Source organism: Cryptosporangium phraense, from assembly GCF_006912135.1.
GTDB lineage: Bacteria > Actinomycetota > Actinomycetes > Mycobacteriales > Cryptosporangiaceae > Cryptosporangium > Cryptosporangium phraense.
On record NZ_VIRS01000017.1, the window covers coordinates 114,437 to 171,097 of the forward strand.

Consider the following 56,661-nt stretch of genomic DNA (forward strand, 5'->3'; position numbering starts at 1 on the left):
AACGTGGCCATCATGACCGACATCAGCGTCTGCATGAGGTAGCTCAGGAACGCGGTCAGCGCCCCGATCTGCATGTGGCCGGCGTCGATGCGCTGGCCGCCGAACCAGAGCACGGCGACGCTGGAGATGTTCACGACCGCCATCACGGTGGGGAACATCAGCGACATCAGCCGGCCGGCCCGCAGCGAGACGTCGAAGAGCTCCTCGTTGGACTTCTCGAAGCGCTTGCGCTCGTAGGGCTCGCGGACGAACGCGCGGATCACCCGGATGCCGGAGATCTGCTCGCGGAGCACCCGGTTGATGTCGTCGAGCCGCACCTGCATGAGCCGGAACTGCGGCCGCATCCGGCTGATGACGATCGCGATGACGACGACCAGCACCGGCAGCGCGACCAGCAGGATCGAGGCCAGCGGGATGTCTTGGTGCAGGGCCAGCAGGATGCTGCCCACGCACATGACCGGCGCCGCGATCACGATCGTCAGCGTCATGACGACGAGCATCTGGACCTGCTGGACGTCGTTCGTGATGCGGGTGATCAGCGACGGCGTGCCGAACGTGCCGACCTCCCGCGCGGAGAACGACTGCACGCGGTCGTACAGCGCGCCCCGGACGTCCCGGCCGAGCGCCATCGCGACCTTCGCGCCGACGTACACCGCGCCGATCGAGCAGACGATCTGCGCGAGGCTCACCGCGAGCATCACCCCGCCGAGCTCCATGATGTAGCCGGTGTCGCCCTTCACCACGCCGTTGTCGATGATGTCGGCGTTGAGGGTGGGCAGGTAGAGCATCGCGAGCGTCTGCAGCAGCTGCAGGACGACGACCACGAGCAGCGGCCGCCGGTACGGCCGCAGATGTGTTCGCAACAGGGAGATCAGCACGCCTGGCTCTCTCGTTCGGACTTCTGGTGGGGAAACGGAGCATCCTCCAGCGCCCGCGCGGCGGGAGCTACCCGCTCGAGCGCGGCGCGCAGGAAGTCAGTGAACGGCAGATCGCCGTCATCGCGAAGCCAATATTCGCCCGCGGCCCGGATCGCCCCCGCGAACGCGCCGCCGACCACCCGGGCGGCGAGCGGATCGCAGCCGGTGCGCCCGGCGATGACCTCGGCCAGCAGGAACTCGACCATCAGGGAGTTACGCAGGTATTCGGCGCGCATCGCCTCGGTCGCGGCCAGCATCCGGGTGATCGCCTTGTCGTGCTCGCCCTGCCCGCGGACCTCGAGGATCGTCTCGCACAGCACGCGGTCGAGCGGTTCGCCGGGCGGCCGGGCCGTCAGAGCGGCCCCGAGGGCGTCGGCCCAGCGCATGCGGACCGTGCAGATCGCCTGCTCGCGGCTGGAGAAGTAGTTGTTGAACGTGCGCGGGGAGACGCCGGCGGCCGCCGCGATGTCGTCGACCCGGACGTTTCCCGGACCCACCTCGAGCGCCAGCTTGAAGGCGGCCTCGCCGATCGCGTCGCGGGTGGCCTGCTTCTTCCGCTCCCGCCAGGTGACGAGACCGGACGAATGATGCTCGATCTCGACCGGAAACTCCGGGTACTGCACGTCGCTCACGGCGATCACCGTACGCCGCTGTTGCGGGCCACGCAAATTTTCTAAATCCGCAATTTTGCGAGATCCGCACTGTGCTTGCGATCACATGGAGAGCCGGAATTGAGTCGGCCACGCTCAAGTTTTCTGACAGCGAGAGATTCTACTGAAGGAGACATCATGAGCATCACTCTCTGGACGCGCCGGGACCCGTTCGCCGAGTTCGACGCGCTGGTTCGCCGGTCCTTCGGCCCGACGGCCACTGCTCGTCCGACCGTCTTCACCCCGGCCGCCGAGGTCACCCGCGACGGTGACGACGCGGTCGTCCGCCTCGAGGTGCCGGGTCTGGACGTCGAGAAGGACGTGACGGTCGAGGTCACCGAGGGTCGGCTGGTCGTCCGGGGCGAGCGCCGGGACGAGCGCAGCGAGGAGCGCGACGGCCGTTCGTTCAGCGAGGTTCAGTACGGCTCGTTCCGCCGGACGTTCCGTCTGCCCAAGCACCTGACCGCCGACGCCGTGTCCGCGTCCTACGATGCGGGAGTACTGACCCTCCGCGTGGCTGGTGCTCACGAGGCTCCGGCGGCCCCCGAGGCGCGGCGGATCGCGATCGCGACGGCTCCGGTCGTCGAGGCTCCGGCCTCGGACGAGCGTGTTACCGACGAGTCCGCAGTTTGATCCTGATTCAAAATCCGGGTCGGATCCGCTGAGGGTCCGGCGCTTTTTCTGTCTCGCTATGCGGGAATTGCAAGTGCTCGCTTCGCTGTGTGACCCCATGAACGCGTTCCGGTGCGATATCACTGTTCGGGGGAGCGACCAGCGTCCCCACGCGACGAAACGGGTCACACAGCAATGACGACGAAGCGACGTGGGAAGAGCCGCGAGATCGCCCGGTCGGCTATTTCCGTCCTCAGTGAGCACGGAGTCCGGAACGCCCGGTTAGCTGACATCGGCGCAGGACTCGGCATGACCGGGGCGCATCTCCTGTACTACTTCGAGAGCAAGACCGACCTGTTCATGGCGGCGCTGCGGATCGTCGAATCCGACCTGCGCGAGAAGGCCGTCGCGGCCTTCGCCGATCTCCCCACGGCCCGTGAACGCTGGCAGTGGCTGCTCAACGCGGCTGCGCCCAGCGGCCTGCGCGACAGCAACCTGATGATGTGGCTCGAGGCCTGGACCGAGGCGGTTCACGACCCGGCCGTGCACCAGCTCATCACCGAGCTCGAGGCCGACTGGCAGGGCCTGGTCCGCGAGGTCCTGCAGTACGGCAAGACGACCGGCGAGCTCGACGCCGACCTCGACGTCGACACGTTCATCGAGGGCTTCTCGGCTCTGCTCGACGGGCTGACGATTCGGGTGGTGATCGGGTACCGGCCGGTCGACAAGGCCCGCATCGTCCAGATCTGCGAGCAGTTCGCCGAGTCCCAACTCCGCTGGAACACCGCCGCGACCGTCTAGGGGCCCTCGAGCGGGTTCGGGCGGTCTTCTCGTTCCTCCAGGTAACGCGTGTGGTCGGCGAGCCGCTGTTCGTCGGCGGCGTACACCGCCTCGGCGACCCGGCGGGCGTCGTCCCGGATCAGGTTCAGCTGCTTCATCAGCTCGGCCGACGGCCGACCGCCCCCGTACCACCGGGGCAGCGCCAGATAGGACTCCAGCGACGTCGGCAGGTCCGAGCGCACCACGCGGGACACCGCGTAGGCCTGATCGGGGCTGCCGGCCAGCGCGGCCGGCCGGTCGAGCACCCCGAGCAGCAGCTCCGCGGTCTCGCGGACCCGCTCCAGCGCACCCGCGGGCAGCCGCCCGCTCACCGCGTCCACGCGCTTGACCAGCGTGGCCAGATCGGCCCGCACCGCGGCCGCGTCCTCCGACGAATCACCCGCGACCACCAGCCGCACGCGCTCCGACGGCGTCGCCAGCGCGCCGGCCGCGTACAAGCCGACGGCCATCACCCACCACCAGGCACCGCCGAAACCGGCGGCGCCCAGCCCTAGCCCGACCAGCCCGCCCAGGCACCCGACGATGTTCTTCCGGGAGCCCAGGTAGACCAGGAACCTATTGGTAGCCACGGATCTCCTTGAACACCGTGGTCAGCGAGTCCGTGTGGGCGTCGAACGTCCGCCCGCCGGTCAGGGTCGCGATCTGGTTCATCTCGCTCTCCCGGCTCTCGCCGAACAGCACCGGGTACACCGGGATCGTCCGCTGCGCGGCCGGATACCCGGCGAACGACGTCCGGAAGTCGTCCAGCTTCGGTCCGCTGGTGTTCTCGCCGTCGGTCATGAGGACGATCGACGTCACCGGGCCGTCCGTCGTCGGGCTCGTCCGGAGCAGGTCGTAGGCCCGGTCGAGCGCGCCGTAGACCGCGGTGCCCCCGTCGGCCTTGAGCGCCGACACCGCGCTCCGGATGCGCGCCAGCGCGGCGTCCGGATCGCCGGCCGGGACGGTCACCGTCACCGGGGCCTTCACGCTCGACGAGAACGCGAGCAGCGTGACCTCCTCCCGCGCGCGGAAGCGCGCGAACCGGCCCGTCAGCGTCGTGTCGGCCCCGGTCAGCCCGGTGAGCGCGGCCCGGAGCCCGTTGATCCGCTCGCCCTTCATCGACCCCGACGTGTCCAGCACGTACACCGTGCGCGACGGACGGCGGATCTCGTTCTGGTACGCCGACAGCAGCGCGTCGACGGCGTCCCGCCGGGCCGGGAACGGCAGCTCGATCAGCTGTGCGGATTTGAGCGGCTCGGGCAGCGGCACGGTCGGCTCGATCGGCCGCCTGCGCGTAGCGTCCAGAATGGCCTTTTGACGCTCGGCCGACCGCAGGTCGGTCACCACCCGGGTGAACGCGTCACGCGCGGACGGCGAGGCCGAGTCGAGCAGGGTCAGCGGGTAGTCGGCGGTGACGACGCCGTCGCTCGGGTAGATGAGCGTGAGCGGCTCCGGAAGCTTCGCGGTCGCGTTGAGTGAGAGCAGCACCGACTCGTAGTTGATCAGCCCGTCGACCGGGGCACCGGGCGACTTGCCGGTCGCGCGCTTCACGTACGCGTCGGCGAGCCAGCCGGAGGACCCGGCGGTCAGCGTCTGACCGGCGAACATCGTCTTCAGCCGGGGACCGACCTTGGTGACGTCGGCGGTCGTCAGTGCGTCGCCGGCCCCGGAGAGCGCGGCCGCGACGCCGACCAGCGCCGAGAAGCCGGTGTTGGACGCGGACGGGTCGGTCATGCCGAAGCTGAACTTCCGGGCCGCGGCCGCCTCGGCGATCTGGGCCCAGCTCGGCGCCTTGCTGCTCCAGCCCAGGCGCTGCGCGACCGACCGCTTGACCCCGAGGACGACCGGCGAGGTCATGATCTTCTCCTGCGTCCGCAGGTGGGTGCGGGCCTCGGGCAGCAGGCCGAGGTACCGGTTGGACGAGAACCAGACCGCGTCGTACTTCTTGCCCGCGCTCCCGTCCGCGACCGCCTGGGCTCCGTCGAGCGTGCCCGCGTAGTCCAGCTGCACGGTGACGCCGGTCTCGGTCCGCAGGTCGTCGAGGATCGGCTTGAGGTCCTCGAGCTCGCTTCCGGCGAGCACCCGGAGGGTGGTCGGGCTCGACTTCCCGGACGCCGCCGGCGCCGGGTCCCCCGAACTGCTCGTGCAGCCGGCCGCGAGCGCTACCGCGGCCATCAGGACGGCGAGCCTGCGCACGCTCAGCCTTCCAGCTCGGTGCGGCGCGACCGTTCCAGGTAGGCGGACGACCGCTGCAGCTCGCTGTTGAGCGTCTCGACGGTGGTGGACATGCTCTCGACCGCGCGCGCCTTGAACGTGTCGATGCTGTCCAGCGTGGTGTAGATCTGGTCGAACGCGGCCTTGAGCGTCGCGACGCCGACGGCCGGGTCGGCGGCGATCTGCTGGATCTGGCCGCTCTGGGCCGCGAGCATCGCCGCGTTCGAGCGGATCAGGTCCTCGGTGGTGCCCTTGAGCGCGGTGACCTGCTCGATCACCATCTTCTGGTTCGCCAGCGCCTGAGCGATCGTCACCGCGACCCGCAGCGCCGAGACCGTGGTGGTCGACGCCCGCTCGACGCCCTTGATCAGCTCGTCGTTGCTCCGCCGGATCGTGTCCATGGCCAGGTACCCCTGGGCGCACACGGCCAGCTGGACCAGCAGGTCCTGGTACTTCTGCCGGACCGGGAACAGCACGTCGGCGCGGAGCGCGTCGGCGTGCTGGGGGTCGCTGATCGTGGCGATCTTCGCCTCGACCGCGGCGTCGAGCGCCTGGGCCAGCACCGCGTACTCCTGGAGCTTGCCCATCGTGTCCCAGAGCCGGGTCCGCTCGCCCTGGATCGCCGCGTTGTCCCGGCGCAGCTCGTCCTGGCCGCTGCGCAGCGCGGTGACGATCTTGGTGATGTTCGTGTTCGCCGACTGGTATCGCGAGACCAGGTCACGCAGCTTGTTGCCGAACGGCAGCTTGGAGAGCAGCTTCCGGCCCTTGGCGTTCGGGTCGCCCGGGTCGAGGTCCTCGACGACCCGGCGCAGCTCGACGAGGTTCTTGCCGACCCGCTGCTGGGCGTCGGCGCCCTCGCCCTTGGCACCGGCCAGCGTGCTCAGCGACCGGTCGAGCATGCGGTTGGTGACCTGGGCCGAGGCCCGGACGTCGGAGTCGCCGAGCGTCGAGACCGAGTTGACCCGGCTGAGGAACTCCGGCGTGCGGGGGTCGAGGTCGGCGATCGAGTCGACGAACGTCGCGGCGCGCTCCTCGAGCTGGGACCGGGTTGCGTCGGCGATCGGGACCAGCGTGGCGGCTCTCTCGACGGGGATCGCGGCGACCGGCTCCGGGGGAGTCAGCACCAGCGGGTCGGGCTCGGGCGGGGTCAGAGTCAACGTGGTCCTCTCAGCGGTCGTACGCGCCGGCGATCGCGGTCAGCAGGCGCTCGAGCGTTTCGTAGGTGGGGGGTTCGACGACGTCGACCAGGTCGCGGGCCACCGGCGCGGCCGGGGCACCGGCCTTGGACAGGACGTCGGTGAACGTCTTCGGGCTCGCGGTCCGGAAGCCGAACGTGGCCGCCAGCTCGGTCAGCTTGGGATCGTTGGTGAGCAGATCACCGATCTGGTTGCCCTCGGGCTTCAGCGGGACCAGCGTGTGCTTGGACAGCACGGTCGGCGAGGGGTAGATCAGCGTCATGTCGGGCCGGATCGAGCCGTCCTTGCGGTTGAGCCGGTCGACGTACTGGGCCTCGTAGATCATCACCAGCGGCGTCTTGCTCATGCCGATCGCCAGGTAGTCCTCGAACGGGCCTTCGGACGAGCTGTCGGTGTAGCCCTGGTTGAGGAAGAGCTTCGCCAGCGCCGGGAGCACCTTCTGCTCCTGCGCGGCGCTCTGCACGACGTCGTCGCCGTTGAGGACGTAGGACGCGATCGCGGTGTACATCGCGGCCGAGTTCGACGACCTGGGGTCGGTGGTGCTCAGCAGCACCGACTTCTTCGCCTGGTACGCGGTGTTGCCCGGCAGGCTGTTCCACCGGGTGCCCTTGGCGACGAGTTCGAGGTACTTCTCCATGTCCAGCACGGTGTACGAGCCGCTCTTGCGTACTACGCCCGCCCTGGTCAGGGTCTCGACGATCGGCGTGAACGTCGCCACCGCCATCGGCGAGGAGAACGGCGTGTAGACCCGGCCGGCCTTGCGCAACCGCTGGATCTTCTCGCCGGCCGGCGCGCTGGACGGGAACGCGAACGCGTACTGGTCGAGGTTCACGGTGGTCGCGATCTCCCGCGACCCGGCCGGGTCGACCTGGACGTCCAGGCAGTGGGCGGCGAAGGCCGCTTTCACTCGGGAGTCCGCGAAGAACGCGGACTTCTCCGAACCGACGACGCCGCGGACCGTGGTGGTCTTCTGGCAACTGGCCGTGGTGGTGGCCTGGTCGCTGCCCCGGTCGCGGCCGAGGATCGCGACGACTGCTACTCCGACGACCAACACCGCCGCGAGCGCGATGCCGAGCCAGCGTCTCAACCGCTTTTCCTTTCGGCCGATCGGGGGAGGGACCGCTGTTCAGCCCCTCGACTCGATCGTGGCGCGGCGGGACAAGGGATGCCGAGTCGATCGGCCAACGGAGGGCGTCCGCGAGGCGAACGTTGGGTTAACGAGAGTTGATTACTTGATCGCACGGTCCGGAATGATTGAGGTCGTGGTGAAGCGGTAGGCCCACACTGTCGGGTTCTTGGCATTGCCGTCGTCGTCGAACCCGAGGGAGCCGGTCAGCCCGTCCTCGTCGTAGTCGTCGACGAAGTCCATCACCTCGGGACGGGAACCGTTGCCGTTGCCGATCGCGGCCAGGAACACGTTCGCCGCGTCGTAGGCCTCGGCCGCGTAGGGGCCGGGGGCGGCGCCGAACTCGGCCCGGAACGCGGTGCCGAAGGCCGGGTCGACGCGTTCGGGCGGGGCGCACGCGCAGAGCGTGACGGTCCCCTCGGCGTACGGGCCGGCGTACTTGAGGAACTCGGTGTCCTTGGCGCCGTCGCCGGTGACCAGGGGTGCGCCGATCTGGGCCTGGGAGAGTCCCTTGCGCAGGCGCCCGGCGTCGTCGTAGTAGCCGCCGAAGAAGATCGCGGCGGCTCCGGACGAGATGATCCGCTGGGCCAGGTCGGTGTAGTCGGTCGTGCCCGGGGTGATCGTCTTGATCCCGGCCGTGCCGTCCTCGCCGAGGGCGGCGGCGACGGCCCTGGCCTGCTGGCTGCCGTAGTCGCTGCCGTCGTTGACGACGAAGACCCGCTTGATGTCGAGCACCTTGTCGAAGTAGGACGCGGCGGCCAGGGCGGTCGCGTCGTCGTCGCCGACGAGGCGGTGGAACGCTCGCCAGCCGTTCTGGGCCAGGCCCGGGGACGGGGCGGTCGGGGTGATGAACGGGAGGCCGGCCGAGTTCAGGACCCCGCCGGTGGCCTGGGTCTCGGTCGACAGCGCCGGGCCGACGACGCCGACGATCGCGCTGTCGGCGACCAGGCCGGCCGCGAGGTTGTTGGCCGTGGGGGCGTCGCCCTGCGTGTCGGCCTTCTTGAGGGTCACCGTGCAGGCCGGGTGCCGGCGGTTGTACTCGGTGACGGCGAGGGTCGCGCCGCGGTAGCTGTTCAGGCCGAAGGCGCCCGAGGGACCGGTGAGGGGGCCTTCCCAGGCGAGGCGGCGGCCGCAGACCGGGTTGGTGGCGACGGGCTCCTTCCGGCCGTTGCCGGCGGCGTCGCTGCCCTGGTCGTCGGGGTTGCCGGTGCCGTTGAGGAGGGTTCGGCCGACGACGACCGCGACGATCACGGCGAGCACCGCGACGAACGCCGCCGCGATCTGCCACGGCTGCCACCGCGCGGCTCGGCCCGGAGTCCGTTCGGCGCCGGCCGGCGGGGGTGGGGCGGTCGGCGTCGGCGGGGGCGGGTCGTCCGGAGGTGTCGGGTCCGGGCTCCCCGGCGGAGCCGGGGCTGCGGACGGCGGGGCGCTCGCGGGTGGGGGCGCGGCCAGGGTGCCGGTGGCGACTACCAGTTCGGGGTTCTCGACGACCGTGGGTGCCACGCCCAGCCGCTGGAACAGGAGCGTGGACACCAGCGGAATCCGGCTCGACCCACCCACCAGGAACAACCCCGCGACCTCGCCCGGCGGCACCCCGGCCTCGCGTAACGCGTTCCGGGTCGTGGTCACGGTCCGGTCGAGCAGCGGCCGGGCCAGCCGCTCCAGTTGCTCCCGCCCGAGCGGCAGATCGTCGTTCAGCAACGGCACGTGCACGGTCGCCGACGACGCCCGCGACAGCACCTCCTTCGCCGTCCGCACGTCGTCCCAGAGCAGCCGGGCCGCCCGCCGGTCGGCGGCGTCCTGCGGCCACTCCAGCCGGTGCCAGTGCTCGGCGCCGCGGGGCCCCAGCGCCGCCCCGAGATACCCGAACACGGCCGCGTCGATGTCGAGCCCGCCGAGGTCGCTGATCCCCTCGGTCGCGGTCGGTTCGAACCCGTCCGCGGTCCGGCGCACGACCGTCGCGTCGAACGTCCCGCCGCCGAGGTCGTACACGACGACGCTCTGCCCGGGCTCGACGCCGACCTCGGGCAGGGCCAGGAACGAGTAGGCGGCGGCGACCGGCTCGGGCATCAGCCGCGGCTCGGCGATCCCCGCCATCCCGGCCGCCCGGGTCAGCACCCCGAGCCGCCGCGACGCCCAGCTCACCGGGTGCGTCAGCGTGACCGTCGCGGGCGGACGCCCGGCCACCCGGGTGGCTTCGGCCAGCACGCGCGCGAGCACGGCCGCGATGAGCTGGGTGACCGGCAGTTCGGCGTCCCCCAGCAGGACGGTGCCGTCGTCGATGCGTCGCTTCGGATTGGGTTCGAAGCGGTCGGGGCGCGAGCGCGCCGCGTGGGCCGCGTCGCGGCCGGTCAGCAGCTGACCGCTCGGGTCGGCGAACACCGCGGACACCAGCAACGGCGAGCCGTCGAACAGGAGCGTCTCCGGCGGACCGTCGCCGCGGCGGAGCACCGCGACCGTGTTCGACGTGCCGAAGTCGATCCCGAGGGAAGGCGCGCCGGTCATGCCGCGCAACCTAGCGTCCGTCGTCGTAGTGCGCCCCGCGAAGGGTCAGGTCGACGACCTCGGTGACGTACTCCTCGGCCTGCTCGATCATCTTCGGACGCAGCTCGGCCGGGGTCGCCACCACGTGCATGAGCACCGCGCCGAACACGCTGTCGATGATCGCGGTCGGGTTGGCGTCGGCCGGGAGGTGGCCGGCCTCGATGGCGTCGCGGACCAGCTGACGGGTCCGCCGCACGGCGGGCGTGATGACCTCGCGGTGGAACAGCTCGAGCAGCTCCGGATCCTGCGGAGCCTCGACGTAGAGCCGGAGCAGCGCGTTGCCGCCCGGCGCGAGGTAGCGCTCGAGGCTGCTCAGCGCGGTCCGCAGCAGCGTGTCGCGGAGGCTCAGACCGTCGACCGGCGTCGGCGGCGGCTCGACCCGCGACATGGCCGCGACGAGCAGCTCCCGGCGGTCCTTCCAGCGGCGGTAGAGCGAGTCGCGGCTGACGTCGGCGGCGCGGGCGACGGCCTCGAAGTTGAAACCGGCCCAGCCCTGGTCGCCGTAGATCGTGAGCGCGGCGGCCGCGATCCGCGCCTCGACGCCGGGGTCACGGGGCCGTCCGCGCACTGATGTTCACCTCACACTCCGAATTGCCGACACAGATCGTCGGTATTATCGTCGGAGTGTAGGTGAGCCCGAGGGAGACCGTGGTGGCAGCGAGCGGAATCGTCGTGCTGGGTACCGAGCAGCAGGCGGCCTGGGGGCGTCGAGAGCTGCCGCCGGTGGAGAAGCTGCCGGCCGGGCTGTGGTCGGTTCCGGTGCCGATCCCCGACAACCCGCTGCGCTACACGCTGACCTATCTCATTCCCGGCGACACCGGCGTGGTCGTCGTCGACCCGGGCTGGAACGACGACGAGACCTGGGCCGCGCTGCTGGCCGGGCTCGGCACCGCCGGTTTCGGGCTCGGCGACGTGATCGGCCTGGTCGCGACGCACGTCCACCCCGACCACCACGGGCTCTCGCTGCGGCTGCGGGCCGAGACCGGCGCCTGGATCGCGATGCACCCGGCCGAGCGCGACTCGATGCCGCAGCGCTTCGGCGTCACGACGCCGGAGAAGCGGCACGCGGGGATGACCCGGATCCTGCGGATCTCGGGTGCCTCCGACGAGGAGATCGACGGCCTCCTCGGCGGTGGTGACGGGCGCGGTGAGCCGGACTTCCGGATGGCCGAGCCGGACGTCCTCCTGGAGGACGGCGACCCGGTGCCGTTGCCGGGCCGGCGGATCCGCACCGTGTGGACGCCCGGGCACACGCCGGGCCACATCTGTCTGGCCGAAGAGGACGCGCGGCTGATCCTGACCGGCGACCACGTCCTGCCCCGGATCAGCCCCAACATCGGCCTCGGGCCGGTGCAGGACGCCGAGCCGCTGTCGGCGTTCCTGGCGTCGCTGTCCAAGGTGGCGGCCTACGACGACCACGACGTGCTGCCGGCGCACGAGTACCGGTTCCGGGGCCTGGCCGCCCGGACGTCCGAGCTGATCGCGCACCACGAGGAGCGGTGCCGGGAGCTCGTCGCGGTCGTGCGGTCGGCCGGTGAGCCGACGATGTGGGAGACCGCGAAGGCGCTGACCTGGTCGCGGCCCTGGGAGGAGATCGGGCGGATGCGGTTCGCCGCCCTGGGCGAGACCGCGGCCCACGTCCAGTACCTGGTGCACCGGGGCGACCTGGCCTGGGCGCCCCCGGCCGTCCCGGACGGCCCGGCCCGCGTCCGCGTCGCCGCCTGACCCGGTCGGGCCTATCGGTCGGCGGCGAGGCGGACGCCGAGGCCGATGAAGAGCGTGCCGGTCGCGGCGTCGATTCGGCGCCGGGCCGCGCGCCGACCGCGGAGCCAGCCGCCGATCCGGCCGGCCAGCACGCCGACCGCGCCGTCGACGATGAACTCGAGCACGATCAGGATCGCGCCGAGCACGGCGAACTGCAGCCAGACCCGCCCGAGCGACGGGTCGACGAACTGGGGCAGGAACGCGATCGTGAACGTGACCATCTTCGGGTTGAGCAGGTTCGTCATCAGCCCGTTGAGGTAGGCGCGGCGGCCCGAGACCGGCTCCGCGGACGGAAGGTCGCCGGACCCGCGCCGACGGATGATCTGGACGCCCAGGTAGATCAGATAGATCCCGCCGACGACCCGGACGACCGTGAACGCGACCGGCACCGCCGCGAACAACGCGGTGAGCCCGGCCGCGGCCAGCGCGACGTGCACGGCCTCGCTGGTCGCCACCCCCGCGGTGGCGAGCAGCCCGGCCCGCGGGCCGCCGCGCATGCCGCAGCCGAGGATGTACAGCATGTCGGGCCCCGGCATCACCATCGCGACGAGCGTGGTGGCTGTGAACAGCACGAGCAGGTGAAAGGACATGCCCGGAGCATGTCAGCTCACGGCCGGGCTGCGCCGCTCGATGAGCACGACGTCGCGCCACGTGCCGTGCCGCTGCCCGATCCGCTCCCGGGTGCCGACCACCCGGAAGCCGGCCGCGGCGTGCAGGGCCAGGCTCGCGGCGTTCTCCGGGAACACCCCCGACTGGAGCGTCCAGATACCGGCCTTCTCGGTCGAGGAGATCAGCGCGTCGAGCAGGGCACGACCGACGCCGCGGCCGGCGGCGTCCGGATGAACGTAGACCGAGTGTTCGGCGACGCCCGCGTAGGCCGGCCGTCCGGAGACGGGCGCGCAGGCGACCCAGCCGACCACCGACCGTTCGACGAAGACGAACCGGTGCTCCGGCAGGCGCGCGGCCGAGAACGTCTCCCAGGACGGGACCGACGTCTCGAACGTGGCCAGCCCGGTCTCGATACCGAGCCGGTAGATCTCCAGGACGGCGGACGCGTGCGCCGGGGTCATCGAACGGATCACGGAGCCGCGAACAATCCGGTCTCCGGGGGCAGGTCGGCGATGGAGCTCTCCAGACGGTGATGGTGTTTCGCCGACAGATCGAGCAGGTCATCGGCGTCGCGGGCCACGAACGCGGCCAGCATCGCGTGGTGATCGGCGTGTAGCGCGGACCGCTCCTCGACGCCGATGTAGGCCATCGGGCGGCACGGCTCGGTGACGTTCCAGGCCGATTCCAGGACGTAGCGCAGCCGCTGCATGCCCGACGGCGCGAGCAGCGCCATGTGGAACCGGCGGCTCTCCCGGTGGTAGGCGGCCGAGTCGTCGTCGGTCACGGCCTGCTCCAGGGCCGTGAGTGCTTCGGTGGCCCGCGCGTCGTCCCGAGGGCCGGCCAGACCGACGGCGGCCGCCAGCGCGGCCGCCTCCAGCACCCGCCGGACGACGTACACCTCGCGGAGCTCGGCCAGCGTGAGCTGGGCGACCGCGTACCCGCCGCGCGGGCGATGGTCGACGAGACCTTCGCCGATCAGCGTCATCAGCGACTCGCGGACCGGGATCGGGCTGACCGCGAACCGCTCCGCGACCTCGCCGACCGCGATCGGCGCGCCGGGCGGCACCTCGCCGGCCAGAATCACCCGGCGCAGCTCGTTGAGCACCTCGGCCTGCGACGCCCCCGGGATCGGGGCGACCTTGGAGGCGAAGTACGAGGAACGTCTCTTGGCCACCATGGATCCACGGTAGGCGTCGGCGGTTTCGTTCACGTCAAAACGAAGGGCTCCATCAGCCCGGTGTAGGCCTTCGCCGGTGGTGGGGCGTACTCGAGCCGGGTGCTGGTCCGCAGGCCCAGCGCGACCAGGCTCTCGACCATCTTCGTCGCGGCCGCGACCCCGTCGACGACCGGGACGCCGATCGACGCGCTGATCCGGGCGCACAGCTCGGCCATCCCGGCGCAGCCCAGCACGATCACGTCGGCCTCGTCCTCGGCGACCGCCCGGCGGCACTCGTCGGTGATGCGTCGGAAAGCGTCCGGGGACTCCAGTTCGAGCACCGGGATCTCGCACGCTCGGACGCGCCGGCAGGCGTCCGCCAGACCGAAGCGGGAGGCGAGCTCCCAGGCGCGCCCGGCCGTCCGGCCCAGCGTCGTGACGACGCTGAACGTGCGGCCGAGCAGCACCGCGGTGCGCATCGCGCCCTCGGCGATGCCGATCACCGGGCCGGACGCGAGCTCGCGGGCCGCGTCGACCCCCGGGTCGCCGAAGCAGCCGACGACGTACCCGTCGGCGCCGCCGGCGCCGACGACCTGCAGGAGGCCGGGAACGGCGAGCGCCTCGTCGTAGTGGCTCTCGATCGAGGCCGGACCCATCGGAGAGGTCACGGCCTCGATCGTGGTGCCCGCCGCGGCCACGGCCGCGGCGCACACCCCCATCTGCTCGGTCATCGACGCGGTGGTGTTCGGGTTGACGATGCGGATCAACACGAAACGGTCCTCAGGCCGCGGGCACGGAGTTCGGGATCCGCGACTTCAGCGCGAAGTAGATCGCGAACGCGATGCCGGCTCCGATGAACCAGCTGAACGCGGCCACGTCCGACGACGCGGTGAACACGATGATCACGCCGATCACCGCGGCGACCGCCGTCGCCAGGATGGCGACCGGGTTGTAGCCCTTGAGGTAGTGGTACCGCCCGCCGGGGCGCAGCGTGTAGAGGTCGTCCACGACGACCTGCTGCCGCTTGACCAGGTAGTAGTCCGCGATCAGGACGCCGTAGAGCGGACCGATGAACGCGCCCAGGACGTCCAGGGTGTAGTGGATCGTGTCGGGCGAGTTGTAGAGGTTCCACGGGGTGATCAGCACCGAGCCGACCGCGGCGATCATGCCGCCGGCCCGCCAGCTGATCCGCTGCGGCGAGACGTTGGAGAAGTCGAACGCCGGCGAGACGAAGTTCGCGACGATGTTGATGCCGATCGTGGCGATCATGAACGTCAGCGCGCCGAGCACCACCGCGAACGTGCTGTCGAGCCGGGCGACGGTCTCCACCGGGTCGGTGAGCAGCTCGTTGAAGACCGGCCGGGTCGCCGCCGCGGTCACCACGACCAGGATCGCGAACACCAGGAAGTTGACCGGCAGCCCGAGGAAATTGCCCTTCTTCACCGCGCCGAACGTCTTGCCGTAGCGGGCGAAGTCGCCGTAGTTCAGCATCGGACCGGAGAAGTAGGAAACGACGAGCGCGATCGCGATGATCGTTTCCTGCCAGGCCGGCCAGCCGGTCAGCGTCTCGCCGCTCTCCGACAGGTTGAAGTCGAGATTCGACCAGCCCGCTTTCCAGACGAGGTAGGCGGCGAGCGCGAACATCACCAGATAGACGGCCGGGCCGCAGAAGTCGATGAATTTCTTGATCGCTTCCATGCCGCGCCAGAACACGATCGCCTGCAACACCCACATCACGCCGAATCCCGCCCAGCCGAGCGCGGAAAGGCCGAGGAAACCGTGCTGGTCGACGTCGGCCCAGGGGGCGAGGCCGTCGTCGAGGCGCAGGGCCACCACGATCAGCGCGGCCGAGGCCAGATAGGTCTGGATGCCGTACCAGGCGACCGCGATCAGGCCCCGGATGATCGCCGGGATGTTGGCGCCGAGCACGCCGAACGGGATGCGGGAGGCGACCGGATAGGGCGTTCCGGTGCGCTGGCTCGGGCGGGCGACCAGATTGCACAGGAAGTAGACGATCGTGATGCCGATCAGCAGCGCGATCAGTACCTGCCAGGCGACCAGCCCGAGTGCGAACAGGCTCCCCGCGGTGAGATAGCCGCCGACACTGTGGACGTCGGACATCCAGAACGCGAAGAAGTTGTACGACGTCCAGCTCTGGTTCTTGAGTGGCGCGAGATCCTCGTTGGCCAGGCGTGGGTCGTAATCGGGTTTGATGATTCCGTCGCCGGCCGCGTGGCTGTGCGTTTCGGCGGGTAATTCGGTCGGTGAGGCAGTCACTTCGCTCATGTGGGCTCCTCGGTCGTCCGTCGAGGAAGCACGCTAGGCCCGCGAAATTGCGCGCCTATTGCCGCGCGGATATATCTGCGAAAGCGGCGTCACCTGTACGAGCGACTGGCCGGCGTCGGGGCGGTCTTCCTGTGCGCGCAGGAGAAGAAGCCGGCCGCGCGGCCGTCGTCGGCCTGCGAGTTGGGCCGCCGGTCGCGAGCTGGCCCGGCTGGCTCGCGCGGTCGAGCGGGTCGAGCCGCATCGGGGCCGCTCACCCGGACGCTCGACTTCGTGGTCGCCGGGCACCCGGTTCGTGGCCACCGCGGTGCTGGTCGACGTCCACCGGATCGGTCTGCAACAGCCCGACACCCGGCGACGGCGGGTCACGGTCGGGAGAAGCGAGCCTCTCGGCTGCCGTGAACCTTCTTCGGGCGGCGCCCGTGTCAGCGTGGGATCCACCCAGCATGAGGGGCCACCGTGACCGTACTGACCCTGACGCCCGGCACGTTCCGGGCCGATCGCCGCACCGAGCTCGGCGCCCAGCCGCCGGTGACGCGGCCCCGTGTGTCACCACAGCACCAGGCCGCACCGGCCTACGGGCGGCCGGACGACGCGGTGCCCTACAGTCAGGGTCTGTCCCGCGACGCGGTGCCACGAGGGGAGCGGCGGATGGTCCGAAGCGCTGGTCAGCGACCCGGCCCGGCCGGTAACGAAGCGCTGATCCGGTCGCTGTTCGCCGAGCACGGACGAGCGCTGCTGGCTTACGTCACCCGCCTGACCGAAGACCGGGCCCTGGCCGAGGACATCGTCCAGGAGACGATCCTCCGGGCCTGGCGCAATCCCGACGTGATGGTGAACGGCAAGGGGTCGGTACGAGGATGGCTGCTCACCGTGGCCCGCAACATCGTGATCGACCACACCCGCGCCCGGGCGGCCCGCCCCACCGAGGTTCCCGAGGTGCCCTACAAGCCGCCGGTCGCCCGTGACCACGCCGACAACGTCGTCAATCAGATGGTCGTGATGGACGCGCTGGAGCAGCTGCCACCGGAGCACCGCGACGTCCTCATTCAGATCTACCTGCGGGGCCGCACCATCAAGGAGGCGGCCGACGCTTTAGGAGTACCGGTCGGGACAGTGAAGAGCAGAACGTTCTACGCGCTGAGAACCTTGCGCGACACGTTCGGCGGCCGGGACGCGGGCCTCGGGATGGTGACCCGGTGACCGCGCCGCACGGGCACGTCGACATCGCGGGCTACCTGTTCGGCCTGCTGGACCCGGTCGAGTACCGCCGGGTCGAAGAGCACCTCGCCACCTGCCCGGCCTGCCGGCACGAGGTGACGGTCCTGCGTGAGATCGAGGACGCGCTGGACGAGGTTCCGCCCGAGCTGTTCATGGACGGACCGGATCCGGAAGCCGACCTGCTGCTGCAGCGCACGCTGCGGGCGGCGCGGGAGGAGTCCGCGGCCAAGCCCGGCCGCGGCCGATTTCTGATCGCCGGGGCCGCCGCCGTCGTCGCGCTCGCCATCGGGATCGGTGGCGGTGTCGTCGTCGGACGCTCGGGTGAACCGCAGACCCCGATCGCCGGACCGTCCGCGTCGGCCACCGTTCCGGGCACGCGGACGGTCGCCGCGACCGACCCGTCGACCGGCGCGCACCTGACCGCGACCGTCGTCCCGGCCAGCGGCTGGGTGCACGTGAACGCGCTGCTCAAGGGCATCAAGGCGGGCGAGGAGTGCCGGATGGTCGTGCGCGGGAAGGACGGTACGGAGAAGGAAGCGGGCAGCTGGGTGATCTCGGAGAAGGCGGCCAACGCGGCCAACGGCTGGATGGTCACCGGCAACGCGGCGATCGCGCCCGATGACGTCGAGTCGGTCGAGATCGTCACCACCGCGGGGCGTCATCTGGTTACCGTCGAGGTGTGAGCTCGACGTTTCGGGATGAACCGCCTGACCGGACCCTGCTCACGTTCGTGCTCGTGGTCGTCGCGTTCGGGGTGGTCGTAGCGTCGTGCGCCGGCGGGGTCGCCGGTCTCCAGCGGCTCTACGGCCGCCCGCCCGGGCCCGACGTCGGCAGCTCGTCGCTGGTGGCGGCCCGCACCGAGGCCGCCCGGCTGGTGGCCGCCGCGTCCGGCGCGATCACGCCGGCCGGCAGCGAACCGATCGACTCCGCACAGTACGACGCCTGCTTCCGCGGGTCGCGGGAGTTCATGCGCTGGGACCGCTTCTCCTGGCGCTGCGCGAGCCGGCACACCGCGGTGCGGTCGGTCGCGCTGACCAGCCTGCCGACCGCGATCCGCGAGGCGCAGGCCGATCTGATCAGCGCCGGCTGGCACAAGGAGTACGACTACCTCGACCAGGAGATGACCGACCGGGTCCTGGCCGACCCGACCGTCACCCCGCGCCCGTCGCCGTCGATCGCCCCGCTGGACGGGATCGTGCAGGCGGCCGGGTACTCGTTCGAGGGCACCCGGGTCGACCTCGGTTTCGGCCGCCCGGCGCCCGGCTTCGTCGCGTCCTGCCTGCGGTTCCAGGAGGTGCAGATCGAGTCGGTGACCCGGCCGTACTGGGTGCGGAAGGGCCCGGTGCTGCGGACCGGGCGGCTCTACGCGGTCGGCCCGTCGACGTTGCTGCTGACCGTGACCGCCCAGCGCACCTGGTTCAGTCGCTGACGTGGCCGGCCGGGGAGTCGCGGCGGCCTACCTGGGGTTTTGGCCGTGGCCCCGGTTTTGTCGTAGGGGTGGGGGAGGGTTTCCGGCATGAGCGAACTCGGCGGACCTCGCGATCTCCGGTGGCCGAATCGGTCCGGAAGACGAAGACTGGGGGCGTGAGGAGGTCGCAGCCGGGTTGCGCTGGTCGAACGTGGCTGGACCAGCCCCTCCGGCCAGAACTACTTCGTGGAGCCGCCCACCCATGACATCGGACCGCACTCCGAATGCGCACCTGACCCACGCGTCGAGCCCGACCCACCCCCGCCCGTTCGTGAACCCGCCCCGCTCGGCCCCGCCCCGGTCGACCTCGCGCTGGGCGTGCCACCCGGCGCGCGAAGGGGTAAGCCCGACTCTTCAGGAAGCAAGGCCGGAACTTCGGGAATCGGATGAACCAATCTTCGTCGTGCGACGTGCTCACCTGGTGAACTTCAGTCGCACCCACGCGGTGATTCCTGCCGAGCCCGCCCCGGACCCGACAGTTGAAGGTGGTGACCGATGACCACGACCGCTCCGGCGACCGTTCGCGTCCTCGCACGAGCAAAGCTCCCGACCCGCCACGGCGTCTTCGACGCCGTGTGTTTCTCCGGCAGCGACGACGTCGAACACCTGGCCCTCTCCATCCGGACGCCTCTGGGCGGGACGTCGTTGAACGGGTCGCCCCTCGGCGAGCCGTCCGACGGCGAACGGCCCGGCGACGGGCCGCTGGACGACGACCCGCCGATCGTCCGCGTGCACTCGGAGTGCCTGACCGGCGAGGCGCTCGGGTCCCAGCGCTGTGACTGCGGCCCGCAGCTCGACTCCGCGCTCCGCCTGGTCGCCGAGACCGGCCGGGGGATGGTTCTGTATCTGCGCGGGCACGAGGGCCGGGGCATCGGCCTGGCCCAGAAGATCCGGGCCTACGCGCTGCAGGAGGCCGGCCTGGACACGGTCGAGGCCAACCTCGAGCTCGGCGAGCCGGTCGATCGGCGCAGCTATGGCCCGGCGGCGGCGTACCTGCGCCAGATCGGCGTCGACTCGATCCGGCTGCTGACCAACAACCCCGACAAGGTGGCCGCGTTACGCGCGGCCGGGGTCCAGGTCGCCGAGGTGCTGCCGATGCCGGCCGCGCCGGTTCCGGCGAACGAGGCCTACCTGGCGACGAAGACCGAGCGGATGGGCCACCGCGGCCTCCGCCTCGGCGACGAGGGCCTGAGCTGAGCCATCGCTAGGCCGAGGCGGCGCGTGGCGATGCCCACGCGCCGCTGCGGCCCCGCGCCGCTGCGGCCCCGCGCCGCTGCGGCCCCGCGCCGTGACGCGGCCCCGCGCCGTGACGCGGCCCCGCGCCGCTCGCGGCCGGGCTTCGTGACGCTGCGCCGGTCGCGGTGCCGCGCCGGTCGCGGTCGGGTGCCGTGGTGCTGCGCCGTTCGCGGTGCCGCGCCGGTCGCGGTCGGGTGCCGTGACGCTGGGCCGTTCGCGGTCCTGCGCCGGTCGCGGTCGGGCGTCGTGGTGCTGCGTCGGTCGCGGCTCCGCGCCGGTCGCGGTTGGGCGTCGTGACGCGTATGAAGGATGGTGGTTCGTCCATGCAACCGAGGAGCGCCGATGGCGTCCGTCTCCCTGCATCCGCGTCACGGAACCCACGCGCCGACCAGCGGCTCGCCCGGCCGACGGCCCGGGTCCGTGCGCCGGACGAGCACCGTCGACATGCTCCGCCCGGACGGGCTGACCGGCCGGGTCGTGGTCGACGCGCGCGCCCGCGACCGGAGCGACACGGCCGAGGCGATGACCCGCGTCTCGGCCGAGATCGACTACCTGTCCGGGTGGACGCTGCTCTCGCTCTCGGCCGACCCGCCGGACGAGCGGCTCGCCGCGCTCACCGGGGCGTCCGCCGGCGGCGGGTTCCGCCGCCGGGTCCAGGAGACCCTTCCCGACCACTATGCGGACGCGACCCGCCTGCACCTGTTGCTCGACGACTTCCCGGTGGCCGCGCTGGTCAGCGGCGTCGCGCTGCACGCGGCGGGCATCGGGGCCCGGGGCGGCTCGGCCCGGGCGATGGCCCGGCAAGCCGACCTCTGCTCGGGCTGGCGCACCGACGGCACGATCATGATCGGCATCACCCGTGACGACGCGATCCCGATCGTCACCGGCCCCGAAGCGCCCCCGCTGACCGGCCCCGCCAACCCCGAAACCCCCGCCGGCCGCGAAACCCCCGCCGGCCGCGAAACCCCCGCCGGCCGCGAAACCCCCGCCGGCCGCGAAACCCCCGCCGGCCGCGAAACCCCCGCCGGCCCCGAAGACCCAGGCCCCGCAGACCCCGCAGCCTGGCACGACCTGCCGCCGCTGCCCGCCCACGCCGTCCGGCGCGCCCGGCGCCTCGACGTCTGGGCCGAGGACGGCGCCTGGCAACTCGACAGCCTCTACCGCGACTCGCACGTGGACGCCGACGGCCGCGAGACCGTGATCCACGAGTGGTCGCTGCGCGCCCGCGTCGACCCGGACGACTTCACGATCCTGGCCATCGAGGCGATCCCGCGCGTGCTGCCGTGGACCGAGTGCCCGTCGGCCGGGGCCAGCGCCGCCCGCCTCACCGGCCTCGACGTCCGCGAACTACGGCCGCTGGTCCGGCGCGAGTTCACCGGCATCTCGACCTGCACCCATCTCAACGACCAGATGCGCCAGCTCTCCGACGTCCCCGCGCTGGTGAGGTTTTCCGCACTGTCCTAGTGCGGAACGCCTGGTCGAACGGGTGGTCGGCCCCATGGCCGGGCGCGGCCGGAATTTCTAGCGTTCCCACCATGACCTTTGTGGATACCGGCGGCTGGGCCGTCGACCTGATGGACGCGCTCGGCGGGCCCGGCGCCGGCCTGGCGATCGCGGCCGAGAACCTGTTCCCACCCCTGCCGAGCGAGGTGATTCTGCCTTTGGCCGGCTTCGCGGCCTCGCGCGGTGAGCTGAGCCTGGCCGGCGCCCTGTTCTGGACGACGCTCGGCTCGCTGGCCGGCGCGCTGGTCCTCTACGGGATCGGCGCCTGGTTCGGACGTGACCGGATCCGCGCGATCGTGGCCCGCTTACCGCTGGTGAACCTGGCCGACGTCGACCGCACCGAGGCCTGGTTCGCTCGCCACGGCGGCAAGGCCGTGTTCTTCGGCCGGATGATCCCGATCTTCCGTAGCCTGATCTCGATCCCGGCCGGCGTCGAGCGGATGCCACTGGGCCGGTTCGCGCTCTACACGACGCTCGGCAGTCTGCTCTGGAACACCGTGTTCGTGCTGGCCGGGTACGTCCTGGGTGAGCAGTGGTGGCGGGTCGAGCGGTACGCCGAGGTGTTCGAGTACGCGGTGATCGCGCTGGTGCTGGCCGCGGTCGGCTGGTTCGGAATCGGACGCTACCGGCGCTACCGGCAGCTCCGCCGGGGGACACTGGTCCGGTGACGTGGGGCATCCGGGCCGGGCGGATCGGGGTCGGCGTGGCGCTCGGTGCGGCGACCGGGCTGCTCGCCGCGGCTTTCCTGGTCGTCGCCGGTCTCGTGCTGCTCGGGACGGCCGGGCGCGGCTCGGCCCGGCTCGGGTCGGTGGCCGGTCGGCTGGCCGCGCTCGACCGGCGCCGGGTCGAGCGGTTCCTCGGCCCGGTGGCGGGCGCGAACAACGCGGTCGCCTACCTCGCCCTCCGGGTGCCGGTCGGGCTGTTCGGCGGGCTGCTGCTCGGGCTGCTGACCTGGGGTGCGGGGTCGGTCGCGGTGCTCTCGATCGGCTGGGTCGTCGGCTGGGAGCCCCTCGACGGTCTCGAGCCCTCTCCGTTCAACGTCGTCTACCTGCTCGGGCTCGCGGCCGTGCTGGGGTTCCTCACCCTGTCGGGGATCGTGGCGTTCGCCCGCTTCGACCACTGGGTCGCCGAGCGGTTGCTCGGCCCCGGGTCGCGCGCCGTCTACGAGCAGCGGATCGCCGAGCTGTCCGTCGCCCGGGCCGCGGTCGTCACCGCCGTCGATGCCGAACGTCGGAGGATCGAACGGGATCTGCACGATGGCGTCCAGCAGAGGCTCGTCGCCGTAGGCATGCTGCTGGGGCGAGCCCGACGGCTCGACCCGGCCGACGCCCGGCAGGCCGACCTGCTGCGGCAGGCCCACGACGAGGCGGCCGACGCGCTCGTCGACCTGCGGGAGGTGTCCTGGCGGGTCTTCCCGGCCGCGCTCGACGCGGGCGGCCTGCCGGCCGCGCTGGAGACGGTCGCGGACCGGTCGCCGCTGCCGGTGATGCTGACGTTCGATCTGGACGAAAGGCCGGTGAGCGCCGTCGAGACCGTCGCGTACTTCGTGGTCAGCGAGGCGGTGACCAACGCGATCAAGCACGCCGGGGCGTCGGCGGTCGACGTCGCCGTGCGTCGGGCCGGAGGGACACTGCACGTCCGGGTCACCGACGACGGGGCCGGCGGCGCCGAGCCGGCCGGCGGTGGGCTGACCGGCCTGCGTCAGCGGGTGGCGGCGCTCGACGGGCGGTTCGCGGTGTCCAGCCCGGCCGGCGGGCCGACGACGATCGAGGCGGTGCTGCCGTGCGGCTGATGCTCGCGGAAGACTCAGCGCTGCTCCGGGTGGGGCTGGAACGCCTGGTCGCCGACGAGGGCCACGAGGTCGTCGCCTCGGTGGGGGACGCCGACGCGCTGCTCGCCGCGGTCGCCGCCGGGCCGCCGGACGTCGTCGTGCTGGACGTGCGGATGCCGCCGACGCACACCGACGAGGGGCTGCGGGCGGCGTTGCGCATCCGTGAGCGGTGGCCCGGGGTGGGCGTCCTCGTGCTGTCTCAATACGTCGAGAAGAACTACGCGGCGGAGCTGCTGGGCAGCACCGCCTCGGGCGTGGGGTACCTGCTGAAGGACCGGGTGATCCGGGTCGAGGAGTTCCTCGACGCGCTGACCCGGGTCGGCGACGGCGGAGCGGCGTTCGACCCGGAGGTCGTGCGCCAGTTGCTGGCCCGGCCGGCCCGCGTCGACCCGCTGGTCCGGCTCACCGCCCGGGAGCGGGAGGTGCTCGGGCGGATGGCCGAGGGCCAGACCAACGGGCGGATCGGCGCGGACCTGGTGATCTCCCAGTCCGCGGTCGAGAAGCACGTGAACGCGATCTTCGAGAAGCTCGGGCTGTCGGCCGAGGGCGGCTACAGCCGACGAGTCCTCGCCGTCCTGCGGTACCTCAGTGCATGATCCGACGTAACTGGCGGGCCTGGGCGACGAGCGTTCCGTCGGCGGTGTGCAGCGTCGTGTCGTCCACGCACAGGTCGTCCGTCGCCCAGGCCGTGGACTGACGGAGCCGGAACCACGCGTCGGGCGCGGACGCGGCCGGGGTGAAGTGGGCGGTCAGCTCGGCGGTGGGGATCATGACCGGCGCGGTCAGCGTCGCGAACAGGCCCGGGGGAAGCGCGTCGAGCAGGATCGCGGCGACCTCCGGCGCACTGAACGCCCGATGACTGAACGCCGTACTCCGGAGCCGGATCCAGACGTCGAACGCCGGATCGGCCCCTCCGGCCAACGGCCGGGCCGCGTTGACCGGACGGATCTCGAAGTGCTGTCCGATCGGGACGAACGCGGCCGGCAGCTCGAGCAGCGGACACGCGTCGGGGGAGGGCGCGGGGGCGTCGGGAAGGAAGCCGCGGACCGGGCCGGGCGCGGTCCGGACCACCCGGACCAGGCCGGTGAGCGCCCGGCCGATCGAGGCCGACACCGTCGCGGTCCGGCCCGGGTGTACGACGGTCGCGTCGACGACGACCTCGTCCGGGCGGACCGGAGCGAAGTAGTGCGCGGTGACCGTCGCCGGGGTGCCCGGCACCAGGTCGGTCGCCGTCCGCAGCAGCGCGGCCAGCAGCACACCGCCGTGCACCCCGGCGAAGCCCAGCCAGGTCTCGTCCAGCTTCGTCGTCACCGGGTCTCCGCCGCGACCACGCTCGGGGAGACCGCGGGTGTGCGGCGGGCCGTCGAGAGGCCGAGCGCGGCTCCGGCCGAGACCAGCGCGATCGCGGCGATCACCCACCACGTGCGCTGGAAGGCCGCGTGGGCCTGCGCCCAGCCGACCGGCGAGCCCAGCACCGCGACCAGCACGCTGACCCCGATCACCGTGCCGACCTGGCGGCTCATGTTGACGATCGCGCTGCCGGTCGCCGACCGGGCCGGCGGCAGCGAGGCGGTCGCGGTGGCCAGGATTGTCGGCAGCGTCAGCCCGACTCCGACCCCGCCGAGCAGCCAGCCCGGCAGCAGCTCGGTGAAGTAGGCGGGCGTCGGCCCGACCGAGGTCAGCATCAGCACGCTGCCGGCCGCCCAGAGCGCGCACCCGATCGCCGCCAGCCATCCGGCCGGCACCCGCCGGATCAGCGCGGCCCCGCCGAGCGCGAACACCGGCACCATCAGGGGGCCGGGCGCCACCGCGAGCCCGGTCTTCACCGCCGAGTAGCCCCACACCTCCTGCAGGAACAGGATCCCGCCGAGCAGGCCGGCCGCGAACGCGGCGCTGAACAGCCAGATCGCCAGGTTGGCCCAGGCGTACGTCCGCACCCGGAACAGCGCCAGGTCGATCAGCGGCGACGGGTGGCGCGCGGTGTTCACCGCGAACCCGGTCAGCGCGACCGCCGCGACCGCGAACGACACCAGCACCCCGGTGCTGCCCCAGCCCCAGTCGTTCCCCTCGACCAGCGCCAGCGACAGCGCGCCGATCCCGACCGTCAGGACGGCCGCGCCGACCAGGTCGAGGTCGGTGTCCGGGTCCGGCACCCGGTAGTCCGGTACGGCGCGCAGCGCCGCAAAGACCAGGACCACACCCATGGGGACGTTGATGAGGAAGATCCAGCGCCAGGACAGTTCGACGAGCAGCCCGCCGACGACCGGGCCGATCGCGGCGGCCAGGGCGTTGGTGGCCGCCCAGATCCGGACCGAGAACGCCCGCCGCTCGGCCGGGACCGCGTGCAGCAGCAGGCCCATGCTGGTCGGGGTCAGCGCGGCCGCGCCGATCGCCTGCACGACCCGGAACCCGACCAGCGCGGCGACCGAGGGGGCGAGCGCGCAGGCCGCGCTGGCCGCGGTGAACACGATCAGGCCGCCGACGAACGCCCGCCGGTTGCCGATCCGGTCGGCCCAGCGCCCGATCGGGATCAGCAGGGCCGCGTAGACGATCGCGTACCCGTTGAGGATCCAGCTCAGGTCGCCGAGCGAGTGCCCGGGGAAGCTCCGGCCGATGTCGGCGAAGGCCACGTTGACGACGAACAGGTCGAGGCCGGCCAGGAACGGGGCTCCGCACAGGATCGCGAGCACCTGACTTGACTTCTGCATAGTCAGGGACGCTACGGGGCTGGCTACGGTGATGTCTAGTCAGGGGTAGCCTGGGCCACATGCCGATGACGCTCGAGGGTCCGCTGGCCGATCGCGCCCGCTGGCAGGCCGACGCCTGCTCGGTCGGCAAGGCGATGGACGTCGTCGGGACGCGGTCGGCGATGTTGCTGATCCGGGAGGCGTTCTACGGCACGACCCGGTTCGACGATTTCGCGAGCCGGGTCGGGATCACCGACGCGATCGCGGCCGCGCGGCTCAAGGAGCTGGTGGCGGCCGGGATCTTCGCCAAGCGGCCGTATCGGGAGCCGGGCCAGCGCACGCGGTACGAGTACGTGCTGACGGAGATGGGGCAGGATCTGCTGCCTGCGCTGCTCGCGTTGATGCGGTGGGGGGACCGGTATCTGCAGGAGGGTGGGGAGGGGCCGGTGGACGTCGTGGCGGCTGAGACCGGCGAGCCGGTCGAGGTTTCGCCGCGCACGTCGGAGGGGGTCGCGGTGGACGCGGACGCGCTGAAGGTCCGCCTCAATCGCCGGCGGGCGCCTCGCTAGCGCTGCCTTCCCCGGAGGCGGGGCCGGCCGCGCCGGCCGGGCCGGCCGCTGGGGCTGGGCTCGCGACTAGCTCGCGGAGCGTGCGTCGGTGCCAGAGCACCAGGTCAGGCCCCGGGTTGATGCCGAGTTCGGCGACGAGCCGCTCGCGGTAGTGGTCGTAGCGCGACAAAGCTTCGTCCACCGGCTCGATACGGAGGAGCTCGAGCAGCACCTCTTCGTCCCGGGGTAGCTCGTCGACCAGCGCGCAGAGCAGCGGCAACGCCTGCGCGGGCTCTCCCAGCCGGGCGAGCGCCAGCGCCCGGGCCCGCACCAGCACCCGGTGCACGCCCTCGGCGTTGGGCTCGGTCGACGGCTCGGTCGACCACAGCGCCAACCCGGCCTCGGCCGCGTCCAGTGCCGCGGCGGGGTTCCCGCCCGCCGCTTCCCGGTCGGCCGTGTCCGCCAACTCGTGCAGCCTCGCGAGGTCGATCACGCCCCGAGCCTAGCCCCGATGCCTGCGGCGACCCGTGGGAGGCATGGCTGGGGGCGTGAGCGGGAACCGCTCCGGACGTGAGCGAGCATCCGCGGAGCGCACCGAACCAGTCCGGCGTCTCCCTCGATCTCAGGGACAAGAAAGCGCTGGTCACCGGGTCTACCCAAGGCATCGGGCACGCGATCGCGCGCGGGTTGGCGTCGGCCGGGGCACAGGTCGTGGTCAACGGCCGGTCGGCCGACCGGGTCGACGCGGCCGTGAAGCAGATCCGGGCCGACGTCCCCGGGGCCGACGTCCGCGGCGCCGCGGCCGACGTCACGACCGCCGAGGGAGCCGACGCGGTCCGCGACGCAGTGCCCGACCTGGACATCCTCGTCAACAACCTGGGCATCTTCGGGGCGAAGCCCGTGCTCGAGATCGACGACGACGAGTGGCGCCGGTACTTCGACGTCAACGTGCTGTCCGGCGTCCGGCTGACCCGCACGTTCCTCCCCGGGATGATCGAGCGCGGCTGGGGCCGGGTGATGTTCATCAGCAGCGACTCGTCGGTGGTCACGCCGGTCGAGATGGTGCACTACGGCATGACGAAGACCGCGCTTCTGGCGGTGTCGCGCGGGTTCGCGAAGGCCGCGGCCGGCACCGGCGTGACCGTCAACTCGGTGATCGCCGGTCCGACCCACACCGGCGGCGTCGAGGACTTCGTCGCCGAGCTGGTCGGCGACGATCTGCCGTGGGATGAAGCACAGGCGCGATTCATGCGCGAGCACCGCCCGCAGTCGCTGCTCGAGCGGCTGATCGAGCCCGAGGAGATCGCCCATATGGTCACGTACCTCGCGTCCGACCTGGCGTCGGCCACCACCGGCGGCGCGGTACGCGTCGACGGCGGGTACGTCGACTCCATCCTGCCCTAGCCCCGCCGTAGGCTGACGCAGTGCGCGTCTTCATCAGCAGCACGTCCGCCGAGTCGGCCGACTATCGGCGGGCCGCTCTCGAGGTCTGCCGCCGTCTCGGCGGCGAGCCGGTCGACGCCTACCTCACACCCGACCCCGCCGAACGGCGGGCCGCCCTGCGCCGCTGCGATCTCCTCGTGCTGCTGGTCGGGGCCGACTTCGGAGACGGGCCGGAAGGCACGCACGCCTCGTACCTGGAGCTCGAGTACGAGTGGGCGGCCGCGCGCGAGCGTCCCCGCGTGCTGCCGTTCGCGGTCGGCACGTCCCCGCGCGACAGCGACGTCGGCCGCTTCGCGATCGTCCTGCGCACCCGCCACGGGCTGACCGAGACGCGCACCGTCCCGGAGTTCCGCGCCGCGCTGCTGCGCGCGCTCGCCCCCTACGCCGGGGATCCGGTCCCGGCCCCGACCGTGCCGGCTCCGCCGGCCTTCCACGCGGTCCCGCCGTACGCGGGCAGCGCTCCGTTCACCGGCCGGGCCGACGCGTTGGCGACGCTCGACGTGTGGGGACGCTCGTCCGACCCGGTGCTCGTGGTCGAGTCGATCGGCGGCATCGGCAAGAGTGCGCTGACCTGGCACTGGGCCCAGCACCGGGCGCCTACGGTCATCGACGGGCTGCAGGGCCGGTTCTGGTGGAGCTTCTACGGGCAGTCGGCGTCGATCGTCCGGTTCCTGCGCGAGGTGCTGGTCTACGTCTCCGGGCGGTCACGGGAGGACGTCGGCCGCCTCGGGCGCACCGAACTCACCGAGGAGGTGCTGGCCGCCTTACGCGAGCGGCCCTACCTGATCGTGCTCGACGGGTTCGAGCGCCTGCTCACCGCGTACCACCGGTTCGACCCGTCGAAGCTGCGCGACGAGGACGTCGAGCCGGCCCGGCGGTCGCTGATCGAGCCGCACGCCGACGAGGTGATCCGGGCGCTCTGCTCGGCCGGTCCGTCGAAGGTGCTGATGAGCACCCGGCTGATCCCCGACGTCGTGGCCGGTCGGTTCGGCCGCCGCGCGGACGGCATCGCCCACCTGCGGCTTCCCGGTCTCACCGACGACGACACGGCCGCGCTGCTCGAGCGGCTCGGCGTCGAGGGCGACGCGCGCGAGTTCTTCTCCGGCCTCGACAACCACCCGCTGCTCGTCGGCATCGTCGCCGGGCTGGCCCGCGAGCACCCGGGCGGTCTGGCGGGCTGGCTCGCCGACCCCGAGGGCGGCGCGGGCCTGGGCCCGGACGACAAGGCCGACGCCGGCCTCGGCCCGGACAAGGGCCTGGCGCAGCGTCGCGCCCGGCTGCTCGACATCGCGCTCGCCGCCGCCCCCGCCCCGCACCGCCAGTTGCTCGGCTGGATCTCCGTGTTGCCGGGTGCGGTCGACTGGCCGACGATGGAGGCGATCAACCCGTTCCGCCCCATGAACGCCCGGGAATGGGCCGAGGAAGGCGCCGACAACGCCGACGCCCGGCTCGACGTCGCCCTGACCGATCTCGAAGACCGCGGCCTGCTCTGGTGGGACCGCTCGGACAACACCTACGACCTGCACCCGATCGTCCGCGCGTACGTACACGACACGCTGGAGGCACCGGAGCGAGTGGCGGCCAACGAGCGGATCCGTGATCACTTCCAGGCCCTCCCGCAGGAGGACCCGGCCGCCGCCACCAGCGTCGAAGACCTGCGCCAGACCCTCACGCTGTTCTACTCCCTGGTCGGCGCCGGGCAGCTCGCCGAGGCCGGCGTGGTCTGGTCCCGCGGCCTCGGCGACCCGCTGCTGATGAACCTGGGCGCGGCCACCACGGTCGTCGAGCTGCTCTCGCCGCTGGCCGCGGACGGCAGCCGCGCGGTCCGGGCCGACCTGGCGATCGCCTACTTCCTGCTCGGCCAGTACACGGTCGCGACCGCGCAGGACACCTCGCTGCTCGCCGACGCGCTGCTCGCGCGCAACGCCGAGGCGGTGGTCCGGAGCCTGGCCCGGCTCGCCGTCGATCTGGCGGCCGGCGGCTCCGAGATCGCCGCGGCCCGCATCCTCGAGCTCTACGCCGAGGTCCGCGACGCGGCCGGCGGCGGGAGCGCCAAGGCCGATCCGTGGTTGCTCGGCGAGCGCGGGATCGCCGCGATCCGCTGCGGCCGCACCGAGGACGGTCTCGCGCTGCTCGACGAGGCCGACGAGGTCGCTGCTGCGCAGCGTTACTACCTCGAGCCCGGCTCGGTCGCCTACTGGCGGTGCGTGGCCGCGTTCACGACCGGTTCGCTCACCGACGACCAGCTGGACGCCACCGAGGCGCTGTCCGCCGAGTGGCGGCACCGCCGCCGGATGGCCGAGCTGCGGGCCGAGTGGCTGCTCCGGTCCGGTCGTCATGCGGACGCTCTGGAGGCCGACGCCGCCGTCGAGCGCTTCGACCGGGACGCCGGACGGGAGACGGCCCCGGCGACGAGCGCGTATCTGCTGGCTCGGCTAGGGCGTCGCGAGGAGGCCGAGGAAGCGGTGTCCGACGCGCTCGAGCGGCTCGCCGGGTTGCACGCGGCCGCGCGTCCGCACTGCCGGGTCGGGCGGGCGCTGCTCGCGCTCGACCGTCGCACCGAGGCCGCCGACCAGGCCTGGCTCGCGTACCGGCAGGCCTGGCGCGACGGGCCGCCGATGGCCGACGACCTGGCCCTGCGTGACGCCCGCGAGCTGCTGGCCGAGCTCGGCGAACCGGAGCCGGAGCTGACGCCGACCGACCCGGCCTCGGTGCGGGTGCCGCTGGAGAAAGAGGTCCAGGCGTTCGTGCGGCGCCTCGAGGAGCGCTAGGACACTTCGTCGACCAGGCCCCAGCTCAGCGCGGTCGCCGCGTCCAGCCGCTGCCCCGACAGGCCCAGCCAGGCCGTGCGCTGGCGTCCGATCCGGCGGGGCAGGCTGACCGTCCCGCCGGCGCCGGGCACCAGGCCGAGGCCGACTTCGGGTAGCCCGATCGACGTGTCCGGGGCGGCGACGACCCGTCCGGCGAATGCCGGAAGCTCGATGCCCGCCCCGAGGCAGGCGCCGTGCAGGTGGGCGGTGGCGCGCGCCGAGGCGGTGTGCAGGAGCCGGGCCGGGCTGCGGGTCAGGCGGGTCAGGTGGGCTCGGGCCGGGTCGGGGCGGCTCCCGAATTCGTCCAGGTCGCCGCCCGCGCAGAAGTCGGGGCCGTCGCCGCGTAGCTCGATCGTGAGGTCCCGGTCGGCCACGGCCAGCGCGAAGGCTTCGGCCAGCGCGTCGCGCATCGGCGCGTCGAGCGCGTTTCGCCGCTGCGGCCTGGCCAGCGTGACGTGCAGAATGTCCCCGTCCCGCTCGATCCGAACCCGCTCAGGGCCGCGCTCCGGCGGCTGGGCCGGGCGGGATGCTCGCCAGCTCGCGAACTCGGCGCCGGACTGGAGCGTGGAGTACGTGGCCGACTCGGCGACCAGCCCGGCCGGCACGTCCGGCCCCTCCGAGCCGCGCAGCAGCAGCGCGAGCGACGTCGCCGCGACCGGGTTCCGCTCGGCGACCGCGGTCAACGCCGAAAGCCTCCCGGCCACGTCGCCGGTCACGTACGGGCGCGCGGCCGACCCGTCGTCAGTGAGCAGAACGTCGCCCAGCAGGAGCGGGACGTGACCCGCGCCGTCGAAGACGGCCGGGTCGGGCACGAGCAGCACCACGACCGTGGGCAGAGCCCGCAGGTCGACCGCGGACCGGCTCGGATCGACGATCGCGGCGAGCCCGGCCGCGGACGCGCCGTCCGGGACCTCGACGGCCAGCACCGGAACACCGAGCGCGGCCGAGAACGTCTCCGCGGCCTTGGGATCGCCGAGCGCGTCGAGCAGGTCGCGGACCCCCAGTGTCACGGCCGATCCGGTCACGACGACCGCCGCCGGGCCCGGGGCGCGGCCGACCGGGGCGGATCCGTGCGCATGTGGTCGCGCACCCGGGTGAGCGCGTCGCCGAGCGCGCTGACCTCGGCCCGGCTCAACGGATCGATCAGCAGCCGCCGGACGACCGCGACGTGGCCGCTCAGCACGGTCTCGATCCGCTCCCGCCCCTCCGCGGTCAGGCTCACGGTCGTGCTGCGCTCGTCCTCCGGCGACGGCGCGCGCACGACCAGCCCGGCGTTCTCGAGCAGCCCCGCCTGGTAGGTCAGCCCGCTCCGGCTGACCACCAGGCTGTCGGCCAGGTCGGTCATCCGCAGCTGACCGCCGGGCGTCTCCCGCAGCGCCATCAAGACCTTGAACTGGACGTTGGTGAGCCCGCCGTCCGTGCGGAGCTGCTGGTCGACCGCGTGTTGGAGCAGGCTGCTGACTTCCATCAGCGCGAAGAACGCCCCGAGCTCGGTGGGGTCGAGGCGTTCGGGGCTCGTCATACCCGCAAATTCTACTTGCTTCAAATTCGAAGCGTGCTACGGTCGAGCCGTGCTTCGAAATCGAAGCATCTCACACCAGGAGGATCTCATGAAGGCAGTGCGTTACTCGACCTACGGCGACCCGTCGGTGCTGACCTACGAGGACGCTCCGCGTCCCGCGCCCGGGGAGGGCCAGGTGCTCGTGCGCACCGCGGCGACCACGTTCAACCCGGTCGACGCGGCGATCCGGGCCGGTTACCTGCGGGAGTCGTTCCCGCTGACGCTGCCGCAGATCCCGGGCATCGAGGTGGCCGGCACGATCGTCGAGATCGGACCCGGCGTCGACCGGTTCGCGGCCGGCGACGCGGTGATCGGGGCCTTACCGATGAACGCCGACGGAGCGTCGGCCGAGTTCGTGGTCGCGGCCGCCGAACTGCTCGCGAAGGCCCCGTCGAGCGTGGCCCTGGCCGACGCGGCCGCGCTGCCGGTCGGGGCACTGACCGCGCAGCAGGCGCTGTTCGAGCACGCGGACCTGCGGGCCGGGCAGCGGGTGCTGATCAACGGCGCCGGGGGATCGGTCGGTGGCTTCGCCGTGCAGCTCGCGGGCGCCGCCGGGGCGCACGTGATCGCGACCGCGAGCCCGCGCAGCGCCGACCGGGTCCGCCGCTACGGCGCCGACGAGGTGATCGACTACACGACGACGCCGGTCACGGACGTCGCCCCGGTCGACGTGGTGCTGAATCTGGTCGCGGCCCCGGCCGACGCGCTGGCCGGGCTGGTGGCCCCGGGCGGGGTGTTCGTCAGCGCGACCACGCCGGCGCCCGAGTCGGTCCGGAGCGTCCAGATGTACCTGCGCGCCGACGCGGCCCAGCTGGCCGAGCTGGCCGCCCAGGTCGACCGCGGTGCGCTGGAGATCTTCGTCGGTGACCAGCGGCCGCTCCCGGAGCTGGCGTCGGTGCACGAGCAGGCCGCGGCCGGCAAGCTCCCGGCCGGCAAGATCGTGCTGATCCCCTGAAGGACGTCTAGGCTTGCCGACCGGCATCCTGGAGGATGATCTCGGACCGCTGCTCACGCTGGCTCTGGTGCGCAAACGCCGCCTGGTTCAGGTCGCCATCGACCTAGCGCTCGACGACGTTGCGCCCGGCCTTGTCCGCGATCACCCGATCCGGCCGGGTGCGTGGCCGGCCCGGCCCGAGCCGTGCGACCCGGATGCCGTCGGGCAGAGACAGCAGCGGGGGGCTTTCGCCGGTTTGGCCCGGGGCGAGCAGGCTACGCATCGGCAAGCCGCGGCCGTCGACGGCGAGGTGAATCGTGGTGCTCGAGCCCCTGCGGGACCGCCCGGTCCCTCGCCGTCGACGCTGAAGGCTTCGACGTCGATCCCGCGGCCGGCCCTGAGGGCGCAGCCCCCTTTCCGCGCCCCGGCCGCGTGCTGAGGCGGCAGGAGGAGTGGAAACGGCCGGCGTCGCTGGTGGATGAGGTCGCCGCGCCGGACACGCCGGGGTCGCTCCATCGGCAGTGGCGGCTGGTCGCGTCACCCGATCGGCGTCGAGCACGAAATCCACGGACATCTAATTCCAGCGATACTCCAGTTCCGGCCGGCCGGCTCGGCCGTAGCGGGCGGCTCGCGTCACCAGGCCGGCCTCCGTCAGATGTTCCAGGTACCGCCGCGCGGTGATCCGAGACATCCCGAGATCCTCGGCCAGCTCACTCGCCGAGATCGGCGCCTCCGAGCTCCGCAGCGCCCCGGTCACCGCGTCCAGCGACTCCGGACTCATCCCCTTCGGCAGCGCGGTCTGGCCGCGGCCGTGCAGCAGCGCCAGCGCCCGGTCGACCTCATGCTGGCCGGCCAGCACGCCACCCCCGGCGACCTGGGCCCGGTAGGCCGCGTACTGCTCGAGCTTGTCGGCGAACGACCCGAACACGAACGGCTTGATCAGATACTGGACGATCCCCAGCGACACCGCCGAGCGGACCGTGTTCAGGTCCCGGGCCGAGGTCACCGCGATCACGTCGGCCCGGTGCCCACCGGCTCGCATCCGCCGGCAGACGTCGAGTCCGTGCAGGTCGGGCAGGTTCATGTCGAGCAGCACCAGGTCGACGTCCACCCGGCCCAGCTCGCGCAGCGCGTCGGCGCCGGTCAGCGCCGTCGCCGCGACCGAGAACCCGGGCACCCGGCGGACGTAGTCGGCGTGGGCGTCGGCCGCGATCGGGTCGTCCTCGACGACGAGCACCGGGATCACCGCAGCGCCGCCCGGTCGCGCACCGGAAGCCGGACCGTGAACACCGCACCGGCGTCGTGGCTGACGTCGATCCGCCCGCCGTGCCGGTGCACGGCCTGCCCGACCAGCGCCAGCCCGAGACCGCGCCCGATCAGCCGCTCGTCGCTCTTCGTCGACCAGCCGCGCGCGAACGCTTCCTCGACCTGATCGGCGTCCAGGCCGCTACCGGAGTCGGCCACCTGGAGCACCAGCTCGTCGCCGTCCAGCCACGCCCCCACCTCGGCCCGCCGCGGCGGCGGCGCGGCCACCGCGGCGTCGACCGCGTTGTCGATCAGGTTGCCGACGATCGTCACCAGGTCGCGCGGGTCGGCGACGCCCAGCGGGACCTGGGCCTCCGGGTCCAGCACCAGCTCGACCCCCCGCTCGTGGGCCTGCGCGACCTTGCCGAGCAGCAACGCGACCAGCACCGGCTCGTCCACCGACTCGACGACCCGGTCGGCGAGCTGCTGGGTGAGGGCCAGCTCGCCGGTCGCGAACTCCTGCGCCTCGGTGACCCGGCCGAGCCCGATCAGCGAGACGACCGTGTGCAGCCGGTTCGCCGCCTCGTGGGCCGCTGACCGGAGCGACTCGGCGAAGCCCCGCACCGAGTCCAGCTCGCCGGTCAGCGCCTGCAGGTCCGTGTGGTCGCGCAACGTGACGACGCTGCCGCCGCCGGCCGGGCGCTGGTTCACGACCAGCACGCGGTCGCCGGTCAGGTGGATCTCGTCGACCCGCTGCTCGCCGTCCGCCAGTAGGGCCAGCGTCGGGAACCCGTCGGCGCGCTGCCCGACGGCGTCGGCCGGGAGGTCGAGCAACCGTCGGGCCTCGTCGTTCACCAGCTGCACCCGTCCGGTGCGGTCGAGCAGCAGCAGTCCCTCGTGCACCGCGTGCAGCACCGCGTCGTAGTACTCGTACATCCGGCTCAGCTCACGCGGGCCCAGGTCGTGGGTCTGGCGCCGCAGGCGCCGGTTGACCAGCCAGGTGCCGGCCCCGGCGACGGCCAGGGCCAGGACCCCGGCGACGGCGAGCGTCCGCAGCTGGCCCTGCAGGCCGCGGTCGACGGCGCTCTCGACGATCCCGACGGCGACGAGCCCGCGGACGGTGCCGCCGACCGTGATCGGCACGACCGCGCGCTCCGACGGCCCGAGCGTGCCGGTGTAGGTCTCGGTGATGCTCTCGCCGCGCAGCGCGGCCGCGGTGTGGCCGAGGAACCTCCGGCCGATCTGGGTGGTGTCGGGGTGGCTGTAGCGGATCCCGGCCGGGCTCATCACGACGACGAAGTCGGTGCCGGTCTCGTGCCGGACCTGCTCGGCGTAGGGCTGGAGCACGGTCGTCGGACGGGGCAGCGAGAGGGCGTCGCGGACCTCCGGGGTGGCGGCCACCGCGCGGGCGATCGACAGCGCCCGGGCCTGGGCGTTGTCGGCGGCCGCGTGCCGGGCCTGGAAGATCGCGGCACCCAGCCCGGCCGCGACGACCACGGTGATCACCGCGATCTGCAGCACGAACAACTGCCGGGCCAGGCTCCACTCTCTCCCGCGTAACACCGTTGCGACCTCCCGTTGATGACCGCAATGTACAGAACAGTGACCGGGGTCACTACGGACGTCATTCTGAGCGCCACCCGCTGCTGCTGCCGTGCCGCCGCTGACATCGCGCAGAAAGAAGGCGTTCCATGTCGACCACCTCTGCCCCGCCGGGCAACGACGGTCCCCCGCCCGTGGACCCCGCCCCGGTGGACCCCGTCCCGCCCGCGCCCCGGCGCGACCGGACCCACCTGCTCTACCTCGCGGTCATCGCCGCGGTGGTGCTCGGAGCCGCCGTCGGCCTGATCAAGCCGGACTGGGGCGTCGCGCTCAAGCCGCTCGGCGACGGCTTCGTCAACCTGATCAAGATGATGATCGCGCCGGTCATCTTCTGCACGATCGTGCTCGGCATCGGCTCGATCCGCAGCGCCGCCAAGGTCGGCAAGGTCGGCGGGCTCACGCTCGTCTACTTCCTGATCATGTCGACGTTCGCGCTGGCCATCGGGCTGGTCGTCGGCAATCTGATCCACCCCGGCTCGGGGCTGGACCTCTCGGCCGCCAACCCGGACAGCGTCGCCAAGTACGTCCAGCAGGGCGAGGGCGACACGATCGAGTTCCTGCTCGGGATCATCCCGACGACGCTCGTGTCGTCGCTGACCGAGGGCGTCGTGCTGCAGGCGCTGCTGGTGGCGCTGCTCACCGGGTTCGCGATCCAGGCCATGGGCGAGACCGGGCAGAAGATCCTCACCGGCATCGGCTATTTCCAGAAGCTGGTCTTCCGGATCCTCAGCATGATCATGTGGGTCGCCCCGATCGGGGCGTTCGGCGCGATCGCCGCGGTCGTCGGCCAGACCGGCTGGAAGGCGCTGACCGCGCTGCTCCAGGTCATGCTGGGTTTCTACATCACGTGCATCATCTTCGTGTTCGCCATCCTCGGCCTGCTGCTCTGGTCGGTGGCGCGGATCAGCATCCTCGGGCTGTTCAGGTACCTGGCCCGGGAGTTCCTGCTGATCCTGTCGACGTCGTCCTCGGAGTCGGCGCTGCCCCGGCTGATCGCGAAGATGGAGCACTTCGGCGTCGAGCGGGGCACGGTCGGCATCGTGGTGCCGACCGGGTACTCGTTCAACCTGGACGGCACCGCGATCTACCTGACGATGGCGTCGCTGTTCATCGCCGACGCGATGGGCGACCCGCTGTCGATCACCGAGCAGCTCGGGCTGCTGGCGTTCATGATGATCGCCTCGAAGGGCGCGGCCGGGGTCACCGGCGCCGGCCTGGCGACGCTCGCCGGTTCGCTGCAGGCCCACAAGCCGGCGCTGGTCGACGGCGTCGGGCTGATCGTCGGCATCGACCGGTTCATGTCCGAGGCCCGGGCGCTGACGAACTTCGCCGGCAACTCGGTCGCGACCGTGCTGATCGGGGTGTGGACCGGCGGCTTCGACCGGGAGCAGGCCCAGCGGGTGCTGTCCGGTGAGGCACCGTTCGACGAGGCCACGATGCTCGACGACGGCCACGGCGGGTCCGCCGGGAAACGGGAGCTGGCCACGGCGTCGTCGTAGGACTCGATTCGCCGGTGCCGCCCCGGTCAGCCGCCGGCGAATCGATCACGGCCGAAGGTCGGCCGTCGGTGGCACCCGGACTCGTCGCCTCGGTCCGGGTGCCACTGCACTACGGTGAGCTGGTGTTTTCCGCGCGGTGCAGGCCCGGTGGCAGCACGTGCGCGGTCGAGACGTGGTTCCGGTGGGGGCTGGGCGACCTGACCGGGCCGGCCGAGGAGCCGGGCCTGGCGCCGGACGCGCCGGTGGCGGCCCGGGTCGAGGGGTTGGTGGCCTCGCTCCCGGCGGTGGATCCGGCGCACGTGCTGGCCGGGCGGGCCGGGCTGCAGGGCTGGGGACGGTCCGGCCGGATCTCGGCGAACGGCACCTGTCGGTTGCTGCGGGCGGCCGACGGGTGGGTGGCGGTGAACCTCTCCCGGCCCACCGACGTCGAGCTGGTCCCGGCGGTGCTCGAGGCCGAGATCGAGGGTGACCCGTGGGAGGCGCTCACGTCCGCCGCCGCGGCCCGGCCCGCGGCCGAGCTGGCCGCCCGGGCCCAACTCCTCGGGATCCCGGCCGCGGTCCCCGCAAGCTCCGTCGGGCTTCCCCCACTCACGATCCGGACGCTCCGCGAGCCGGCCGACGCGGCGGCGGGCTGGCGCGTCGTGCTGGATCTCTCGGCGATGTGGGCCGGCCCGTTGTGCGCGCATCTGCTCGGACGGGCGGGCGCGCACGTCGTCAAGGTCGAGGACGTCCGCCGGCCGGACGGGGCCCGGTTCGGGCCGGCCGCGTTCTACGACGAACTGCACGCGGGACACGCGAGCGTCGTCCTCGACTTCGCGACCACGTCCGGACGGGACGCCCTGGCCGCGCTGGCCGAGGAGGCCGACGTCGTCGTCGAGAGCAGCCGCCCCCGGGCGCTGGCCCGGCTCGGCCTGCTCGCCGAGGAGTGGGTCGCCGCGCGTCCCGGCCGGACCTGGGTCTCGATCACCGGCTACGGCCGGGGCGACCCCGAGCAGCGGGTCGCGTTCGGCGACGACGCCGCGGTCGCCGGCGGGCTGCTGGCCACCGACGGGCACGGCGGTCCGGTGTTCTGCGGCGACGCGATCGCCGACCCGTTGACCGGCCTGTACGCGGCCTCCGCGGCGTTGGACTCCGCTCGCGGGGGCGGCGGCCACCTGCTCGACGTCGCGATGGCCGGGGTCGCCGCCTGGGCGGCCCGCCCGGGCGACGGACCGCGGTACGCGCACGTCCGCGACGAGTCCGGGGTGCTCCGCCATGCTGATCCGTGACGCCGAGGTCGACGGCGTCCCCGGGCTCGACGTCCGGATCGAGGCGCGGCGGATCGTCGACGTCGGACGGAGGCTGACCCGGCGCGCCGGTGAAGAGGTGCACGCCGCCGACGGCGGGGCGTTGATCCCGGGGCTGCACGACCACCACGTGCACCTGCGCGCCTGGGCCGCGACCCGCTGGTCGGTGCCGCTCGGAGACGTGCACGGGCCGGAGGCGTTCGACCGGCGCCTACGGACGGCGGCCGGGTCGGCTCCGGACGGCATCTGGCTCCGGGGCGTGGGCTGGCACGAGCGTGCGCACGGCGAGCTGGACCGCGCCCGGCTCGACGCGCTCACCGGCGGCCGCCCGGCCCGGGTCCAGCACCGCACCGGCGCGCTCTGGGTGCTGAACAGCGCCGCGCTCGCGCTGACCGGCGCCCCGGACGACGTGTCGGCCGCCACCGGCCGGCTGCACCGGCTCGACGACTGGCTCCGCGCCCGGGTCGCGGCGGTGGGGCCCGACCCGTTCCCGGCCGCGGTGCGCGCGCTCGGCGCCGAGGCCGCCGGGTACGGCGTCACCCGCTTCACCGACGCGACGCCCGGCCGCGACCGGGCCGAGACCGAGGCGCTGACCGGCCTCGGCCTTCCTCAGCTCCTGCGGCTGATGTCCCCGACCGGGGTCGGCCCCGGCCCGCAGAAGATCGTGCTCGACGACCCGACGCTGCCGCCGGTGGAGACGCTCGCCCGGACGATCCGGGGGATCCACCGCTCCGGGTCGGCGGTCGCGGTCCACTGTGTCACCGCGGAGCAGCTGGTGACGCTGGTCGCCGCGGTCGAGGAGGCCGGCCGCGTCGCCGGTGACCGGGTCGAACACGCGGGGATCGTGCCGCCGGGGTACGCGGACCGGCTGGCCGCGCTCGGGCTGGCCGTCGTGACGAACCCGGGCTTCCTCGCCGACCGGGGCGACGCGTACCGCCGGGAGGTCCGGCCGCCGGAGCGGGACTGGCTCTACCCGGCCCGCTCGCTCCTCGACGCGGGCGTGACGCTCGCCGCCGCGACCGACGCTCCGTTCGGCCCGGCCGACCCGTGGATCGCGATCGCCGCCGCCGTGGATCGCCTCACCCCGGACGGTGAGGTCCTCGGCCCGCACGAGCGGATCTCGCCGTCCGAGGCGCTCGCGCTCTTCCACCGCGACCCCGACGGCGGTCCCGGCCGTGCCGGGGGCGCGGTCCGGCGGGTCGCGGTCGGTCAGCCGGCCGACGTCTGCCTGCTGCACGTTCCGCTGGACGTCGCCCTACGCGCACCGTCGTCGGAGAACGTGCGGACGACGTTCTGAGGGCGGCACCTCCGTCGCGTCACGGGCAGACCCGCGCGACACGCCATTCGGAATCAACCATGAAGCGCGAGAGCGCCAGTGGCTTACGGCGTGACGATCAGGCGTTTGCCGCGGAGGTCGGTGCGTTGCCAGGCGGACTCGATGTCGGACAGCGGCACCACCTCGCGTTCGAAGACCAGTTCGCCGGAGCGCGTCCAGGCCAGGATCTGCTCGTAGACCTCGCCCATCCCGGCGCCGGACAGCCCCTTCGCGGCCCCGTAGACCTCGACGCCGGACGTCCGCAGGCTGTCGGCCCGCAGCGTGACCGCGTTCCCGGCCGATTCCCCGATCTGGACCACCCGCGTCGGCTTCGCGAACGCGAACGACTCGGGCGTCAGTGCGCGGAACAGCACCTCGGCCGGCCGCCCCCACAGGTAGTCGAGCACCACGTCGTACGGCCCGGCCTCGACGAACGCCCGACGCAGGTCCTCGTCGGACACCGCCGTGTTGATCACCGCATCCGCCCCCGACGAGGCCAGAGCCTCGTCGTCGCGGCCGGTCGCCACGACCCGGCCCGCCCCCAGTAACCGCGCGATCTGCAGCGCCACCCGCCCGGCCACGCCGGTCGCACCCTGAACGAGCACGGTCTCGCCCGGCTGGAAACCGGCCGCGGTCCGCATCGCCATCCCGGTGAACGCCGTGGCCAGCGCCGGAGCGAGCGTGGCCTCGACGCCCTCGGGGATCGGCGCGTACGCGTCCACCGCGACCTTCTCGGCCAGCGCCCCGTACGGCGCCCGCACGTTGCCGAACCCCACGAGCGTGCCGTCGGGCAGCGTCCCGACCCCGTCGAAGCACGGGATCAGCGGGTACACCGGGTCGGTGCTCGTGTAGTGCTCGCCGGCCGCGACCGCCCGGTCGACGTTCTCCACCGCCACCGCCCGCACGTCGATGAGCACCTGGCCGTCGGCCGGCACCGGGTCGGGAAAGTCCTCGTAGACCGGCACGCCACCGCGCCGATGGATCACCGCTGCCTTCACCGGGAACACCTCTCTCTAACACTGTTAGAGAGACCGTACTCTAACGGTGGTAGAGGAGGGAAGATGGCGGTCACCCGGGATCGGCTCGTCGCCGAGGCGCTCGCACTGCTCGACGAGGGCGGGCTCGCCGCGGTGACGTTCCGCAAGCTCGCGCAGCGACTCGGCGTCCAGGCGCCGACGCTCTACTGGCACGTCAAGAACAAGGCCGCGCTGGTCACGGCTCTGGCCGAAGCGATTCTGGCCCCGGTCGAGCTGCCACCGCGCACGGACGAGGAGCGGTGGCAGGACTGGTTGTCCGCCCTCGCGCAGCGGCTGCGCCGCGCGCTCCTCGCGCACCCCGACGGCGCGCAGGTCGTCTCCCAGGCCCAGCTCTCGCTGCGGATGGCCGAGATCTCCGAGACCGCCATGCGGACGCTCGCCGAGAGCGGCCTCTCGCTGCGGAACGCCCGGCTGACCGTGCTGGCGGTCGAGCGGTTCACGATCGGGCACGTGCTGGAGGAACAGGCCGGCCCGCCGGACGTCGAGGGCTTCGATCTGGACGCGTACGCTGCCCGCTACCCGACCGTGGTGCGGGCGGTCGCCGACTACTTCGAGCCCGGCCGCACGGTGGACGACCTGTTCACCGATACGTTGGGTGTGATCCTCAGCTGAGCCAGTCGGCCAGCACTTCCTCGTTGTGGGCGCCGGCGCCGGGCGGGGGCGTCGGCGTGCCCGGCGGCGTCCGGGAGAAGCGCGGGGCGGGGGCGGCCTGGGGCACGCCGTTGAGGTCGGCCACCGTGTTCCGCGCGGCCACGTGCGGATGCGACGACGCCTCGGCGAACGACAGCACCGGCGTCACGCACGCGTCGGTGCCCTCGAAAACCGCGGCCCACTCGTCCCGGGTGCGCGACCCGAACCGCTCGGTGAAGCGCTTGCGTATCGCCGGCCAGTTGGCCCGGTCGTCGCGCGAGGGCAGGTCGTCGATCTCCAGCCCGGCCAGCAGCGCGGTCCAGAACTGCGGCTCCAGCGCTCCGACCGACACGAACCGCCCGTCCGCGCACTCGTAGGTGTCGTACCAGGGCGCCCCGCCGTCGAGCAGGTTCGCGCCCCGCTCGTCCGTCCAAACTCCGGCGCCGCGGAACGACCAGAACATCTGGGACAGCAGCGTGGCCCCGTCGACCATCGCGGCGTCCACCACCTGGCCCTGACCCGACCGCTCCCGCTCCCAGAGCGCCGACAAGATCCCGACGAGCAGCAGCATCGAGCCGCCGCCGAAGTCACCGACGAAGTTCAGCGGGGGCACCGGACGCTCGCCGGCCCGGCCGATCGCGTGCAGCGCGCCGGTCAGCGAGATGTAGTTGATGTCGTGCCCGGCCCGCGACGCCCACGGCCCGTCCTGGCCCCATCCGGTCATCCGGGCGTAGACCAGCCGGGGGTTGATCGCCGCGCAGTCGTCGGGACCGATGCCCAGCCGCTCGGTGACGCCCGGCCGGTACCCCTCGAGCAGCACGTCGGCCACCGCGATCAGCGATCTCACCCGCTCCAGGTCGTCGGCATCCTTGAGGTTGAGCGCGATCGACCGACGTCCACGAAGGAGCTGGTCGGAGGAGCCGACGGTCGGGTCGAAGCCCGGGACCGGGCGGTCGACGCGGACGACGTCCGCGCCGAGGTCGGCCAGGATCATCGCCGCGTGCGGACCGGGGCCGATCCCGGCGAGCTCGAGCACGCGCAGCCCGGAGAGGGGACCCATCACCGGCCCTTCCACACTGGCGCGCGCTTCTCGGCGAACGCCCGCGAGCCCTCCTGGGCGTCCTCCGATCCCAGCACCGGAGCCACCAACGGCCCCTGCTTCGACCACAGCTCGGCGTCCGTCCAGTCCTGCGACTGCACGATGATCTGCTTGGTCGCGGCCACCGCGAGCGGCCCGTTCGCGGCGATCCGGGCGCCCAGGGCCTTGGCCGCCTCGAGTGCGCCGCCGGGCGTCGTCAGCTGGTTGACGAGGCCGAGCCGGTAGGCGTCGGACGCGGGCAGCGGGTCACCGGTGAGGGCGAGTTCCATCGCGACGGCGGGCGGGATCCGGCGGGGGAGGCGGACGAGGCCACCGGCCGCGGCGACCAGCCCACGCTTGACCTCGGGGATGCCGAACTTGGCGTCCTCGGCCGCGACGATCAGGTCGCAGGACAGCGCGATCTCGCAGCCGCCGGCCAGCGCCCAGCCCTCGACGGCGGCGATGATCGGCTTGCGCGGCGGGGTCATCGTGATGCCGCCGAACCCGCGCTTCTCGTCGTTCGGGTTCTCGCCCGCGACGAACGCCTTGAGGTCCATGCCCGCGCAGAACGTGCCGCCCGCGCCGGTGATGATGCCGATCGTCAGGTCGTCCCGCTCGTCCAGCTCGTCGAGGGCCGCGGAGACCCCGGCGGAGACCGCACCGTTGACCGCGTTCCGGGCCTGCGGCCGGTTGATCGTGATGACCGCAACGCCGTCGGCGTGCTCGACCAGTACCTCGTCGCTCACTGCACCCCAGCCCTTCGCCGTCGGAACCTCTCCTACCGACGAACCTAGCGGAGATCCGTGGTTCCGGTCACAGCTGACCGGAAGTCTGTCCGATACGGTTTCGGCGTGGAGCAGACCACGACCGACGCGTCGACGATCGTCGACCTCTTCACGCTCGAGCCGGTCGCGCCCGACCACTTCCGGGCGACGACGGTGATCGACGACCCCCACCCGATGTTCGGCGGTCAGCCGGTCGCGCAGGCGCTGCGCGCCGCCGGGCTGACCGTCCCCGAGGGCCGCCTGCCGCACTCGCTGCACGGCTACTTCCTGCGGGCCGGGGACGCCGGTCAGCCGACCGACTTCCGGGTGGACCGCGACCGCGACGGCGGCTCGTACTCGGCCCGCCGGGTGACCGCGCTCCAGCGCGACGAGGTCATCTTCACGATGTCGTGCTCGTTCACGACGACGGCCGACGGTCCGGACGTGGACGACGTCCCGGCGCCGGACGTGCCCGGCCCGGAGAACCCGGTCCCGATGGGGCGGATCGTCTCGATGGAGACCGCGCTGCCGCCGTACCCGTATCCGGGCAGCGCGTGGCCGACCCGGTACTGGGTCCGCTGCACGGCCGACCTCCCCGACGACCCGCTGCTGCACGCGTGCGTGCTGGCCTACGTCTCGGACGTCTCCAACGGCACCGCGGCCTACCACGACGAGACCGCCAGGTCGGGCTCGAGCCTCGACCATGCGCTCTGGTTCCACCGGCCGGTCCGGATGGACGAGTGGGTGCTGATGGACCTGGTGCCGCACACGATCGCGCACGGGCGCGGGTTCTACAGCGGCACGATGCGGTCGGCGGACGGGGCGCTGGTGGCCTCGATCGCCCAGGAGTCCCTGTTCAGAAGCCGCCGAAAAACCTGATCCGGTCGTCCAGGGCCCGCTGGGAGACCGCGGCCTCGGGGGCCAGCAGGTCGAACGCGTGCGGCGCTCCCGGGTGCAGGTGCAGCTCGACCGTCGTGCCGACCCGGGCCAGCCGCGCCCCGAACGCGAGCGCCTCGTCCCGGAGCACGTCGAGCCCGGCGATCTCGAGGTAGGTCGGCGGCAGCCCGGCGACGTCCCCGGCCCGGGCCGGGGATGCGTACGGCGGGGTGTGGCCCGGTTCCTCGTCGAGCGGACGGCCGAGGACCGCGGCCCAGGCCGCCCGATTGTCGCGGTGCGACCAGATCGTCTCCCGCCCGAGCAGCGGGTCGGCGTGGACCGTGCGGTCGTCCAGCATCGGCTGGATCAGCGCCTGCCCGGCCAGCGTCGGTCCGCCGCGGTCCCGTCCCAGCAGCACCGCGCCGGCCGCGATCCCCGCGCCTCCGCCGTCGCCGGCCACCGCGATCCGGCTCGGGTCCGCGCCGAGCTCACCGGCGTGCTTGGCCGCCCACACGACCGCCGCGTAGGCGTCTTCGACGCCGGCCGGGTACGGATGCTCCGGCGCCAGCCGGTACCCCACCACCAGCATGGGGACGCCGCTGGCAGCGGCGTAGTGGCGCATCAGCGGGTCGTAGAGCGCTGTGCTCCCGGCGATCATCCCGCCGCCGTGCAGGTAGACGACGAGACCGGTGGACGGCATCCCGGCGCGCCGGTAGAGCCGGAGGGGTACCGGTGTTCCGTCGGCCGAGGGGGCGGTGTGCTCGGTGACGTCGACGTCGTCGGGGGTGGGGAGGCGCTCGAAGAGGGCGTGGTAGAGCGGGTCGAGCCCGGCCCGGACCGCGAGCGCGTCGGAGTGCCCGGGGCCATCGTCCGGGTCCGAGAGGGGCAGGGCCCCGAGCGCTGCACGAATCTCCGGATCGAGGCCCAGCGTCATCGTTACCTCCGGTATCTGCCGTTTTGCGCAGTTTATCGGGAGGCGGGATTGGCCCCAGGCGGGCGGGTCACCACCAGCCCTGGCGCTTGGTCCAGATCAGGAGCCAGCCCGACAACAACGCCATGGCCGTCAGGACCACCACCAGCGCAGGCCAGCTCGTCGCCTCGTTCACGATGATGTTCATCCCGAGCACCGACGAGATCGCCGTGACCGGCAGCGTCACCGCGGCAATCACCGCCAACCGCTCGGCCGCGACCGTCATCTTGGTGTTCGTCCGGGTCTGGTACAGCGCGATCACGCCCTGCAGGTAGTCGGACTGGGCCTCGGCCATCGCGGTGATCCGGCCGAACTGGTCGGACGCGTCGCCGACCAGCAGCTGACCCTCGTCGGACAGCACCCGGAGCCGCTCCAGGCGCCCGAACAGCTGCCGATCGAGCGACGCCATCGTCTGCACGGCCTGGAGCCCGTGCCGGACCCGGAACATCTCGTCCAGGAACGGCTCCGGGTTGCCGTGCATGGCCCCGCCGGTCACCTCGCGCTCCAGCTGCCACGTGTCGGTCGTCAGCGTCGAGACGTGGTGGGCCATCCGCCGGTTGAGGGCGGTGATCACCGCGTGCGCGATGTCGTACGACGACGTCGGCGTCCAGCGACCGGCGTCGACCTTCTCGAGCAGCGGCCCGGTCTCGACCAGCGCGAGTTCGGGCGACACCGCCGGGTTCAGCGGCCCGTGCACGGTGACCAGGTACTTCGGCCCGAGGAAGACGTCCAGCTCGATGTAGTGCACGTGACCGCCCGCGCCCAGCTCGGGCGCGTGCAGCACGAGGAAGACGTGGTCGGAGTAGACGTGCAGCTTGGGCGCCGGGTTCCGGCGCGCCGCGTCCTCGATCGCCTGGTGGTGGAAGCCGAAGACCTCCTCCAGTACCCGGGCGCCCTCGGCGTCGCCCGGCGGCACGTCGACCCAGACCAGATCGTTCCCGGCCAGCGCCTTCGGGAGGTCGTCCGCCGACTCCACGCCCGTCTCCCGGAACACTCGAACGTCCATGTCCGGAAGCGTGGCACTGCTACGTGAACAGGAAGTTCACCAAGCATTCGAAGGCAAGACCGAACACCTGCCTAGCCTGGCGTCATGGGAACGCTGGGATTACCGCCAACGGTTCGCGGCTGCCTGTTCGACCTCGACGGCGTGGTGACTCGCACCGCGGCACAGCACGCCCGGGCCTGGAAGCAGACGTTCGACACCTTCCTCGCCGAGGACGCCGAGCGGCGCGGGGTGCCGTTCGTGCCGTTCACGATCGAGGGTGACTACATCCGGTACGTCGACGGCCGGAAGCGCCTCGACGGCACCCGGGCCTTCCTCGAGTCGCGGGGCATCGAGCTGCCCGAGGGCACGCCGTCCGACGACGCCGGCACGGCCACCGTCTACGGGGTGTCCAACGCCAAGAACGCGCTGGTGCTGCACCTGATCGACACCGAGGGCGTCGAGGTCTTCGACGACGCGGTCGACTACCTGCACGCGCTGCGCGACGCCGGCCTGCCCCGAGCGGTGGTCACGTCGTCCGCGAACGCCCAGCAGGTACTCAAGGTCACCGGGCTCACCGACCTGTTCGACCTGCGCGTCGACGCGATCCTCGCGGCCGAGAAGGGGCTGGCCGGCAAGCCCGCGCCCGACACGTTCCTGGCCGGCGCCGAGCTGCTCGGGCTCCGCCCGCACCAGGCCGCGGTGTTCGAGGATGCGCTGTCGGGTGTCGCGGCCGGGCGGGCCGGGCAGTTCGGGCTCGTCGTCGGCGTCGACCGGGTCGGGCAGGGCGCCGAGCTCAAGACGGCCGGGGCCGACGTCGTGGTGAAGGCGCTCACGGACCTCCTGGAGGACAGATGATCGGATCCGGACCGTTCGAGATCGACCCCTGGTCGATCCGTGAGACCGGGCTCGACCTCGATCGCCTGCCGGCCAGCGAGTCGGTGTTCACGCTGGCCAACGGGCACATCGGGTTACGCGGAAACCTCGACGAGGGCGACCCGCACGGGCTGCCGGGCACCTACCTGAACTCGTTCTGCGAGCTCCGCCCGCTGCCCTACGCCGAGGGCGGCTACGGCTACCCGGAGTCCGGGCAGGCGATCGTCAACGTCACCAACGGCAAGCTGATCCGGCTGCTGGTCGACGACGAGCCGCTCGACGTCCGCTACGGGCAGATCCGCTCGCACGAGCGGGTGCTGGACTTCCGTACCGGGATCCTGACCCGCCGGATGGACTGGGTCTCGCCGGCCGGAAAGGCGATCCGGATCGAGAGCGAGCGGCTGGTCTCGCTGGTCCAGCGGTCGGTCGCGGCGATCAGCTATTCGGTGACCGCGCTCGACCAGCCGGTGCAGCTCGTCGTGCAGTCCGAACTGTTCGCGAACGAGGAGCTGCCGGACTCGGAGAAGGACCCGCGGATCGAGTCCGCGCTGCCCCGCGTGCTGCACCCGGAGGTCCACACCAACGACACGACCAGCGCGACGCTCCTGCACAGCCTGAAGGGCACCGGGCTCCGGATGGCCGCGAGCATGGAGCACCTGATCGCCGGCCCGGCCGGAACCGAGACGCACTCCAGCAGCAGCGACAACATCGGCCGGACGACGGTCGTCTGCCGGCTGGCGCCGGGGCGCACGCTACGGATCACGAAGTTCCTGGCCTACGGCTGGTCGTCGCAGCGGTCGCTGCCGGCCCTGAACGACCAGGTCCGGGCCGCGCTCACGGCCGCCCGCTACTCCGGCTGGGACGGGCTGAAGGACGAACAGCGCGAGTACCTGGACGCGTTCTGGGAGAGCGCCGACGTCGAGATCGAGGGCGACGCCCAGCTCCAGCAGGCGGTCCGGTTCGGCCTGTTCCACGTCCTGCAGGCCGGGGCCAGGGCCGAGGGCCGGGCGATCCCGGCCAAGGGCCTCACCGGCCCCGGCTACGACGGCCACACGTTCTGGGACACCGAGACGTTCGTGCTGCCGATGCTCAGCCACACGCTCCCGGACGCGGCCGCGCACGCGCTGCAGTGGCGCCAGTCGACGCTCCCGCTCGCGGTGGAGCGCGCCGAGACGCTCGGATTCGCCGGCGCGGCGTTCCCGTGGCGGACGATCCGCGGCCAGGAGTGCTCCGGCTACTGGCCCGCCGGGACGGCCGCGCTGCACGTCAACGCCGACATCGCGGACGCCGTGCTGCGTCACGTCAACGCGACCAACGACGACGAGTTCGAGCGCTCGACGGCCGTCGAACTACTCACCGCGACGGCGCGGCTGTGGAAGTCGGTGGGTCACCACGACCCGGCCGGCGGTTTCCGGATCGACGGCGTCACCGGTCCGGACGAGTACAGCGCGATCGCCGACAACAACCTCTTCACGAACTTGATGGCCCAGCGCAACCTGCGCGGGGCCGCGGCCGCCTGCCGCCGCCACCCGGACGTGGCGAGCGAGCTCGGCGTCGACGACGAGGAGATCGCGGCCTGGGACGACGCGGCCGACGCGATGGTGCTGCCCTACGACGAGAAGCGCGGGGTGCACGCCCAGGCCGAGAACTTCACCAACCACGCGGTCTGGGACTTCGCCGGTACGCCGGCCGACAAGTACCCGCTGCTGCTGCACTACCCGTACCTCGATCTGTACCGCAAACAGGTGGTCAAGCAGGCCGACCTGGTGCTGGCCATGCAGCTCTGCTCCGAGGCCTTCACCCCGGAGCAGAAGCAGCGCAACTTCGCCTACTACGAGCAGATCACCGTGCGTGACTCGTCGCTCTCGGCCGCGACCCAGGGCGTGATGGCGGCCGAGACCGGGCACCTCCAGCTGGCCTACGAGTACCTGTGCGAGACCGGCATGCTCGACCTGCACGACCTGGCCGGCAACACCTCGCACGGGCTGCACATCGCGGCGCTGGCCGGGGTCTGGTCGGGCGTCGTCGCCGGGTTCGGCGGGATGCGCCACCTCGAGGCCGGCCTGTCGTTCTCGCCCCGGCTGCCGCAGGAGCTGTCCCGGATCACGTTCGCGATCCGCTGGCGCGGGCGCCGGCTGCGGGTCGAGATCACGCCCGAGCAGGCCTGGTACAGCCTGGCCGAGGGCGGCGAGATGGAGCTGCTGCACCACGGCGAACGGCTGACGGTTCCGGCCAACAGCGCGGTGCTGGCGGCGATCCCGCCGGCCGCGCCGGTCGAGCCGCTGCGCCAGCCGCCGGGGCGGGAGCCGCTGGTCCGGCGCCTGCGTGAAGCGCGCGAGTAGGACGGGTGGCGCAGCCGCTTCGGCGGCTGTGCCACCCTACTCGGCGTGGGGGACCAAGACCTGCCGTCGCCGTTCGCCGTCGCCGACGCCGCGTCGCTCCGCGGTCAGTTCCTGACCCAGCTCGGTACCTGGCTCCGGCTCGGTGGGGCGCTGCTCGCCGTCGTCGGCGGTGCGGCCGTGTTCTCCGAGAGCCGGTTCGCGGTCCTCGCGGTCCTCGGCTTCGCCGTCGCCCTCGGCGGTGAGATTCTCCTGCTCGTGCGACGTCCCGAGCGCGACTGGTACCACGGCCGGGCGGTCGCCGAGTCCATGCGGACGCTCGGCTGGAAGTACGCCGTGGGTGGCGCGCCGTTCGGCTCCGGCCCCTGTTCGTCCCAGCTGGACGCCCGGATCGACGCGGCCGTGCGGGTCGGGCGGGACGGCCTCGACCTGACGTTCCGGGCCCCGGCCGCGACGACGGCGATGGACGCGATCCGCGCGCTGCCGTTCGCGCAGCGTCGCGAGCTGTACGGGCGCGACCGGATCGGCGTCCAGCGCGAGTGGTACGAGTCGAAGGCCGGGTGGAACCGGCGGCAGTCCCGGCGCTCGCGGCTGGCGCTCGTCGCCGGGGAGGCGATCGCGCTGGTGCTCGCGGCCGGCCGGGCAGCCGGGGCCTGGGATCTGGACTGGTCGGCGATCCTCGCGGTGCTGCTGGTCTCGGCCGGCACCTGGGTGGCGCTCAAGCGGTACGAGGAACTGGCCGTCGCCTACGGCGTCACGCTGACCGAGTTGGGGCTCGTCGCCGAGTCCGTGCGGGACGCCACCGAGGCCGAGTGGCCCCGGGTCGTCGCCGACGCCGAGCTGGCGATCAGCCGCGAGCACACGCTCTGGCTGGCCGCCTGCGCCGACCCCGGGCATGCGCGCTGACGGCGGAACTGCCAGGGTGGTCGGTTGTGGAGAGCACCTACCTGCTAGCGGTCGACCTCGGCGTGACGAACACGGTCGCGGTCTTACGCTCACCGGCCGGTAGGTCCACTCCGCTGGTCTTCGACGGCGACACGCTGCTGCCGTCCGGCGTCCTGCTCGACCCGTCCGGCGCGGTGCTCACCGGCCGGGACGCGATCGCCCGGTCGGCCGAGTTCCCCGACCGCTACGAGCCCGCGCCCCGGTCCCGGGCCGCCGACGCCGTGCTGCGGCTCGGCGGCACCGAGACCACCCCGGCCGACCTGCTCAGCGGCGTCCTGGCGGCGGTCGGTTCGGCCGCGGCCGAGGTGGCCGGCTCGATCCCCGACACCGTGCTCACCCACCCCGTGCTCTGGCGCCGGTCGGAGGAGGGCGTCCTCCGCCGGGCCGCCGCCCAGGCCGGCTTTCCGAACGTCACGCTGCTCTCCGAGCCGATCGCGGCCGCGTCCGTGCTGCCGGTTCCGCTCGGCGCCCACGTCGTCGTGGTGGACGTCGGGGCGCGCGGGTTCGAGGCCTCGGTCGTGCGCCACGAGGACGACGGATTACGCGTGCTGACCGTCGGCGGCGACACCACGATCGGCGGCCGCCGGATCGACGCGGCGATCGCCGCCCACCTGGCCGGCACCGCGGGTCGTCAGCGCCGCGACGCCTGGCGCGCGATCGACCGTCCGCAGGATCCCGGGCAACGCCAGGTGCAGCGCGCCTTCTGGGACGACGTCCGGGCGGCCAAGGAGGCGCTGGCGTCGGCCGACCGGGTGCCGATCTCGGTGCCGGGCCTCTCCGCGAAGCAGACGCTGACCCGGGCCGACCTGGAACGGTTCGCCCGGCCGCTGGTCGACCGGGTCGGACGGGTGACCGGCCGGGTGCTGCGCGAGGCCGGGCTGCGCCCCTACGACGTCGACACGCTGCTGGTCATCGGCGGGGCCGCCCGGCTCCCGATGCTGGCGCCCGCGCTCTACCTGGCGCTGGGCGTCGAACCGGTGCTGGTGGAGCGTCCGGAGATCGTGATGGCGGTCGGAGCGCTGCGGCACACGGCCGCGCACGCCGGGGTCTCCGCGACGCGGGCGCGGCCGCCGGTGGTCGTCCCGGCCCCGCGGCGGGCGCCGTCGACCGGGGTTCCGGCGGCCGCGGCCCGGTGGGCGCGGGCCGCGACCCGGGGGATACGCCGTCCGATCGGGGCGCTGCCCGCCCCGCCGAAGCGGGCCGCGCTGACGAACTCCCACGAACCGGTCGACAGCCTGCCGGTGCTGCGCGAGCGCTCCGGACCGGCGCCCGCGCCGGCCAGCCGCTACGGCTGGGCGTTGATTCTCGCGCCGATCATCGCGCTGCTGCTCGTCGTCGCCGTGCTGGTGCTTCTACAGCACTGAGGTCCCGCGCTTCCGCGCGGGACCTCAGCCACCCAGCGACCTATTCCGGAGCGTCGGCCAACGGCCAGCCGCCGGCGGCGAGCCGGGCCGAGACCCGGGCCACGTCCTCCGCGGACGCCTCGTCGAGGGTCGCCTGGCTGATCAGCTTCTCGACGTCGTCCGTGGTGATCTCCTCACCCTGGATCGCGAGCATCGACAGGTCGGACGCGATCTGACGCACCTCGTGCTCGGTCAGCTTGCGCCGGAGCAGCCCCAGCAGGACGACGTAGTCCTGCCGCGGAACCCCGGCGGGGTAGCCGGCGCGGAGCCATTCGAGCGCGCGGGTGAGGAAGTTCGAGCGGGTCTCGTTGCCGATGGGGGTCGTCATCGATCAGCCCTTGTTCTCGATGGTCGGGTAGATGTGCTCGAAGCTCAGGACCTTCCCGAACCCGAACGCGATGATGTAGGTGATACCCAGCAACGCGATGAGTACCACCAGCGCGAAGCAGAGGATCCCGACGATCCGGCCGGCCGGGTGCGCGGCCGGAGCCGCGGTGCCGTCGGCGTGGACCTCGGCCTCGCCACCGGTGCCCCAGGCCATCGCCCGGATGCCGAACGCGAACAGCGTCGGCAGCCCGGCCCCCAGGATCAGGCCGATGAGCAGGACCTTCCAGGCCGCCTGGAGCGCAAGTGAAACGTTGTGCATGGGGGTTCGTCTCCCGGGATCAGACGGACGCGGGGGTGCGGTCGGTGGTGGTGGGCTGGCCCTCTTCCCACTCCTCGTTCACGTTGCCGGCGTGGACCGGCTTGAGCCGCGAGCGGATGTACATGAACACGGCCGCGGCCAGGAGAAGGAGGAAGACCACGATCGCGCCGACCAGGCCGCCACCGAGGATGTCGCCGATGTACCACATCACCGCGCCGACGACCGCGGCGCTGGGCAGCGTGATCACCCAGGCGGCGACCATGCGGCCGGCCACCCGCCAGCGGACCGCGGCACCGCGCTTGCCGATGCCGGTGCCGAGGATCGACCCGGTGGCGACGTGCGTGGTCGAGAGCGCGAAGCCCAGGTGGCTGGAGACCAGGATGACCGCGGCCGAGGCGCCCTCGGCGGCCATGCCCTGCGGCGGGGCGATCTCGACCAGGCCCTTGCCGAGCGTGCGGATGATCCGCCAGCCGCCGAGGTAGGTGCCGGACGCGATCGCGAGCGCACAGGCGGCCTTGACCCAGAACGGGATGTTCTCGGTGTCGGTCCAGTGCCCGGACGCGATCAGCGCGAGCGTGATGACACCCATCGTCTTCTGGGCGTCGTTGGTGCCGTGGGCCAGCGAGACCAGCGAGGCCGAGCCGATCTGGCCCCAGCGGAAGCCGGTGTCGGTGTACCGCGCGGCGACGCCCTTGACGATCGCGTAGATCAGCCAGGTGCCGACCGCGGCGATGATGCAGGCGATGACGGGGGACAGCAGGGCAGGCAGGACGACCTTGCCGACCACGCCGTCGAGCTTGCTGCCGTCGCCGTTCCAGTTGACGCCGCTCCAGCCGAGGCCGGCGATCGTCGCGCCGATCAGGCCGCCGAACAGGGCGTGCGAGGAGCTCGACGGGAGGCCGAGCAGCCAGGTGGCGAGGTTCCAGATGATGCCGCCGGCGAGGCCGGCGAGCACGATGATGAGGAGCGCTTGCCCGCCGTCGGCGGTCAGTGCTTCCTTCGGCGTGCCGTCGTGATTTTGAATCTTGACCACGGCGTTGGTGACCGTCAGCGCAACTTCGACGGACAGGAACGCACCGATCAGGTTCAAGATCCCCGACAGCGCGACTGCAGTCTTGGGCTGCAGTGCCCCGGTGGCGATGGACGTGGCCATCGCGTTTGCGGTGTCGTGAAAACCGTTCGTGAAGTCGAACCCTAACGCGACGATCACGACCAGCACGAGGACTACCGATGCAGCTGTCACGCGATCCAGATTGCGCGCGCCAACCATCAGCCATCTAGGGCCGGACGTCTGAGTCCGACCAATGTTCGCCTTCGGTTCACCTTCGTCCGGGAACTTCCGCGGACGCTGCGGAAACGACTGTTTGCCCGCGGGCGACCAGGGTTGAAACGTGGTGTTCCCTGGGCCTTCTTGCGCGCATCAGTGTGCTGACGGACACGCCGTGCCGCTGCGCGCCGGGCAGTCCACGTTCACTGCCCGGCCATCTCGCGTTCCACTTCGGACCTCCTGGCCGGGGCGCCGCGCCGCTCGGATGAATCAGCGGGGAGCCGGGGCTTCGCGGCCCTCGGTGAGGGTGGCGTCCTCGACGCCGACTCCGCCCGCCAGTTCGGCCAGCGGCGTCGCCTCCTCCGGGTCCCGGTCCGCCTTGGCCAGGTCGACGGTCGTCCGCAACTCGACCTTCGGCAGCGCGATCGCGGCGAGCACTCCCACGACGCCGATCACCGCGGCGATCAGGAAGATGTGACCGGTGGCGTCGCCGTAGGCGGCCCGGACGATCTCCTGGAACGCGGGCGGCAGCGCCTTGAGGTCCAGCGTGCTGGTGTCCCCACCGGCCGCGGAAGCGGGCACCCCGGCCGCGGCCAGCTTGGCGGTGATGTCGGTGGTCACCTTCGAAGCCAGCACCGCGCCCAGCACCGAGACGCCGATCGTGCCGCCGAGCGACCGGAAGAACGTGATCGCCCCGCTGGCCGCGCCCAGGTCCGACAGCGCCACCGTGTTCTGGACGACCAGCACCAGGTTCTGCATCGACATGCCGACGCCGGTGCCGACCAGGAACATCCCGACGCCGACGATCACCAGGTTGGTCCGGTGGTCGATCGTCCCCAGGATCGCGAACCCGGCCACCAGCACGACCGTGCCCGCGATGATGTACGGCTTGATCTTGCCGGTCGCGGTGATCAGCCGTCCGGCGATCGTCGACGAGAGCAGGACGCCGGCCATCATCGGGATCGTCAGCAGGCCGGCCTCGGTGGGGGAGTACCCGCGGCCGATCTGGAAGTACTGACCGAGGAAGACCGCGCCACCGAACATCGCCATGCCGACCGCCAGGCTGGCGACGATGGCCAGCGCCGGCGTCCGCTGGACGATCACCCGCAGCGGCACGACGGGTTCGCGCACCCGGCTCTCCACCCAGGTCGCGAACGCCAGCACGGCCAGACCCGCGAGAACCATCACCGCGGTCGGCCACGACAGCCAGTCGAACGACGAGCCGACGAACGTCACCCAGATCAGCAGGATGCTCACGCCGCCGGCGATCAGGAACGCCCCGGCGTAGTCGATCGACACGTCCGCGCGCTTCACGACCGCGAGGTTCAGCGTCCGCTGCAGGACGGCGAGCGCGACGATCGCGATCGGGACGCCGATGAAGAAGCACCAGCGCCAGCCGAGCCAGTCCGTGTCGACGATCAGGCCGCCGAGCAGCGGGCCGCCGACCGTCGCCAGCGCCATCACCGCGCCGAGGTAGCCGTTGTAGCGGCCGCGCTCGCGCGGCGGGATCATCGCCGCCATCACGACCTGCACCAGCGCCTGCAGACCGCCCATGCCCAGGCCCTGGAACGCGCGCGCGGCGATCAGCTCAGCGGCGTTCTGCGCGAAACCGCAGATGATCGAGCCGATCACGAAGATCGTGATCGCGATCTGGACCAGCAGCTTCTTGCTGAACAGGTCGGCGAGCTTGCCCCAGATCGGCGTGGTCGCGGTCGCCGCGAGCAGCGACGCGGTCACCACCCACGTGTACTGCGACTGGCTGCCGTTCAGCGCGCCGATGATCGTCGGCAGTGCGGTCGAGACCACGGTCGCGCTGGTCATCGCGACGAACAGCACCAGCAGGAGGCCGGAGAGGGCCTCCAGGATCTGCCGGTGGGTCATCGCCTGGTTCTGCGGGGGTGAAGCGGTCGGCGCGGTCATCGGCGCGCGTCCTCCAGAATCTGGGCCCTTGCTTGACTGATGCAACCGCACGATACCTTCTCAACGGGAAAACTTGCACGCTGGGCAAGATCGCCGGAACGCGCGCTAAGCTCACCGGCGTGGACGCCCCGGAAGGACTCCGCGAGCGGAAGAAGGCCGCCGCGCGACTCGCGCTGCACGAGGCGGCCGTGCGGCTGGCCCTCGAGCACGGGCTCGACCACGTCACGACCGAGGCGATCGCCGACGCCGCCGACCTGTCCCGCCGGACGTTCTCGAACTACTTCGCCAGCAAGGAGGACGCGATCCTCGACGGCGACGTCGTCCGGCTGCAGGACTGGCTGGCGGCGCTGCGCGACCGGCCGCCGTCCGAGCCGCCCTGGCGCGCGCTGCGCGCGAGCCTCAACTCACTCACCGATCGCTGGCTCGACCCCGACCTGGCCCGGGTCACCGCGATGCGCGCGCTGCGTCAGCACCCGTCGTTGCTGGCTCGCCAGTCGGCGATCTACGGCGCGTTCGAACGCGACGCGGCCGGCGTGCTGCTGGCCCGGTCCGGTGCGCACGCTCCGGACGACCGGCGGGCGGCCCGGGTGCAGGCGGCCGCGTTCCTGAGCGGGCTCCGCGTCGCGATGAATCTCTGGGTCGAGGAACCGGACGTCCACCACCTGATGCCCACGCTCGACCAGGTCCTCGACCAGCTCGGCCGCGGGTTCGAGTGACCGATCGGCCCGGCCGGGGCGCACGCCCCGGCCGGGAACCGGTCACCGAACCGGCGTGAAACCGGTCGCGGTGCGGGTGAACCGCTGCGGCGCGGCGCCGGGTGACGTCTCCACCTGGAGCTGATTCGCCTTC

General features: G+C 72.5%; 56 protein-coding genes (2 of these 56 only partly in view). 26 read left to right on the top strand and 30 right to left on the bottom strand.

Annotated features, from left to right (window positions below; genetic code table 11):
- Positions 1-878: the 5' portion of an ABC transporter ATP-binding protein gene (locus FL583_RS23440; protein WP_142706956.1), read on the bottom strand. 859 nt of this gene lie to the left of the window's left edge; the window shows 878 of its 1,737 coding nt (coding positions 1-878); the start codon lies at positions 876-878; its stop codon lies beyond the left edge, outside the window.
- Entirely contained in the window at positions 872-1,549 is a 678-nt protein-coding gene (locus FL583_RS23445; protein WP_205752387.1) for a TetR/AcrR family transcriptional regulator, read from the bottom strand. Before FL583_RS23445 ends, FL583_RS23440 begins: the two co-directional genes overlap by 7 nt.
- A gap of 156 nt (positions 1,550-1,705) precedes the next feature.
- Between FL583_RS23445 and FL583_RS23450 the strand changes: the two genes are divergently transcribed.
- Positions 1,706-2,200, top strand: coding sequence for an Hsp20/alpha crystallin family protein (locus FL583_RS23450; protein WP_142706958.1), 495 nt, complete (start codon positions 1,706-1,708; stop codon positions 2,198-2,200).
- A gap of 174 nt (positions 2,201-2,374) precedes the next feature.
- Positions 2,375-2,980, top strand: coding sequence for a TetR/AcrR family transcriptional regulator (locus FL583_RS23455; RefSeq protein ID WP_142706959.1), 606 nt, complete (start codon positions 2,375-2,377; stop codon positions 2,978-2,980).
- On the opposite strand, the gene FL583_RS23460 is transcribed toward FL583_RS23455, so the two are convergent.
- The 6 genes from FL583_RS23460 to FL583_RS23485 form a co-directional block, all read right to left on the bottom strand.
- The gene (locus tag FL583_RS23460; RefSeq protein ID WP_205752388.1) at positions 2,977-3,588 is read right to left on the bottom strand and encodes a hypothetical protein; all 612 of its coding nucleotides are present in this window, start codon (positions 3,586-3,588) and stop codon (positions 2,977-2,979) included. The two genes, FL583_RS23455 and FL583_RS23460, sit on opposite strands and share 4 nt — an antisense overlap.
- Positions 3,575-5,194, bottom strand: coding sequence for a substrate-binding domain-containing protein (locus FL583_RS23465; protein ID WP_142706960.1), 1,620 nt, complete (start codon positions 5,192-5,194; stop codon positions 3,575-3,577). The genes FL583_RS23460 and FL583_RS23465 overlap by 14 nt, the downstream gene beginning before the upstream one ends.
- Positions 5,195-5,196: 2 nt before the next feature.
- The gene (locus FL583_RS23470; protein WP_420843184.1) at positions 5,197-6,363 is read right to left on the bottom strand and encodes a toxic anion resistance protein; all 1,167 of its coding nucleotides are present in this window, start codon (positions 6,361-6,363) and stop codon (positions 5,197-5,199) included.
- 16 nt (positions 6,364-6,379) lie between these two features.
- Entirely contained in the window at positions 6,380-7,495 is a 1,116-nt protein-coding gene (locus FL583_RS23475; RefSeq protein ID WP_142706962.1) for a hypothetical protein, read from the bottom strand.
- Between the two features lie 141 nt (positions 7,496-7,636).
- Positions 7,637-10,039 carry an ABC transporter substrate-binding protein gene (locus tag FL583_RS23480; RefSeq protein ID WP_142706963.1) on the bottom strand — a complete coding sequence of 801 codons (2,403 nt, stop codon included), beginning with the start codon at positions 10,037-10,039 and terminating at the stop codon, positions 7,637-7,639.
- Positions 10,040-10,049: 10 nt separating this feature from the next.
- Positions 10,050-10,646: a TetR/AcrR family transcriptional regulator gene (locus FL583_RS23485; protein WP_142706964.1), complete on the bottom strand. Its 597-nt coding sequence runs from the start codon at positions 10,644-10,646 to the stop codon at positions 10,050-10,052.
- A gap of 83 nt (positions 10,647-10,729) precedes the next feature.
- Between FL583_RS23485 and FL583_RS23490 the strand changes: the two genes are divergently transcribed.
- Entirely contained in the window at positions 10,730-11,803 is a 1,074-nt protein-coding gene (locus FL583_RS23490; RefSeq protein ID WP_205752389.1) for an MBL fold metallo-hydrolase, read from the top strand.
- An 11-nt stretch (positions 11,804-11,814) separates the two neighbouring features.
- On the opposite strand, the gene FL583_RS23495 is transcribed toward FL583_RS23490, so the two are convergent.
- Genes FL583_RS23495 through FL583_RS23515 form a run of 5 tightly spaced genes read right to left on the bottom strand, consistent with a single transcriptional unit; the run spans position 11,815 to position 15,893 of the window.
- On the bottom strand, positions 11,815-12,432 hold the full coding sequence (locus FL583_RS23495; protein WP_142706965.1) for a LysE family translocator: 618 nt from the start codon (positions 12,430-12,432) through the stop codon (positions 11,815-11,817).
- A 12-nt stretch (positions 12,433-12,444) separates the two neighbouring features.
- On the bottom strand, positions 12,445-12,912 hold the full coding sequence (locus FL583_RS23500) for a GNAT family N-acetyltransferase (protein WP_142707035.1): 468 nt from the start codon (positions 12,910-12,912) through the stop codon (positions 12,445-12,447).
- Between the two features lie 8 nt (positions 12,913-12,920).
- A complete protein-coding gene (locus FL583_RS23505; RefSeq protein WP_142706966.1) occupies positions 12,921-13,628 on the bottom strand; it encodes a GntR family transcriptional regulator in 708 nt (235 codons plus the stop codon).
- 29 nt (positions 13,629-13,657) lie between these two features.
- Positions 13,658-14,377, bottom strand: coding sequence for an aspartate/glutamate racemase family protein (locus FL583_RS23510; protein ID WP_142706967.1), 720 nt, complete (start codon positions 14,375-14,377; stop codon positions 13,658-13,660).
- A gap of 10 nt (positions 14,378-14,387) precedes the next feature.
- Complete coding sequence (locus FL583_RS23515; protein ID WP_142706968.1) at positions 14,388-15,893, bottom strand: NCS1 family nucleobase:cation symporter-1; 1,506 nt, start codon at positions 15,891-15,893, stop codon at positions 14,388-14,390.
- 648 nt (positions 15,894-16,541) lie between these two features.
- Here FL583_RS23515 and FL583_RS23520 point away from each other — a divergent pair.
- From FL583_RS23520 to FL583_RS23555, 8 genes are all read left to right on the top strand, one after another.
- On the top strand, positions 16,542-17,093 hold the full coding sequence (locus FL583_RS23520) for a sigma-70 family RNA polymerase sigma factor (protein ID WP_142707036.1): 552 nt from the start codon (positions 16,542-16,544) through the stop codon (positions 17,091-17,093).
- Entirely contained in the window at positions 17,090-17,794 is a 705-nt protein-coding gene (locus FL583_RS23525) for an anti-sigma factor family protein (RefSeq protein ID WP_142706969.1), read from the top strand. Before FL583_RS23520 ends, FL583_RS23525 begins: the two co-directional genes overlap by 4 nt.
- Positions 17,791-18,540 carry a hypothetical protein gene (locus FL583_RS23530; RefSeq protein ID WP_142706970.1) on the top strand — a complete coding sequence of 250 codons (750 nt, stop codon included), beginning with the start codon at positions 17,791-17,793 and terminating at the stop codon, positions 18,538-18,540. The genes FL583_RS23525 and FL583_RS23530 overlap by 4 nt, the downstream gene beginning before the upstream one ends.
- Positions 18,541-19,074: 534 nt before the next feature.
- Positions 19,075-19,776 carry a GTP cyclohydrolase II gene (locus FL583_RS23535; protein ID WP_142706971.1) on the top strand — a complete coding sequence of 234 codons (702 nt, stop codon included), beginning with the start codon at positions 19,075-19,077 and terminating at the stop codon, positions 19,774-19,776.
- Between the two features lie 381 nt (positions 19,777-20,157).
- Complete coding sequence (locus FL583_RS41080; protein ID WP_142706972.1) at positions 20,158-21,279, top strand: DUF2889 domain-containing protein; 1,122 nt, start codon at positions 20,158-20,160, stop codon at positions 21,277-21,279.
- A gap of 71 nt (positions 21,280-21,350) precedes the next feature.
- Positions 21,351-21,986: a DedA family protein gene (locus FL583_RS23545; protein ID WP_142706973.1), complete on the top strand. Its 636-nt coding sequence runs from the start codon at positions 21,351-21,353 to the stop codon at positions 21,984-21,986.
- A complete protein-coding gene (locus tag FL583_RS23550) occupies positions 21,983-23,110 on the top strand; it encodes a sensor histidine kinase (protein ID WP_142706974.1) in 1,128 nt (375 codons plus the stop codon). Before FL583_RS23545 ends, FL583_RS23550 begins: the two co-directional genes overlap by 4 nt.
- Positions 23,101-23,745 (top strand): response regulator transcription factor, encoded by a 645-nt coding sequence (locus tag FL583_RS23555; protein WP_142706975.1) that lies wholly within the window; start codon positions 23,101-23,103, stop codon positions 23,743-23,745. The genes FL583_RS23550 and FL583_RS23555 overlap by 10 nt, the downstream gene beginning before the upstream one ends.
- Here FL583_RS23555 and FL583_RS23560 read toward each other — a convergent pair.
- Both FL583_RS23560 and FL583_RS23565 read right to left on the bottom strand, forming a co-directional pair.
- Positions 23,735-24,460 (bottom strand): thioesterase family protein, encoded by a 726-nt coding sequence (locus FL583_RS23560; RefSeq protein WP_142706976.1) that lies wholly within the window; start codon positions 24,458-24,460, stop codon positions 23,735-23,737. The genes FL583_RS23555 and FL583_RS23560 overlap by 11 nt on opposite strands.
- On the bottom strand, positions 24,457-25,857 hold the full coding sequence (locus tag FL583_RS23565; RefSeq protein WP_142706977.1) for an MFS transporter: 1,401 nt from the start codon (positions 25,855-25,857) through the stop codon (positions 24,457-24,459). The genes FL583_RS23560 and FL583_RS23565 overlap by 4 nt, the downstream gene beginning before the upstream one ends.
- A 59-nt stretch (positions 25,858-25,916) precedes the next feature.
- Between FL583_RS23565 and FL583_RS23570 the strand changes: the two genes are divergently transcribed.
- Positions 25,917-26,405: a winged helix-turn-helix transcriptional regulator gene (locus FL583_RS23570; protein ID WP_142706978.1), complete on the top strand. Its 489-nt coding sequence runs from the start codon at positions 25,917-25,919 to the stop codon at positions 26,403-26,405.
- Here the strand turns inward: FL583_RS23570 and FL583_RS23575 are convergent.
- Positions 26,380-26,877 carry a BTAD domain-containing putative transcriptional regulator gene (locus FL583_RS23575; protein WP_142706979.1) on the bottom strand — a complete coding sequence of 166 codons (498 nt, stop codon included), beginning with the start codon at positions 26,875-26,877 and terminating at the stop codon, positions 26,380-26,382. The genes FL583_RS23570 and FL583_RS23575 overlap by 26 nt on opposite strands.
- A gap of 77 nt (positions 26,878-26,954) precedes the next feature.
- Here FL583_RS23575 and FL583_RS23580 point away from each other — a divergent pair, with 77 nt between their 5' ends.
- Positions 26,955-27,788 carry an SDR family NAD(P)-dependent oxidoreductase gene (locus FL583_RS23580; RefSeq protein WP_142706980.1) on the top strand — a complete coding sequence of 278 codons (834 nt, stop codon included), beginning with the start codon at positions 26,955-26,957 and terminating at the stop codon, positions 27,786-27,788.
- Positions 27,789-27,808: 20 nt separating this feature from the next.
- Entirely contained in the window at positions 27,809-30,598 is a 2,790-nt protein-coding gene (locus FL583_RS23585; protein WP_142706981.1) for a DUF4062 domain-containing protein, read from the top strand.
- On the opposite strand, the gene FL583_RS23590 is transcribed toward FL583_RS23585, so the two are convergent.
- On the bottom strand, positions 30,595-31,647 hold the full coding sequence (locus FL583_RS23590; RefSeq protein ID WP_205752390.1) for an enoyl-CoA hydratase/isomerase family protein: 1,053 nt from the start codon (positions 31,645-31,647) through the stop codon (positions 30,595-30,597). The genes FL583_RS23585 and FL583_RS23590 overlap by 4 nt on opposite strands.
- Before the next feature lie 11 nt (positions 31,648-31,658).
- Positions 31,659-32,159: a MarR family winged helix-turn-helix transcriptional regulator gene (locus FL583_RS23595; protein WP_142706982.1), complete on the bottom strand. Its 501-nt coding sequence runs from the start codon at positions 32,157-32,159 to the stop codon at positions 31,659-31,661.
- An 88-nt stretch (positions 32,160-32,247) separates the two neighbouring features.
- Here FL583_RS23595 and FL583_RS23600 point away from each other — a divergent pair, with 88 nt between their 5' ends.
- Both FL583_RS23600 and FL583_RS43050 read left to right on the top strand, forming a co-directional pair.
- The gene (locus tag FL583_RS23600; protein ID WP_142706983.1) at positions 32,248-33,153 is read left to right on the top strand and encodes an NADP-dependent oxidoreductase; all 906 of its coding nucleotides are present in this window, start codon (positions 32,248-32,250) and stop codon (positions 33,151-33,153) included.
- 13 nt (positions 33,154-33,166) lie between these two features.
- On the top strand, positions 33,167-33,571 hold the full coding sequence (locus FL583_RS43050) for a hypothetical protein (protein ID WP_142706984.1): 405 nt from the start codon (positions 33,167-33,169) through the stop codon (positions 33,569-33,571).
- Positions 33,572-33,706: 135 nt separating this feature from the next.
- Here FL583_RS43050 and FL583_RS23610 read toward each other — a convergent pair whose 3' ends face one another.
- Complete coding sequence (locus tag FL583_RS23610) at positions 33,707-34,369, bottom strand: response regulator (protein ID WP_142706985.1); 663 nt, start codon at positions 34,367-34,369, stop codon at positions 33,707-33,709.
- Between the two features lie 5 nt (positions 34,370-34,374).
- Complete coding sequence (locus FL583_RS23615; protein ID WP_205752392.1) at positions 34,375-35,940, bottom strand: sensor histidine kinase; 1,566 nt, start codon at positions 35,938-35,940, stop codon at positions 34,375-34,377.
- Between the two features lie 128 nt (positions 35,941-36,068).
- On the opposite strand from FL583_RS23615, the gene FL583_RS23620 reads away from it, so the two are divergent.
- The 3 genes from FL583_RS23620 to FL583_RS23630 all read left to right on the top strand — a co-directional run bounded on the left by FL583_RS23620 (position 36,069) and on the right by FL583_RS23630 (position 40,061).
- Positions 36,069-37,478, top strand: a complete 1,410-nt coding sequence (locus FL583_RS23620) for a cation:dicarboxylate symporter family transporter (protein WP_142706986.1) — start codon at positions 36,069-36,071, stop codon at positions 37,476-37,478.
- 68 nt (positions 37,479-37,546) lie between these two features.
- Entirely contained in the window at positions 37,547-38,746 is a 1,200-nt protein-coding gene (locus tag FL583_RS23625; protein WP_142706987.1) for a CoA transferase, read from the top strand.
- On the top strand, positions 38,733-40,061 hold the full coding sequence (locus tag FL583_RS23630; RefSeq protein WP_142706988.1) for an amidohydrolase family protein: 1,329 nt from the start codon (positions 38,733-38,735) through the stop codon (positions 40,059-40,061). The genes FL583_RS23625 and FL583_RS23630 overlap by 14 nt, the downstream gene beginning before the upstream one ends.
- Positions 40,062-40,144: 83 nt before the next feature.
- Here FL583_RS23630 and FL583_RS23635 read toward each other — a convergent pair whose 3' ends face one another.
- A complete protein-coding gene (locus tag FL583_RS23635) occupies positions 40,145-41,077 on the bottom strand; it encodes a quinone oxidoreductase family protein (RefSeq protein ID WP_142706989.1) in 933 nt (310 codons plus the stop codon).
- A gap of 63 nt (positions 41,078-41,140) precedes the next feature.
- Here FL583_RS23635 and FL583_RS23640 point away from each other — a divergent pair, with 63 nt between their 5' ends.
- On the top strand, positions 41,141-41,728 hold the full coding sequence (locus FL583_RS23640) for a TetR/AcrR family transcriptional regulator C-terminal domain-containing protein (RefSeq protein ID WP_142706990.1): 588 nt from the start codon (positions 41,141-41,143) through the stop codon (positions 41,726-41,728).
- Here FL583_RS23640 and FL583_RS23645 read toward each other — a convergent pair.
- Positions 41,721-42,809: a CaiB/BaiF CoA transferase family protein gene (locus FL583_RS23645; protein WP_142706991.1), complete on the bottom strand. Its 1,089-nt coding sequence runs from the start codon at positions 42,807-42,809 to the stop codon at positions 41,721-41,723. The genes FL583_RS23640 and FL583_RS23645 overlap by 8 nt on opposite strands.
- Positions 42,806-43,570 (bottom strand): crotonase/enoyl-CoA hydratase family protein, encoded by a 765-nt coding sequence (locus FL583_RS23650; RefSeq protein WP_142706992.1) that lies wholly within the window; start codon positions 43,568-43,570, stop codon positions 42,806-42,808. The genes FL583_RS23645 and FL583_RS23650 overlap by 4 nt, the downstream gene beginning before the upstream one ends.
- Before the next feature lie 105 nt (positions 43,571-43,675).
- On the opposite strand from FL583_RS23650, the gene FL583_RS23655 reads away from it, so the two are divergent.
- Entirely contained in the window at positions 43,676-44,467 is a 792-nt protein-coding gene (locus FL583_RS23655) for an acyl-CoA thioesterase (protein ID WP_205752393.1), read from the top strand.
- Here the strand turns inward: FL583_RS23655 and FL583_RS23660 are convergent.
- Both FL583_RS23660 and FL583_RS23665 read right to left on the bottom strand, forming a co-directional pair.
- Positions 44,445-45,398 carry an alpha/beta hydrolase gene (locus FL583_RS23660; RefSeq protein WP_142706993.1) on the bottom strand — a complete coding sequence of 318 codons (954 nt, stop codon included), beginning with the start codon at positions 45,396-45,398 and terminating at the stop codon, positions 44,445-44,447. The genes FL583_RS23655 and FL583_RS23660 overlap by 23 nt on opposite strands.
- A gap of 67 nt (positions 45,399-45,465) precedes the next feature.
- Entirely contained in the window at positions 45,466-46,440 is a 975-nt protein-coding gene (locus FL583_RS23665; RefSeq protein ID WP_142706994.1) for a magnesium transporter CorA family protein, read from the bottom strand.
- A gap of 84 nt (positions 46,441-46,524) precedes the next feature.
- On the opposite strand from FL583_RS23665, the gene FL583_RS23670 reads away from it, so the two are divergent.
- From FL583_RS23670 to FL583_RS23685, 4 genes are read left to right on the top strand one after another with little or no spacing between them, the layout of a single operon-like run.
- The gene (locus FL583_RS23670) at positions 46,525-47,274 is read left to right on the top strand and encodes a beta-phosphoglucomutase family hydrolase (protein ID WP_142706995.1); all 750 of its coding nucleotides are present in this window, start codon (positions 46,525-46,527) and stop codon (positions 47,272-47,274) included.
- On the top strand, positions 47,271-49,634 hold the full coding sequence (locus FL583_RS23675) for a glycoside hydrolase family 65 protein (RefSeq protein WP_142706996.1): 2,364 nt from the start codon (positions 47,271-47,273) through the stop codon (positions 49,632-49,634). Before FL583_RS23670 ends, FL583_RS23675 begins: the two co-directional genes overlap by 4 nt.
- Positions 49,635-49,679: 45 nt before the next feature.
- On the top strand, positions 49,680-50,537 hold the full coding sequence (locus tag FL583_RS23680; RefSeq protein ID WP_142706997.1) for a DUF4231 domain-containing protein: 858 nt from the start codon (positions 49,680-49,682) through the stop codon (positions 50,535-50,537).
- Positions 50,538-50,563: 26 nt separating this feature from the next.
- Complete coding sequence (locus FL583_RS23685) at positions 50,564-51,940, top strand: Hsp70 family protein (protein WP_170323835.1); 1,377 nt, start codon at positions 50,564-50,566, stop codon at positions 51,938-51,940.
- A 40-nt stretch (positions 51,941-51,980) separates the two neighbouring features.
- On the opposite strand, the gene FL583_RS23690 is transcribed toward FL583_RS23685, so the two are convergent.
- The 4 genes from FL583_RS23690 to FL583_RS23705 form a co-directional block, all read right to left on the bottom strand.
- Positions 51,981-52,307 carry a DUF3349 domain-containing protein gene (locus tag FL583_RS23690; protein WP_142706999.1) on the bottom strand — a complete coding sequence of 109 codons (327 nt, stop codon included), beginning with the start codon at positions 52,305-52,307 and terminating at the stop codon, positions 51,981-51,983.
- Between the two features lie 3 nt (positions 52,308-52,310).
- Positions 52,311-52,625 (bottom strand): hypothetical protein, encoded by a 315-nt coding sequence (locus tag FL583_RS23695; RefSeq protein WP_142707000.1) that lies wholly within the window; start codon positions 52,623-52,625, stop codon positions 52,311-52,313.
- A 19-nt stretch (positions 52,626-52,644) separates the two neighbouring features.
- A complete protein-coding gene (locus FL583_RS23700) occupies positions 52,645-53,895 on the bottom strand; it encodes an inorganic phosphate transporter (protein WP_205752394.1) in 1,251 nt (416 codons plus the stop codon).
- 267 nt (positions 53,896-54,162) lie between these two features.
- On the bottom strand, positions 54,163-55,812 hold the full coding sequence (locus FL583_RS23705) for an MDR family MFS transporter (RefSeq protein WP_142707002.1): 1,650 nt from the start codon (positions 55,810-55,812) through the stop codon (positions 54,163-54,165).
- Positions 55,813-55,931: 119 nt separating this feature from the next.
- On the opposite strand from FL583_RS23705, the gene FL583_RS23710 reads away from it, so the two are divergent.
- On the top strand, positions 55,932-56,528 hold the full coding sequence (locus FL583_RS23710; protein ID WP_205752395.1) for a TetR/AcrR family transcriptional regulator: 597 nt from the start codon (positions 55,932-55,934) through the stop codon (positions 56,526-56,528).
- Between the two features lie 42 nt (positions 56,529-56,570).
- On the opposite strand, the gene FL583_RS23715 is transcribed toward FL583_RS23710, so the two are convergent.
- Positions 56,571-56,661: the final stretch of a hypothetical protein gene (locus FL583_RS23715; RefSeq protein ID WP_142707003.1), read on the bottom strand. The gene runs 1,364 nt beyond the window's last position; 91 of the gene's 1,455 nt are visible here — the last part of the coding sequence; its start codon lies off the right edge, out of view; its stop codon occupies positions 56,571-56,573.

Bases quoted from the DNA above. Each gene is read 5' to 3' on its own strand.
- FL583_RS23520 (WP_142707036.1), top strand. From the start codon at position 16,542: ATGGTCCGAAGCGCTGGTCAGCGACCCGGCCCGGCCGGTAACGAAGCG.
- FL583_RS23695 (WP_142707000.1), bottom strand. From the start codon at position 52,625: ATGCACAACGTTTCACTTGCGCTCCAGGCGGCCTGGAAGGTCCTGCTC.
- FL583_RS23670 (WP_142706995.1), top strand. From the start codon at position 46,525: ATGGGAACGCTGGGATTACCGCCAACGGTTCGCGGCTGCCTGTTCGAC.
- FL583_RS23455 (WP_142706959.1), top strand. From the start codon at position 2,375: ATGACGACGAAGCGACGTGGGAAGAGCCGCGAGATCGCCCGGTCGGCT.
- FL583_RS23565 (WP_142706977.1), bottom strand. From the start codon at position 25,857: ATGCAGAAGTCAAGTCAGGTGCTCGCGATCCTGTGCGGAGCCCCGTTC.
- FL583_RS23660 (WP_142706993.1), bottom strand. From the start codon at position 45,398: ATGACGCTGGGCCTCGATCCGGAGATTCGTGCAGCGCTCGGGGCCCTG.
- FL583_RS23630 (WP_142706988.1), top strand. From the start codon at position 38,733: ATGCTGATCCGTGACGCCGAGGTCGACGGCGTCCCCGGGCTCGACGTC.
- FL583_RS23545 (WP_142706973.1), top strand. From the start codon at position 21,351: ATGACCTTTGTGGATACCGGCGGCTGGGCCGTCGACCTGATGGACGCG.
- FL583_RS23705 (WP_142707002.1), bottom strand. From the start codon at position 55,812: ATGACCGCGCCGACCGCTTCACCCCCGCAGAACCAGGCGATGACCCAC.
- FL583_RS23665 (WP_142706994.1), bottom strand. From the start codon at position 46,440: ATGGACGTTCGAGTGTTCCGGGAGACGGGCGTGGAGTCGGCGGACGAC.
- FL583_RS23620 (WP_142706986.1), top strand. From the start codon at position 36,069: ATGTCGACCACCTCTGCCCCGCCGGGCAACGACGGTCCCCCGCCCGTG.
- FL583_RS23690 (WP_142706999.1), bottom strand. From the start codon at position 52,307: ATGACGACCCCCATCGGCAACGAGACCCGCTCGAACTTCCTCACCCGC.
- FL583_RS23570 (WP_142706978.1), top strand. From the start codon at position 25,917: ATGCCGATGACGCTCGAGGGTCCGCTGGCCGATCGCGCCCGCTGGCAG.
- FL583_RS23500 (WP_142707035.1), bottom strand. From the start codon at position 12,912: ATGACCCCGGCGCACGCGTCCGCCGTCCTGGAGATCTACCGGCTCGGT.
- FL583_RS23505 (WP_142706966.1), bottom strand. From the start codon at position 13,628: ATGGTGGCCAAGAGACGTTCCTCGTACTTCGCCTCCAAGGTCGCCCCG.
- FL583_RS23535 (WP_142706971.1), top strand. From the start codon at position 19,075: ATGACCACGACCGCTCCGGCGACCGTTCGCGTCCTCGCACGAGCAAAG.
- FL583_RS23480 (WP_142706963.1), bottom strand. From the start codon at position 10,039: ATGACCGGCGCGCCTTCCCTCGGGATCGACTTCGGCACGTCGAACACG.
- FL583_RS23675 (WP_142706996.1), top strand. From the start codon at position 47,271: ATGATCGGATCCGGACCGTTCGAGATCGACCCCTGGTCGATCCGTGAG.
- FL583_RS23700 (WP_205752394.1), bottom strand. From the start codon at position 53,895: ATGGTTGGCGCGCGCAATCTGGATCGCGTGACAGCTGCATCGGTAGTC.
- FL583_RS23495 (WP_142706965.1), bottom strand. From the start codon at position 12,432: ATGTCCTTTCACCTGCTCGTGCTGTTCACAGCCACCACGCTCGTCGCG.
- FL583_RS23450 (WP_142706958.1), top strand. From the start codon at position 1,706: ATGAGCATCACTCTCTGGACGCGCCGGGACCCGTTCGCCGAGTTCGAC.
- FL583_RS23640 (WP_142706990.1), top strand. From the start codon at position 41,141: ATGGCGGTCACCCGGGATCGGCTCGTCGCCGAGGCGCTCGCACTGCTC.
- FL583_RS23595 (WP_142706982.1), bottom strand. From the start codon at position 32,159: ATGACGAGCCCCGAACGCCTCGACCCCACCGAGCTCGGGGCGTTCTTC.
- FL583_RS23600 (WP_142706983.1), top strand. From the start codon at position 32,248: ATGAAGGCAGTGCGTTACTCGACCTACGGCGACCCGTCGGTGCTGACC.
- FL583_RS41080 (WP_142706972.1), top strand. From the start codon at position 20,158: ATGGCGTCCGTCTCCCTGCATCCGCGTCACGGAACCCACGCGCCGACC.
- FL583_RS23515 (WP_142706968.1), bottom strand. From the start codon at position 15,893: ATGAGCGAAGTGACTGCCTCACCGACCGAATTACCCGCCGAAACGCAC.